This is a genomic window from Janthinobacterium sp. FT14W (assembly GCF_009208755.1).
GTDB classification, from domain to species: domain Bacteria; phylum Pseudomonadota; class Gammaproteobacteria; order Burkholderiales; family Burkholderiaceae_D; genus Janthinobacterium; species Janthinobacterium violaceinigrum.
Genome location: NZ_WFLL01000015.1, coordinates 1 through 56460, shown reverse-complemented (window position 1 = coordinate 56460; position 56460 = coordinate 1). Strand labels below are relative to the sequence as shown.

Annotated in this window: 48 protein-coding genes, 2 tRNA genes, 1 rRNA gene and 1 pseudogene (1 of these 52 only partly in view); 24 read left to right on the top strand and 28 right to left on the bottom strand. The window is 64.4% G+C overall.

Annotation, left to right across the window (positions count from 1 at the left end; genetic code table 11):
• On the top strand, positions 1-2101 hold the 3' portion of the coding sequence (locus GCN74_RS12530) for a TonB-dependent receptor (RefSeq protein WP_226939012.1). It extends 398 nt beyond the left edge of the window; the window shows 2101 of its 2499 coding nt (coding positions 399-2499); the start codon falls outside the window, past its left edge; the stop codon is at positions 2099-2101.
• A gap of 4 nt (positions 2102-2105) precedes the next feature.
• Here GCN74_RS12530 and GCN74_RS12525 read toward each other — a convergent pair whose 3' ends face one another.
• Positions 2106-2774: a response regulator transcription factor gene (locus GCN74_RS12525; RefSeq protein WP_226939011.1), complete on the bottom strand. Its 669-nt coding sequence runs from the start codon at positions 2772-2774 to the stop codon at positions 2106-2108.
• The gene (locus tag GCN74_RS12520; protein WP_152256987.1) at positions 2771-3679 is read right to left on the bottom strand and encodes a histidine kinase; all 909 of its coding nucleotides are present in this window, start codon (positions 3677-3679) and stop codon (positions 2771-2773) included. The genes GCN74_RS12525 and GCN74_RS12520 overlap by 4 nt, the downstream gene beginning before the upstream one ends.
• A 430-nt stretch (positions 3680-4109) precedes the next feature.
• Between GCN74_RS12520 and GCN74_RS12515 the strand changes: the two genes are divergently transcribed.
• From GCN74_RS12515 to GCN74_RS12495, 5 genes are all read left to right on the top strand, one after another.
• Positions 4110-4925: an NF038120 family PEP-CTERM protein gene (locus GCN74_RS12515; protein WP_193317060.1), complete on the top strand. Its 816-nt coding sequence runs from the start codon at positions 4110-4112 to the stop codon at positions 4923-4925.
• Between the two features lies 1 nt (position 4926).
• Entirely contained in the window at positions 4927-8091 is a 3165-nt protein-coding gene (locus GCN74_RS12510; RefSeq protein ID WP_152256986.1) for a S8 family serine peptidase, read from the top strand.
• Between the two features lie 121 nt (positions 8092-8212).
• Complete coding sequence (locus tag GCN74_RS12505) at positions 8213-8866, top strand: AIM24 family protein (RefSeq protein ID WP_152256985.1); 654 nt, start codon at positions 8213-8215, stop codon at positions 8864-8866.
• Between the two features lie 17 nt (positions 8867-8883).
• The gene (locus GCN74_RS12500; protein WP_152256984.1) at positions 8884-9525 is read left to right on the top strand and encodes an AIM24 family protein; all 642 of its coding nucleotides are present in this window, start codon (positions 8884-8886) and stop codon (positions 9523-9525) included.
• Positions 9526-9528: 3 nt separating this feature from the next.
• On the top strand, positions 9529-10266 hold the full coding sequence (locus GCN74_RS12495; protein WP_152256983.1) for an AIM24 family protein: 738 nt from the start codon (positions 9529-9531) through the stop codon (positions 10264-10266).
• Positions 10267-10399: 133 nt separating this feature from the next.
• Here the strand turns inward: GCN74_RS12495 and GCN74_RS12490 are convergent, their stop codons facing one another.
• Together GCN74_RS12490 and GCN74_RS12485 are read right to left on the bottom strand one after the other, a co-directional pair.
• Positions 10400-11197 carry an enoyl-CoA hydratase gene (locus GCN74_RS12490; protein ID WP_152256982.1) on the bottom strand — a complete coding sequence of 266 codons (798 nt, stop codon included), beginning with the start codon at positions 11195-11197 and terminating at the stop codon, positions 10400-10402.
• Positions 11198-11240: 43 nt separating this feature from the next.
• Positions 11241-11870, bottom strand: coding sequence for a GIN domain-containing protein (locus tag GCN74_RS12485; RefSeq protein ID WP_152256981.1), 630 nt, complete (start codon positions 11868-11870; stop codon positions 11241-11243).
• A gap of 178 nt (positions 11871-12048) precedes the next feature.
• Between GCN74_RS12485 and GCN74_RS12480 the strand changes: the two genes are divergently transcribed.
• Positions 12049-12606, top strand: a complete 558-nt coding sequence (locus GCN74_RS12480) for a flavin reductase family protein (protein WP_152256980.1) — start codon at positions 12049-12051, stop codon at positions 12604-12606.
• Between the two features lie 130 nt (positions 12607-12736).
• Here the strand turns inward: GCN74_RS12480 and gdhA are convergent, their stop codons facing one another.
• The 5 genes from gdhA to GCN74_RS12455 form a co-directional block, all read right to left on the bottom strand.
• Positions 12737-14080: an NADP-specific glutamate dehydrogenase gene (gdhA, locus tag GCN74_RS12475; protein WP_152256979.1), complete on the bottom strand. Its 1344-nt coding sequence runs from the start codon at positions 14078-14080 to the stop codon at positions 12737-12739.
• Between the two features lie 387 nt (positions 14081-14467).
• A complete protein-coding gene (locus GCN74_RS12470; RefSeq protein ID WP_152256978.1) occupies positions 14468-15715 on the bottom strand; it encodes a DUF819 domain-containing protein in 1248 nt (415 codons plus the stop codon).
• A 184-nt stretch (positions 15716-15899) separates the two neighbouring features.
• Positions 15900-17261, bottom strand: coding sequence for a tRNA 5-hydroxyuridine modification protein YegQ (yegQ, locus tag GCN74_RS12465; RefSeq protein ID WP_152256977.1), 1362 nt, complete (start codon positions 17259-17261; stop codon positions 15900-15902).
• Positions 17262-17353: 92 nt separating this feature from the next.
• Entirely contained in the window at positions 17354-18742 is a 1389-nt protein-coding gene (locus GCN74_RS12460; RefSeq protein WP_152256976.1) for an FAD-binding oxidoreductase, read from the bottom strand.
• A gap of 221 nt (positions 18743-18963) precedes the next feature.
• A complete protein-coding gene (locus GCN74_RS12455; protein WP_152256975.1) occupies positions 18964-19602 on the bottom strand; it encodes a TetR/AcrR family transcriptional regulator in 639 nt (212 codons plus the stop codon).
• Between the two features lie 105 nt (positions 19603-19707).
• On the opposite strand from GCN74_RS12455, the gene GCN74_RS12450 reads away from it, so the two are divergent.
• Positions 19708-20916, top strand: a complete 1209-nt coding sequence (locus GCN74_RS12450; RefSeq protein WP_226939010.1) for a TCR/Tet family MFS transporter — start codon at positions 19708-19710, stop codon at positions 20914-20916.
• 28 nt (positions 20917-20944) lie between these two features.
• On the opposite strand, the gene GCN74_RS12445 is transcribed toward GCN74_RS12450, so the two are convergent.
• The 4 genes from GCN74_RS12445 to GCN74_RS12430 form a co-directional block, all read right to left on the bottom strand.
• A complete protein-coding gene (locus tag GCN74_RS12445; RefSeq protein WP_152256974.1) occupies positions 20945-21196 on the bottom strand; it encodes a DUF1059 domain-containing protein in 252 nt (83 codons plus the stop codon).
• A gap of 71 nt (positions 21197-21267) precedes the next feature.
• Positions 21268-23649, bottom strand: coding sequence for an acyl-CoA dehydrogenase (locus tag GCN74_RS12440; protein ID WP_152256973.1), 2382 nt, complete (start codon positions 23647-23649; stop codon positions 21268-21270).
• Positions 23650-23873: 224 nt separating this feature from the next.
• Positions 23874-24917 (bottom strand): serine hydrolase domain-containing protein, encoded by a 1044-nt coding sequence (locus GCN74_RS12435; RefSeq protein ID WP_193317059.1) that lies wholly within the window; start codon positions 24915-24917, stop codon positions 23874-23876.
• Positions 24918-25147: 230 nt separating this feature from the next.
• Positions 25148-25223 (bottom strand) — tRNA-Phe (locus tag GCN74_RS12430).
• A gap of 117 nt (positions 25224-25340) precedes the next feature.
• Here GCN74_RS12430 and GCN74_RS12425 point away from each other — a divergent pair.
• Complete coding sequence (locus GCN74_RS12425) at positions 25341-26111, top strand: hypothetical protein (protein ID WP_152256971.1); 771 nt, start codon at positions 25341-25343, stop codon at positions 26109-26111.
• A 45-nt stretch (positions 26112-26156) separates the two neighbouring features.
• Here GCN74_RS12425 and GCN74_RS12420 read toward each other — a convergent pair whose 3' ends face one another.
• Positions 26157-26594 carry a hypothetical protein gene (locus tag GCN74_RS12420; RefSeq protein ID WP_152256970.1) on the bottom strand — a complete coding sequence of 146 codons (438 nt, stop codon included), beginning with the start codon at positions 26592-26594 and terminating at the stop codon, positions 26157-26159.
• A gap of 208 nt (positions 26595-26802) precedes the next feature.
• Between GCN74_RS12420 and GCN74_RS12415 the strand changes: the two genes are divergently transcribed.
• Positions 26803-27798: a cytochrome-c peroxidase gene (locus tag GCN74_RS12415; RefSeq protein ID WP_152256969.1), complete on the top strand. Its 996-nt coding sequence runs from the start codon at positions 26803-26805 to the stop codon at positions 27796-27798.
• A gap of 79 nt (positions 27799-27877) precedes the next feature.
• Here the strand turns inward: GCN74_RS12415 and GCN74_RS12410 are convergent, their stop codons facing one another.
• The 3 genes from GCN74_RS12410 to GCN74_RS12400 form a co-directional block, all read right to left on the bottom strand.
• On the bottom strand, positions 27878-30280 hold the full coding sequence (locus GCN74_RS12410) for a S9 family peptidase (protein ID WP_152256968.1): 2403 nt from the start codon (positions 30278-30280) through the stop codon (positions 27878-27880).
• A gap of 91 nt (positions 30281-30371) precedes the next feature.
• Positions 30372-32666 (bottom strand): putative bifunctional diguanylate cyclase/phosphodiesterase, encoded by a 2295-nt coding sequence (locus tag GCN74_RS12405; protein WP_152256967.1) that lies wholly within the window; start codon positions 32664-32666, stop codon positions 30372-30374.
• 179 nt (positions 32667-32845) lie between these two features.
• Positions 32846-33151, bottom strand: coding sequence for a PsiF family protein (locus tag GCN74_RS12400; RefSeq protein ID WP_152256966.1), 306 nt, complete (start codon positions 33149-33151; stop codon positions 32846-32848).
• A gap of 266 nt (positions 33152-33417) precedes the next feature.
• Between GCN74_RS12400 and GCN74_RS12395 the strand changes: the two genes are divergently transcribed.
• Positions 33418-33957: a DUF2058 domain-containing protein gene (locus tag GCN74_RS12395; protein WP_086140463.1), complete on the top strand. Its 540-nt coding sequence runs from the start codon at positions 33418-33420 to the stop codon at positions 33955-33957.
• Between the two features lie 141 nt (positions 33958-34098).
• Here the strand turns inward: GCN74_RS12395 and GCN74_RS12390 are convergent.
• A tRNA-Phe gene (locus GCN74_RS12390) sits at positions 34099-34174 on the bottom strand.
• Between the two features lie 187 nt (positions 34175-34361).
• On the opposite strand from GCN74_RS12390, the gene dkgB reads away from it, so the two are divergent.
• The 9 genes from dkgB to GCN74_RS12345 all read left to right on the top strand — a co-directional run bounded on the left by dkgB (position 34362) and on the right by GCN74_RS12345 (position 45086).
• A complete protein-coding gene (gene dkgB / locus GCN74_RS12385) occupies positions 34362-35186 on the top strand; it encodes a 2,5-didehydrogluconate reductase DkgB (RefSeq protein WP_152256965.1) in 825 nt (274 codons plus the stop codon).
• Position 35187: 1 nt separating this feature from the next.
• Positions 35188-36117 (top strand): LLM class oxidoreductase, encoded by a 930-nt coding sequence (locus GCN74_RS12380; protein WP_152256964.1) that lies wholly within the window; start codon positions 35188-35190, stop codon positions 36115-36117.
• 66 nt (positions 36118-36183) lie between these two features.
• Complete coding sequence (locus tag GCN74_RS12375; RefSeq protein WP_193317058.1) at positions 36184-37416, top strand: FAD-dependent monooxygenase; 1233 nt, start codon at positions 36184-36186, stop codon at positions 37414-37416.
• A gap of 159 nt (positions 37417-37575) precedes the next feature.
• On the top strand, positions 37576-38292 hold the full coding sequence (locus GCN74_RS12370) for a DsbC family protein (RefSeq protein ID WP_193317057.1): 717 nt from the start codon (positions 37576-37578) through the stop codon (positions 38290-38292).
• Between the two features lie 132 nt (positions 38293-38424).
• Positions 38425-38883 carry a (2Fe-2S)-binding protein gene (locus GCN74_RS12365; RefSeq protein WP_077399302.1) on the top strand — a complete coding sequence of 153 codons (459 nt, stop codon included), beginning with the start codon at positions 38425-38427 and terminating at the stop codon, positions 38881-38883.
• Positions 38884-38893: 10 nt separating this feature from the next.
• Positions 38894-41158 carry a xanthine dehydrogenase family protein molybdopterin-binding subunit gene (locus tag GCN74_RS12360; protein WP_152256962.1) on the top strand — a complete coding sequence of 755 codons (2265 nt, stop codon included), beginning with the start codon at positions 38894-38896 and terminating at the stop codon, positions 41156-41158.
• 13 nt (positions 41159-41171) lie between these two features.
• Positions 41172-41750, top strand: coding sequence for an NTP transferase domain-containing protein (locus tag GCN74_RS12355; RefSeq protein WP_152256961.1), 579 nt, complete (start codon positions 41172-41174; stop codon positions 41748-41750).
• 48 nt (positions 41751-41798) lie between these two features.
• Positions 41799-43685: a M61 family metallopeptidase gene (locus GCN74_RS12350; protein WP_226939009.1), complete on the top strand. Its 1887-nt coding sequence runs from the start codon at positions 41799-41801 to the stop codon at positions 43683-43685.
• Positions 43686-43916: 231 nt separating this feature from the next.
• Positions 43917-45086: a GGDEF domain-containing protein gene (locus tag GCN74_RS12345; RefSeq protein WP_226939008.1), complete on the top strand. Its 1170-nt coding sequence runs from the start codon at positions 43917-43919 to the stop codon at positions 45084-45086.
• On the opposite strand, the gene GCN74_RS12340 is transcribed toward GCN74_RS12345, so the two are convergent.
• The 7 genes and pseudogenes from GCN74_RS12340 to rpe form a co-directional block, all read right to left on the bottom strand.
• Positions 45037-45489 (bottom strand): energy transducer TonB, encoded by a 453-nt coding sequence (locus GCN74_RS12340; protein ID WP_152256959.1) that lies wholly within the window; start codon positions 45487-45489, stop codon positions 45037-45039. The two genes, GCN74_RS12345 and GCN74_RS12340, sit on opposite strands and share 50 nt — an antisense overlap.
• 20 nt (positions 45490-45509) lie before the next feature.
• Positions 45510-46310, bottom strand: a complete 801-nt coding sequence (gene trpC, locus GCN74_RS12335) for an indole-3-glycerol phosphate synthase TrpC (RefSeq protein WP_152256958.1) — start codon at positions 46308-46310, stop codon at positions 45510-45512.
• A gap of 13 nt (positions 46311-46323) precedes the next feature.
• On the bottom strand, positions 46324-47388 hold the full coding sequence (trpD, locus tag GCN74_RS12330; protein WP_152256957.1) for an anthranilate phosphoribosyltransferase: 1065 nt from the start codon (positions 47386-47388) through the stop codon (positions 46324-46326).
• Positions 47389-47453: 65 nt separating this feature from the next.
• Positions 47454-48017, bottom strand: coding sequence for an aminodeoxychorismate/anthranilate synthase component II (locus tag GCN74_RS12325; protein WP_152256956.1), 564 nt, complete (start codon positions 48015-48017; stop codon positions 47454-47456).
• A 97-nt stretch (positions 48018-48114) separates the two neighbouring features.
• Positions 48115-49515: pseudogene (trpE, locus tag GCN74_RS12320) on the bottom strand (anthranilate synthase component I); the annotation flags it as partial.
• Between the two features lie 260 nt (positions 49516-49775).
• Positions 49776-50480 (bottom strand): phosphoglycolate phosphatase, encoded by a 705-nt coding sequence (locus tag GCN74_RS12315; RefSeq protein WP_152256954.1) that lies wholly within the window; start codon positions 50478-50480, stop codon positions 49776-49778.
• Complete coding sequence (rpe, locus tag GCN74_RS12310) at positions 50480-51154, bottom strand: ribulose-phosphate 3-epimerase (protein ID WP_077399332.1); 675 nt, start codon at positions 51152-51154, stop codon at positions 50480-50482. The genes GCN74_RS12315 and rpe overlap by 1 nt, the downstream gene beginning before the upstream one ends.
• 166 nt (positions 51155-51320) lie before the next feature.
• Here rpe and apaG point away from each other — a divergent pair, with 166 nt between their 5' ends.
• Entirely contained in the window at positions 51321-51695 is a 375-nt protein-coding gene (gene apaG / locus GCN74_RS12305) for a Co2+/Mg2+ efflux protein ApaG (protein WP_034753698.1), read from the top strand.
• Between the two features lie 22 nt (positions 51696-51717).
• Here the strand turns inward: apaG and GCN74_RS29540 are convergent, their stop codons facing one another.
• Positions 51718-51852 (bottom strand): hypothetical protein, encoded by a 135-nt coding sequence (locus tag GCN74_RS29540; protein ID WP_264372886.1) that lies wholly within the window; start codon positions 51850-51852, stop codon positions 51718-51720.
• A gap of 22 nt (positions 51853-51874) precedes the next feature.
• Here GCN74_RS29540 and GCN74_RS12300 point away from each other — a divergent pair, with 22 nt between their 5' ends.
• Positions 51875-53152 carry a murein transglycosylase A gene (locus GCN74_RS12300; RefSeq protein ID WP_413541539.1) on the top strand — a complete coding sequence of 426 codons (1278 nt, stop codon included), beginning with the start codon at positions 51875-51877 and terminating at the stop codon, positions 53150-53152.
• A gap of 107 nt (positions 53153-53259) precedes the next feature.
• On the opposite strand, the gene GCN74_RS12295 is transcribed toward GCN74_RS12300, so the two are convergent.
• Complete coding sequence (locus GCN74_RS12295; RefSeq protein ID WP_152256953.1) at positions 53260-53697, bottom strand: universal stress protein; 438 nt, start codon at positions 53695-53697, stop codon at positions 53260-53262.
• Between the two features lie 137 nt (positions 53698-53834).
• Positions 53835-55154 carry an MFS transporter gene (locus GCN74_RS12290; protein ID WP_226939006.1) on the bottom strand — a complete coding sequence of 440 codons (1320 nt, stop codon included), beginning with the start codon at positions 55152-55154 and terminating at the stop codon, positions 53835-53837.
• A 63-nt stretch (positions 55155-55217) separates the two neighbouring features.
• Here GCN74_RS12290 and GCN74_RS12285 point away from each other — a divergent pair, with 63 nt between their 5' ends.
• Together GCN74_RS12285 and GCN74_RS12280 are read left to right on the top strand one after the other, a co-directional pair.
• The gene (locus GCN74_RS12285; protein ID WP_152256952.1) at positions 55218-55994 is read left to right on the top strand and encodes an enoyl-CoA hydratase; all 777 of its coding nucleotides are present in this window, start codon (positions 55218-55220) and stop codon (positions 55992-55994) included.
• Positions 55995-56389: 395 nt separating this feature from the next.
• Positions 56390-56460: ribosomal RNA gene (locus GCN74_RS12280) — 16S ribosomal RNA — on the top strand; the annotation flags it as partial.

Here is a 56460-nt window from a genome sequence, read left to right as displayed (position 1 = left end):
CGACGTCGTCAGCTGGGACCTGATCCCGCGCATGGCCATTGAGTCGCTGACCCTGATGCCGGGCTCGAACCCCCTGTTCGGCCTGAACACCCTGGGCGGCGCCCTGGCTCTGCAGACCAAGGATGGCCGCAGCAGTCCCGGCACGGCCATCGAGGCGCGCCTGGGCTCGCATCAGCGGCGCGCCTTGGAAGTCGAGCATGGCGGCAGCAATGCGCAGGGCTGGCACTGGTACGTGACGGGCAACCGTTTCAAGGAAGAGGGCTGGCGCGACGATTCGCCGTCCGACATGCGCCAGGTGTTTGGCAAGCTGGGCTGGAGCGATGCGCGCACGGACGTTGCCGCCACCGTGGCCCACGCGGACAACGCGCTGACGGGCAACGGCTTGCAGGAACAGCGCATGCTGGCGCGCGATTACCGCAGCGTCTACACCAAGCCGGACTTGACGGAAAACAGGTCGACCCTGCTGAACGTGACGGGCAAGCACCAGGCCGGCGGGGCCTTGCTATTGTCCGGCAATGTGTACTACCGCAAGATCGACACGCACACGTTTAACGGCGACCTGAACGACGAGTCGCTCGACCAGTCCGTCTACCAGCCCGGCGCGGCCGAGCGGGCGGCGCTGGCGGCGGCCGGCTACACGGGCGTTCCCGCCAGCGGCGCGAATGCGGCCAACACACCCTTCCCCAAATGGCGCTGCATCGCCAACGTGCTGCTGAACGATGAACCGGCTGAAAAATGCAACGGCATGCTCAACCGCAGTCATACTGAGCAGGAAAACTATGGGTTTTCGGGCCAGTTCACCGCGCTGGCCGACGTGGCGGGCGCGCGCCATACGCTCACGGCCGGTGCCGCCTACGACGTGAGCCACGCCACGTTCCGCCAGACCAGCCAGTTCGGCTATCTGAACCCGGACCGCAGCATCACGCCCGTGAACTTCTTTGCCGACGGCACGGAAATCGACGACGACGGCACGCCCGTGGACAACCGGGTCGACTTGAGCGGGCGCATGCGCACGTGGAGCGTGTATGCGAGCGACAGCATGGCGTTCACTCAAGATCTGACCTTGACCGTCGCGGGCCGCTACAACCGCAGCACCGTGCGCAACCGCGACGCCATCACGCCCGGCGGCGGCAGCGGTTCGCTCGATGGCGACCACCGTTTCAGCCGCTTCAATCCCGCCATCGGCCTGGCCTATGCGCCGGCCGCAGGCGTGAGCGCCTACCTCGGCTACAACGAAGGCAGCCGCACGCCGACGGCCATCGAACTCGGCTGCGCCGACCCGGAAAACCCGTGCCGCCTGCCCAACGCCATGGCGGGCGACCCGCCCCTGAAGCAGGTGGTGACGAAGACGTGGGAAGCGGGCGTGCGCGGCACGTTCGCCGGCTTGGCCCGCTGGAGCGCGGGCGTGTTCCGCGCGGAAAACCACGACGACATCCTGTTCGTGGCCGACAAGCAGGCGGGCTTCGGCTACTTCAAAAATTTCGGCAAGACGCGCCACCAGGGCGTGGAGCTGGCGCTTGATGGCAAGGCGGGCGCGCTGGACTTCGGCGTCAACTACACGTGGCTGCAGGCCACGTATCAAAGCCGCGAAGTGGTCAACGGCAGCGCCAACAGCAGCAGCGATGCGGCGGCGCCCGGCCTGGAAGGCAATATCGTCATCACGCCCGGCAACAGGATTCCCCTGACACCCAGCCGTATCCTGAAGGCGCACGTGGATTACGAGGGCGGACGCGACTGGACGGTGGGCCTGGCCATGACGGCCGTCTCCAGCGCCTATGCGCGCGGCAATGAAAACAACGGGCACCAGGCGGGCGGTCCGTCCTACCTGGGGCCGGGCAAGAGCGGCGGCTATGCCGTGGTCGAACTGAACGGCAAATACCAGCTGACGCCACGGCTCAGCGTGTTCGGCCAGGTGAATAACTTGTTCGACCGCAAGTACGCGACGGCGGCCCAGCTGGGCGCGACGGGTTTCGATGCCAACGGCAATTTCGCCGCCCGCCCGCTGCCCGCCGTGAATGGCGGCTATCCGATGGTCAACGCGACGTTCTATGCGGCCGGCGCGCCGCGCAGCGTGAACGTGGGCGTGCGCTACGCGTTTTAACGGGTCACAGCTGGCGCTGCTCGATGATGCCGTTGCGCAGCGCCAAGTGGACGAGGGCGGCGGGGCCGGGCACGTCGAGCTTTTCCTTGATGCAAGTCTGGTGGTTGGCCACCGTCTTGCTGCTCACGTGCAGCAGGCGGGCGCAGTCGGCGGCGCTGCGGCCTTCGGCCAGCAGGCGGAAGATTTCGAATTCTCGCTGACTCAGGCTGCTCAAGCGCTGCGCTTCCGCGCTGGCCGCGCCCTGCAGCACGCCGGGCGCGCTGTGCGGGTCCAGGTAGCGCCGGCCCGCGTGGGCGGCGCGCACGGCGTCGACCAGGTGTTCCGGGTCGGCTTGCTTGCTGACGAAGCCGCAGGCACCGCCATCGAGCGCGCGCGCGATCAGCTGCGGCGTGTCGTGCATGCTGAACACCAGCACGCGGGCAGCCGCATCGCGCGCAAGCAGCTTGCGCAGCAATTCCAGGCCGCCGATGCCGGGCATGGACAGGTCCGTCACGCAGACGTCGGGCGCCTGCTCCAGGTACAAGCCATACGCCGTTTCGCCATTGCCCGCCTCGGCCACGACGGCGATGTCGCCGCCCTGTTCCAGCAGGCGCCGGTAGCCCGTGCGCACCACGGGATGGTCGTCCACCAGCATCACGCGGATCGGCCGCATGCCGCTGTGCATGGCGCTCATGCCGCGCACCGGGCGGCCAGGGCCACTTCGATGCGCAAGCCGTTGCCCAGCGCGCTGATCCAGCGGATATGGCCGCGCAGGCCCGCCACGCGCTCGCGCATGCCCAGCATGCCGAAACCGGATTCCTGCTGCGCATCCTGGCGCAAACCCTGGCCGTTGTCTTCGATGGCCAGGTGCAGCAAGCCGTGCGCATCGGCGCGCAATTCCACCGTGGCACGATCGGCCCCCGCGTGGCGCGCCACGTTCGTCAAGCCTTCCTGCACTAGGCGGTAGATGGCGGTGGCGGTACTGTCGTCGAGGCCGGCGGGGATGGCGTGCGGCGCGAAATGGCAGGCGATGCCGTGCTGCTGCGCCCAGCTGTCGCACAGCGCCTGCAGGGCCGCTTCCAGGCCCAGGCTGTCGAGCACGGGCGGGCGCAGCCGGCGCAGCATGGTGCGCACCATCGCATGCAGCGCTTCCGAGGAGCGGGCGATGCTGGCGGCGCACGCCTGCACGTTTGCCAGGTCGTTTGCGCCGGCGCGCAGGATGTAGCTGGCGGCTGCGCGGATGGCCGTGCAGTCCTGTCCCACTTCATCGTGCAGTTCGCGCGCCAGCGCGCAGCGTTCCTCTTCCTGCGCGCGCAGCAGGCGCTGCGTGAGGGCGCGGTTCTGCGCCAGCAGCAGCGCCACCTGGCGTTCCCGCCGCACGGCAAGACCGGCCAGCGCCAGTACCAGCACCAGCAGGCTCAGCGCCAGTTCATCGAGCTGCCAGTGTTCCTGCCGGGCGAATGCCTGCGTCAGCCGTTCGGCCAGGTCCAGCCTGGCGGCCAGCAGGAAAAAAGCCAGCGCCAGGGCGCAGCACATGATGCTGCGCCGGGCCGGGCGCATGCCTGTGCGGCCGCTGGCGGCCAGTTGGTCGTGTTGCATGATGCTGCTCCCTGAGCACGGTCGATCTTCTTGTTGTGCAAGCTTCATGCCATCGGCGCAGGGGGGCGGAGGGGCACGTCATGCGTTGCGCGGGGGGACAGGCAAGTGTTCCAGGATGGAACAGGTGTACCGCGAAGTGACGGTCGCGCCAGGCGCGGTTTTCGAGCTTATCCGAAGTTGCGCCCACCCGCTGGCGCGCACGCCAGGATTGCCATGAATTGTTGTTCAAATGTAACGTTGAGATTGCTCAAGCTTTCATAGATAAAACAAAACAAAGTTTCGTGGAGTTAGATAAAAAATAAATAAATGATATTAAAAATATGCTATTTGTTTTATGCGATTTGCTATATTTGTTGACACTTTTGTGAAAAAGCTGAAAGCGGGCATCAGACCTGCCGACCTATCTATCCACAACAATCAAGGGAATAGAATGAATCGTTTATCACCTGCGCGGGTATCGCCCGCCACCGTCAATCCGCCCGCTATCCGCGGTCGCGCCACCGTCCTTGCCGCGCTGGCCGGCTTGTCCGTGCTGGCCTCGGCGCCGGCCATGGCCGATGTCCTGAGCTTCGACTCGCTGCGTCCCGATGTCTATGAAAGCGGCCAGACGCTCAATACGTCGAGCTACAACCTGCTGTTCCTGGCCGATCCGACCACGGCGGCCGGCGGCGGCGTCAGCGGCGTGGGCGCCATCCTCGATGGCCGCGTGGGCTCGTCGTGCGATATCGCCGCCTGCCCGCAGGGCGCCACCGGCAATTACCTGGCCATTCTCAACGATGGCGGCGTGAGTTTCTCGCGCGCCGACCGCCAGGCATTCACCCTGGCCGGTTTCGATTATTCCTTCATCGCCCCCGTGTCCGGCTTGCCCAACCAGAATTGGGGCCAGCTGCAGCTGAACGGCATCTTGAGCGACGGCCAGGTGATTAGCACCTCGCTGGCGTTTCCCGGCCAGGGCAGCGACGGCAATTACCATTTCCAGAGCGCTTCGCTGCTGGCGGGCTTCAGCAACTATGCGTTTACGGGCCTGACCTTCAATGCGTGCATCTTCAACGATACGGGCGCGTGCAGCAATTCCCTCGATTTCCCCGCCTTCAACCAGGGTCAGTTCGCGCTCGACAATATCAACATCAGCGCCGTGCCGGAACCGTCGACCTACATGCTGATGCTGGCCGGCCTGGGCGCCATCGGCATGCTGTCGCGCCGCCGCACCGGCAAGTTCGCCGTCTCCACCGTGCAAGGAGCGTAAGATGAAATTACGTCCCGTTTCGCTCGGTATTCTCCTGCTGGCCGCCAGCCTGGCGCAAGCAGCCCAGGCGCAGGAGCGTCGTTCCTACATCGTGCAGCTGGTCGACAAGCCGGCCGCCACCTATACGGGCCAGGTCGACGGCCTGGCCGCCACCAAGCCCGCCCCGGGCGCGCGCATCAATGTGGGCGCCGCCGACGTGCAGGCTTACCTGAACTACCTCGACACCAAACAGGCCGCCGTGGCCGGCACCGTCAGCGCGGCCGAAATCACGCACCAGTACAGCGTCGTCTTCAACGGCTTTTCCGCCTTGCTGACGGACGATGAAGTGCGGGCCCTGAAGAAAAACAGCGGCGTGGCCAGCATCAGCGCCGACTCCATCCTGCAGCTCGACACCAGCTACACGCCCAGCTTCCTGGGCCTGGACAAGCCGGGCGGCATCTGGGAGCAGCTGGGCGGCAAGGCGCACGCGGGCGAAGACATCATCATCGGCATCGTCGACAGCGGCATCTGGCCAGAGAACACGGCCTTTGCCGACCGCCTCGACGAGAACGGCGTGCCCAGCCACAGCGGCAACAACGTCGTGTACGGCGCGCCGCCGGCCAGCTGGCAGGGCACTTGCCAGACGGGCGAAGGCTTTTCCGCCGAGAATTGCAACAACAAGCTGATCGGCGCGCGCTACTACCGCGCCGCCACGTCCGCGCTGCACTGGACGGAATTCCTGTCGCCGCGCGATTCCGTCGCCGGCCTGACGGGACACGGCGGCCATGGCACGCACACGGCGTCCACGGCGGGCGGCAACAACGGCGCCCTGGCCACCTCGAACGGCGTATCGCTGGGCAAGGCTTCGGGCATGGCGCCGCGCGCCCGCATCGCCGCCTATAAGGTGTGCTGGACGGCCGCCTCGACGGGCCGCAACGGCTGCGCCACGGCCGACAGCGTGGCCGCCATCGACCAGGCGGTCAAGGATGGCGTCAACGTCATCAACTTTTCCATCGGCCCGAACGCGGGCGGCGGCGCCTTCGACGAACCGACGGAAGTGGCCTTCCTCGGCGCGGCGGCCGCCGGCGTGTTTGTCGCCACTTCCGGCGGCAATTCCGGTCCGGCCACGCCCGCACCGGACGTGCCGGCGCCCGTGTCGCACATCAGCCCCTGGCTGGCGACGGTGGCCAACTCCACCCACAACCGCCTGTACGCGGCCAACGTGATCCTCAGCAGCGGCACGAAACTGGAAGGCGCATCGAGCAATGCGAAGACGCCCGCGCTGCCGTTGATCCAGGCGCGCGACGCGGGCCTGGCCGGCGTGTCGCCGACGGATGTCAACCTGCTGCGCTGCTTCGGCGTGGCCGATGCCACGTCGGCTTACCTGGACCCGGCGAAAGTGGCGGGCAAGGTGCTGGTGTGCGACCGGGGCGGCAACGTGCTGGTCAACAAGAGCGCGAATGCCAAAACGGCGGGTGCGGCGGGCGTGATCATCGCCAACGTGGCCGGTGGCGCCAACACCATCATCAACCAGGCGCATGCGCTGTCGACCGTGCACCTGGCGCAGGCGCAGGGCGACGCGCTGAAGGCCTTCATGGCGGCGACGCCCGATGGCACGGCCGCGCTGGGCGAGGTGCATACGATACCGGACACCACGGTGCTGGCGCCGATCGTCAGCGACCGCTCTTCGCGCGGCCCGAACGTGGCCAACGCGAACATCCTGAAACCGGACCTGTCGGCGCCCGGCACCAACGTGCTGGCCGGCGTGACGGCCGACCTGACGCAGGCGCAGCGCGATGCCGTGGCGGCGGGCGGCGTGGCGCCGGCGGCCGAATGGGATTTCTATTCCGGCACTTCGATGGCCAGCCCGCACGTGGCGGGCGTGGCGGCACTGCTCAAGCAGCAGCATCCTGACTGGTCGCCTGCTGCCATCAAGTCGGCGCTGATGACGACGGCCTTCAGCACCTATTCGGACGGCTTGAACGGTTCCGTGTCGTGGGATGCCACGGCGAAGAACTCGGGCCAGCTGCCGTGGGGCCAGGGCGCCGGCCACATCGCGCCGAATGGCGCGGCCGACCCGGGCCTCGTGTACGACATGTCGGAAATCGACTATGCGCGCTTCCTGTGCGGCCTGAACCTGAAGGTCTACAGCGCCGCCACCTGCCAGGCCATCGGCAGCATCGCTGCCTACAACCTGAACCTGGCGTCGCTGACGGCGGCCAATGTGCTGGGCACGCAAACCCTGACGCGCACGGTGACGAACGTGGGCGCCGGCAGCGCCGTCTACACCGTCTCGGCCAGCCTGCCCGGCTACACGGTGGCGGTGACGCCTACCAGCCTGAACCTGGCACCGGGCGCCAAGGGCCAGTACCAGGTCAAGCTGACGCGCACCACGGCGCCGGCCAATACCTGGACGTACGGCGCCCTGAGCTGGACGGACGGCACGCACACGGTGCGCAGCCCGCTGACGGCGCGCGGCACCTCGCTGGCCGCCATTCCGCTGGTCAGCAGCGAAGCGGCCACGGGCAGCAAGGTGCTGACCCTGGGCACGGGCTTCTCGGGTGCGCTGGCCAGCGTCAAGTCGGGTCTCGTCGAAGCCGTGCGTGAAACGCGCACGATCGGCCAGGCAACGACGGGCGCCGCCGCATCGGCCGCCTGCAAGGCCGGTGGCGCCACGGGCGTGAACGTGCACAATGTGGTGATACCGGCCGGCACCCTGGCGGCGCGTTTCGCCACCTACGACGCGGAAACGACGGGCGGCGCGCATACCGACATGGACATGGAGGTCTACAACGCCGCCAATGTGCTGGTCGGCAGCAGCGGCAACGAAAGTTCCAACGAGCAAGTGGAACTGCGCCTGCCCGCCGCCGGCACCTACAAGGTGTGCGTGATCGGATTTGCGCCGCAAAACGGCCAGGCCGACTACACCTTGTCGTCGTGGGTACTGGCGCCGGGCTTGTCCAACGGCAGCTTCAAGGCGCTGATGCCTGGCACGGCCTTCACGGGCGGTACGGCGACTGTCTCGCTGAGCTGGTCCAACCTGGCCGAAGGCAAGCGCCACCTGGGCGCCGTCGGCTACCAGGTGGCCGGCGTGGTGCAGGGCGTCACGGTGGTGGAAGTCAATACCAATGATCCCGTGCCGCTGTTCCAGAACGCGCGCGGCGCCAGGCCGGTGCTGGCCGAGTAATCGGCTGCTGGTGTGAACGCAAGGCGTGCCTTTGGGCACGCCTTTTTTTATTGTCCTCCCCCCGTTCGGGAGGAATAGCGCTTGCATGGCGGTAACGCCACCGGTATCTTGTCGGACAGCCATGGCTTTGTGCCCTGGCATTCTTGGGGAGTCGCGCGTGACCAGTTTCCGCACCAATACCGACCGCCTGCTGGAAGTGCGCCTGCAGGAGGAAAAAGTGCTGGCCATTGCCGGCGCCATGGTCGCCTATACGGGCAGCATCAAATTTGAAAAATCCCTGCTCGGTGGCGAGGGTATCTTTGGCGCGCTCAAGCGCAAGGTGACGAACGAAGGCATGCAGGTGATGCAGGCCAGCGGCACGGGCACCGTGTTTTTCGCGCAGAATGCGGCCGAGATCACCGTTATCCCGTTGACGGGCGAAAAGCTGACCATCGAAAGCAGCAGCCTGCTGGCCTACGACACCAGCCTGAAGACGGGCACGAGCTTTGCCGGCTTGCGCGGCGCCAGTTCGGGCCAGGGCCTGTTTTCCACCACCGTCGAAGGCCACGGCAACCTGGCCGTCATTTCGCGCGGCAACCTGATCATGCTGGAAGTGACGCCGGCGCACCCGCTGCGCGTGGACCCGGACGCCTTCGTCGGCTTCAAGGGCGACATCCGCCAGGAATTCGTCTTCGACGTCAACTGGCGCACCATGATCGGCCAGAGCTCGGGCGAATCGTACCAGCATAAATTCACAGGCCAGGGCGTGGTGTTCATCCAGCCCGCCGAACGTTAAGTCAGCGAGGACCCGCGATGCCTGTCTATCAGCAGATCAATGAAAAGATGCTCGAGGTTAAACTCGGCAATGAAGAAGTCTTCGCGCGCAAGGGCGCCATGGTGTCCTACCAGGGCGACGTGGCGTTCAGCCGCTCCTTCCTGGCCGGCCAGGGCGTGCAAAGCCTGGCCATGCGCGCCGTCACGCACGAGGGCTATGCCCTGATGTCGGCGCGCGGCACGGGCAGCGTGTTTTACGCGCAGGGCGGCCTGTTCGTCACCATCGTCCCCGTGCGCGGCGAAACCTTCTATGTGGAAAGCGACTCCCTGCTGGCCTTCGATGCGCGCCTGACGGCCGGCACCATGTTTCTCGGTAATCAGGGCGGCGTGCAGGGCGTGGTGCGCGGCATGGCCTCGGGCCAGGGCTTGTTTACCACCACCTTGCAAGGCACGGGCGAAGTGGCGATCCTGTCCGACGGCAACGCCATCGGCTTGCTCGTCACGCCGGACGTGCCCGTGTTCGTGGACCCGCAAGCGTATATCGGCCACACGGGGCAGTTGAGCTCGACCATCGTCACGGACCTGAACTGGAAAACCTTCGTCGGCCAGGCATCGGGTGAGTCCTACCAGGTGAAGTTTGCGGGCCAGGGCACGGTCTACATCCAAGCGAGCGAAAGGTAAGCCATGACGATTTACAATCCCGATACCTTGCCGAAGAACGATAACCTGAACCGTTTTTCGTATGTCATCGACGTCAAGGAACAGATCTTCATTCGCAAGGGCAAGATGATCGCCTTCTATGGCGAGCTGCGCTTCGAATCCATGGGCAGCAGCGTGCTCGACCTGATCGTGCGCAATGCCTTCAATGCCCCCAAGTATGTGCACCACTTTGTCGTGGCGCAAGGGCAGGGCCAATTGATCCTGGGCGACAATGGCAACGACCTGGCGTGCTACGACCTGGACAACGCCAACATGACCATCCGCGCGAAAAACCTGCTGGGTTTTACCAAGGACGTGATTTGCCAGGAATCGACCCTGCCCGGCTATCTGACCATGATAGGCACGGGCAAAGTGATCGCCTCGTCGAACGGCCCCGTGCATTTCCTGGAGTTGCCGTGCCGCGTGGACGAGCAGGCCGTGCTGGGCTGGGCCGACTGCCCCAGCCCGTCCTACCACTACGACTACGCCCACGTACAGGGCTGGGCCTCGGCCGCCGGCGCGCTCACGGGTTTCAGTTTGTCGGGCGAGGAAAAGCAGATCGACTTCACGGGCGCCGGCACGGTGCTGGTGCAGTCGTCCGAACTGGACGTGACGGGCAGTTCCGCCCTGGCCCAGCTGCTGGCGCAATTACCGCTGCTGGGCAAGGAAGACCTGGGTACCTTGAGTCTTTCTGTCCAGCAGCAGATGAAGGATGCTCGTTAGCTTACTCATTCAAGAGTACCTGACAGAACCGTAGCGAGCGGAAGGGAGAGGTGGCCGGGAAGCGCAACTGTACTGAAGTACAGTGAGCATCGCAGGCCGCCTATACCGACGCGCAGTAGGTTCGGTCAGGCGCTCAAGGCCGCGCCCAGCTGGGCGGCCGCTTCTCTAAAAAGGCAGTGACGCCTTCGTCCGCATCCTCTTCCATCATGTTGCGCGCCATCACGTCGCCCGCATACGCATATGCCTCGTCCAGCGGCAGCTGGCGCTGCCGGTAGAACATGGCCTTGCCGTAGCGGATGGCCGTGGGGCTTTTCGCCATGATCTGCTGCGCCAGGCGCGCCACGGCGTCGTCGAGCGCCGCGTCGGCCACCGTTTCATTGACCAGGCCCCAGTCGGCGGCCGTGTCGGCGTCGATGAAGCGGCCCGTCACCAGCATGTCGAAGGCCCGCTTGGGCGACACATTGCGCGACAGGGCCACGGACGGCGTGGCGCAGAACAGGCCCACGTTGATGCCGGACACGGCAAAGCGGGCGGACGCGGACGCCACGGCCAGGTCGCAGCTGGCCACCAGCTGGCAGCCGGCCGCCGTGGCGATGCCGTGTACGCGGGCAATCACGGGCACGGGCAGGGTTTGAATGGCTTGCATCACGCGCGAACATTGCGCGAACAGGGTTTGATAATACGCAAGCTGGCGCGTGGCCTGCATCTGGCGCAAATCGTGGCCCGCGCAAAAAGCCTTGCCTTCGGCGGCCAGCACCACGCAGCGCACGTGCGGCTGCCCGGCGATAAGGTTGAGTTCAGCCTGCAGCGCGGCCAGCATGGCTTCCGACAGGGCATTGAATTGCAGGGGACGGTTCAAGCGCAGGGTGGCCAGGCCACCCTCATCCTCGCGCAGCACCAGCGGCGCTGCGGTGTCATGTGTTGCGGTCATGCGGTCTCCAGCGGCCTGATGGCCTTGTTTTTGTCAGCAATGCTTATTTGGCGGCGTTGACGCTGCCGATGCCGGCGATCGACTTGTGCACGATCTTCGGCTTGCCGTAATAGGTCAGTTCGCCCATGCCGCGCACCACGGCGTTCAGCTCGCCCGAGGAATACACCTTGACGGAGCCGATGCCGTCGAAATTGACGTCGACGTTTTTCGCCAGCAAGGCTTTCGTATCGACTTCGCCCACGCCTTGCGCTTTCAGGCGCAGCCAGTCGACCTGGCCATCGGCGGCCAGGCGTCCCGCGCCCTTGTAGCTGATGTCGACCCGCGGGCCATTGAGCTTGGTCAGGATCTTTTCGCCCGCGCCTTCCGCGATCAGCTTGCGCAAGGTGGGCATGGTGATGATGATACGCGGATCGCCATCCGTTTTCTTGATATCCTTGTCCTTCATGGAGATTTTCAGCTCGCCGTCGACCACTTCCGTGATCACGCCGCTGAGGAATTTCTGGTCGCCGCGCAGCAGCAGGGTCTGCTCTTTGCCCGATTCGATTTCGATGCTGATGGGGCCGCGGATGTCGATGGCGTTGAAGGCGCCCACCGTGCGCGCCTGTTCGTCGGCATGCGCGACGCTCGCGAGGCAGGCAAGGGACAGGACGGACAACTGGAGCAGATGGCGCATGGCGGTTTCCTTGAGTAGTTGATCAGTGTATTCTAGGGCGCAAGTTCTCCGAGAGGGAGAAATTTGCGACGAACTGCACAAATCGCGGCATGGATGAGACAGCGCCGCTGCCGGCCAGGCGCGCGCCCGGCAAGGTGCCGTTCGGCTATGCTATGGCGTACCGCGTCCTGGAGACTGCATGAAAAATTACCACAAAGAAGACTATCCCGTCGCCGATATCCGCCGCTTCCTCGAACCGGGGCCGGTGGTGCTGGTCAGTTCCACCTGGAAGGGCGAGAGCGACGTCATGACCATGGCCTGGCACATGCTGATGGAATTTACGCCATCGTTGCTGGGCTGCTTCATTTCCGACGCGAACCACAGCCATGAAATGATCAAGCGCAGCATGGAGTGCGTGATCAACCTGCCCACGGCCGACATGGTCGACCAGGTGGTCGCCATCGGCAACTGCAGCGGCGAAGACACGGACAAGTTCGCCGCCTTCGGCCTGACGGCGCAGCCGGCCGAGCAGGTGGGCGCCCCCCTGATTGCCGAGTGCTACGCCAACTTCGAATGCAAGCTGGCCCAGGTGGCGGGCAATCCGAAAGGGGGCTTTTTCATTTTCGAGTGCGTGAAAGCCCACGTGGCCACGTCGCCCAAGCTGCCCGAAACCCTGCACTACCGGGGCAACGGCGAGTTCATGGTATCGGGCCGCACCATCAGCCGCAAGAGCCTGATGAAGCCCGAAATGTCGTAGGACACCTGACCAAACCTACTGCGCGTCGATATAGGCGGCCTGCGATGCTCACCGTACTTGAGTACGGTTGCGCTTCTCGGTCACCTCTCTCTTCCGCTCGCTACGGTTTTGTCAGGTGTCATTAGGCCGCCTAAATTACTCCCTGCGCCAGCATTGCATCGGCCACTTTCACGAAGCCGGCGATATTGGCGCCATCCACATAGCTGACGGAACCATCGGCGCGCGTGCCGTATTGTTTGCATGCCGCGTGGATGCCTTGCATGATCTGCAGCAAACGCGCATCGACTTCTTCACGGGGCCACGACATGCGGGCCGCGTTCTGGCTCATTTCCAGGCCGGATGTCGCCACGCCGCCCGCATTGCTGGCCTTGCCCGGCGCATACAGCACGCCGGCTGCCTCGAACGCTTTTGCCGCTTCGATGGTGGTGGGCATGTTGGCGCCTTCGGCCACGCACTGCACGCCATTGGCAATCAGGGTGCGCGCATCGTCGATGTTCAGTTCGTTTTGCGTGGCGCAGGGCAGGGCGATATCGACCGGCACATGCCATGGCGAGGCGCCCGCCGCGAAGCGCACGCCCGTGCGCTCCGCGTAGTCGCTGACCCTGCCATACAGATGGTTCTTGATCTCCATCAGGATGGCCAGCTTGTCCGGCGTAAAGCCTTCTTCGTCGATGATGGTGCCGCTGGAATCGGAGACGGTGACGACTTTGGCGCCCATGGCCATGGCTTTTTCCACCGCGTACTGCGCCACGTTGCCCGAACCGGAAACGGAGACGCGCATGCCTTCGAACGAACGGCCCCGTGTTTTCAGCATTTCCTCGGCGAAATACACGGTGCCGTAGCCCGTCGCTTCCGGACGCATCAGCGAGCCGCCGAAGCTGGCGCCCTTGCCCGTGAAGACGCAATCGGCACGGTTGCTGAGTTTTTTCATCATGCCGGCCATGTAGCCCACTTCGCGCCCGCCCACGCCGATGTCGCCGGCCGGCACGTCCGTGTCCGCACCCACATGACGGAACAGTTCGCTCACGAAGGCCTGGCAGAAGCGCATCACTTCGCCCGGGCTCTTGCCCTTCGGATCGAAATCGGCGCCGCCCTTGCCGCCGCCCATGGGCAAGGTCGTCAGCGCATTCTTGAATGTCTGCTCGAAGGCAAGGAATTTCAGCACGGACAAGGTCACGGACGGGTGGAAACGGATGCCGCCCTTGTACGGCCCGATGGCCATGCTGTGCTGGATGCGGTAGCCGCGGTTCACTTGCACTTGCCCATGGTCATCGACCCACGAGACGCGGAACATCACCACGCGCTCCGGCTCGATCAAGCGTTCCAGCAAGCCTTGTTCCGCGTATTTCGGGTGCTGTTCCAGGAACGGCCACAAGCTCTCCATGACTTCGGTGACGGCTTGCAGAAACTCGGGTTGACCCGGATTGCGTGCGGCGACATGCTGGACATACTCGTGAGCAGATGCGTATTTCATCAGAATTCCATGGAGGTAATCGGTTGTTTTGGCAACTATCATCGCAGATTTTGCACGAAAATAGTGCAGAAATTTGGTTTTGAGGGGTTTCTGCTACATTTTGGGGATTTTCTGGCGAAGCTTTGCCGTCGCTGGAAAGGCAACTGGTCTGCCAGGAAAAACAACCAAGTGACACTGCCGTTGCCGCGCCAGGGCAAGGCTGGTCCACGCCGTGGCGCGCTGGCATCGCCATGGTGCGATACCGCTGGTCACCAGCTTTTCCCGGCGCGCTGCGCGCGCTGGCACGCAGCGGTCGCCGCCATGTCCCGCGCAGAAACGACAACGCCAGCCCGAAGGCTGGCGTTGTCGTGTGTCATGCCGCTTGCCTGGCGCACGCCAGTACCCTGATCACCCTGCCATGCTGCGCAATATCAATCCCGTGATGTAGGCGCCATAGGTGCCCAGCGCATAGCCGAGCACGGCCAGCAGCACTCCCACGGGCGCCAGGGCCGGGTGGAAGGCGCTGGCGATGACGGGGGCGGAGGCGGCGCCGCCGATGTTGGCTTGCGATCCCACGGCCATGAAGAACAGGGGCGCGCGGATCAGCTTGGCGACGAGCAGCATCAGGCCGCCGTGCACGGCGATCCAGATCAGGCCCAGCAGGAACAAAAAGGGCTTGTCGAGCAGGGCTTTCAAGTCCATGTGCATGCCGATGGTGGCCACCAGCACGTACAGCATGGCCGAACCGATGGTCGAGGCGCCCGCGCCTTCGAGGCTGCGCGCCCGGGTAAAACTGAGCAGCAGGCCGAACGTGGTGGCGAGCACGACTATCCAGAAGAAGGCCGACGTCAGGCTGTAATCCTGCAAGCGCCAGGCGGCCGGCAAGGTGGTGATCCAGCTGATGATGGGGCCGGCCAGGAAATGCGACAGGCCCGTCGCGCCAAGGCCTACGCCGAGGATGATCATGATGTCTGTCAGGCCGGCAACCCGCGCGTGCTGGGCGCGGTAGCTTTCGATGCTGTCCTTGAGCGCATTGATGGCGGACAAGTCCGCGCCCGTCCAGCGGTCGAACGCGCCTGCGCGGCCGGCCAGGAACAGCAGCACGGCCGTCCAGATGTTGGCCACCAGCACATCGACGGCGACGAACTGGCCAAACAGGGTGGCGTCCACGTCAAACACTTCCTTCATGGCCGCCTGGTTGGCGCCGCCGCCTATCCACGAGCCGGCGACAGTCGTCATGCCGCGCCACGTGTCGCCCGCCACCGTTTCCGGGTGGATCAAACGCAAGGCTTCGAACGAGACGAGGGCGCCCAGCATCACGCCCAGCGTCCCGGTGAGAAACATGATGATGGCCTTGGGGCCGAGGCGGACGATGCCGCCGAAATCGATGGCCACGCACAGCAGGACCAGTGCGCTGGGCAGCAGATAGTCGCGCGCCACGGCGTACAGGACCGAGGTGTTGCCGTCGATGATGCCGAAGGTGTTGAGCAGCGCCGGGATCAGATAGCACATCAGCAAGGAGGGGATGTACGTATAGAACTTTTTCCAGAAGCCGTCCGGGCGGGAGGCGGTCCAGAAAACGGCCCCCAGGGTCATGGCGAGCAGGCCGAGGACGACGGCGTCATTGGTGATCAGGGCAGGAGTGGCAGGTGGCATCGGGGGTTCCGGTGAACGTGTCAGGAACGCACGGGATGCCGATAAGGCCCCCGGGCGCAGGGTGGCCGTATCGTATAGCAATGTTGAGGCTTAAACAAATTGTTTAAGCGCTGAGGCGCGCATTTTTACTTGTCAAATCAAACACTTACATACTGGTTTGCCACTGTGCGCCCCAGACTGGCGGTTACAGATAGCGGGCCAGCAAGGCCTTGTCCAGCGCCCCGTCGAGTTCGATGCGCACGAAGTGGCCGCTGCCCGGCGCCACCTGGATCTCGCTGCCGTCGTCGGCCAGCATGCGCGCGATGGTGATGTCGCGGTTGCCGCCCGGATGCACGGCTTCGAGGCGGTCGCCCACGGCGAAGCGGTTTTTCACTTCCACCCTGGCCCAGCCGTCCGCCACGCCCAGCACGTCGCCCACGTACTGGCTGCGGTCCGCCTCGGAGGCGCCGCGCATGTAGTTCTGGTGCGCCTGCGTGTGGTGGCGCTGGTAGAAACCGTCCGTGTAGCCGCGGTTGGCCAGGCCCTGCAGCTGGCCCAGCAGGCTGATATCGAAGGGCCGGCCCGCCACGGCGTCGTCGATGGCCTGGCGGTAGACTTGCGCCGTGCGCGCCGCGTAGTACAGCGACTTGGTGCGGCCCTCGACCTTCAGCGAGTCGACGCCGATCTTGACCAGGCGCTCGATGTGCTCGACGGCGCGCAAGTCCTTCGAATTCATGATGTAGGTGCCGTGCTCGTCTTCGAGTATCGGCATCAGCTGGCCCGGGCGCTGGGCTTCTTCAATCAGATACGGCTGGTCGGCCAGCGGGTGGCGCGGCTGCTGATGCAGGGCGGAAAACGCGTTGTTGTCGGCCTCGGCCAGCGCCCGGTGGAATTCCAGAGGCACCACCTGCATGCCGCCCAGGTCGCCGCTGGCGTCTTCCGCCGCGTTTTTCACCTTGTAATCCCAGCGGCAGGAGTTCGTGCACGTGCCCTGGTTCGGGTCGCGGTGGTTGAAATAGCCGGACAGCAGGCAGCGGCCCGAATAGGCGATGCACAGGGCGCCGTGGACGAATACTTCCAGTTCCATTTCCGGGCAGCGCTGGCGGATTTCCTCGATCTCGTCGAGCGACAGCTCGCGCGACAAAATCACGCGCGTCAAGCCCATGCGGTGCCAGAACTTCACGTCGGCCCAGTTGACGGCATTCGCCTGCACGGACAGGTGTACGGGAATCTCCGGCCACTTGTCGCGCACCATCATGATCAGGCCCGGGTCGGCCATGATCAGGGCGTCCGGGCGCATGGCGATCACCGGTTCCATGTCGCGCAAATACGTCTTCAGCTTGGCGTTGTGGGCGAAGATGTTGCTGGCAACAAAAAACTGCTTGCCGCGCGCATGCGCGCCGTCTATGCCCTCCTGCAAGGCTTGCAAGGTCGAAAAATCGTTATTGCGCACGCGCAAACTGTAGCGGGGCTGGCCCGCGTAGACGGCGTCGGCGCCATAATCGAAGGCGGCATGCATCTTGGCCAGCGAGCCGGCAGGCAGGAGGAGTTCGGGAGCGTGGCGCATGGGGGATGGGCAAAGCCGCCGATTGTAGGCGGGCGGCGAGCGCATTGCATTGCCCTGGATCAAGGGATTGCAAGGCGCTGCGCCGTGGCAGCCTAGGCGGCCGGACAGATGTTCTGGTTGGCGCGGAACAGGTTGCCGGGATCGTATTGCTGCTTGATGTGCGCCAGGCGCGGATAGTTCACGCCATACGCGTCGGCCGTGCGGCCGCTTTCATCCTCGGTCAGGAAATTGACGTACACGCTGCCCGTCGCATATGGCGCGGCGTCGTTGAAGAAGTCGCGTGCCCAGGCGATGCAGCGCGCGTCATCGGCCGGCTCGTCCCAGCGCGTGTGCACGTTCATCACGTACAGGGCATCGCGGTGCGGATAAGCCGTATCCTGGGGCGCCGGCCGGCTCGCCTGCGCGCCCAGCAAGCCGAGGAAGATTTCGCACTGCGGCGTCGGCAGCCGGCCCGCATGGCGGAGGACGGTATCGATGGCCGCGTCGCTGAGTTGCGTGAAGTTATGCGATTTCCAGTAGTTGCGCGCGCCCGGCGTGAGCAGGGCATCGAATGCCTGCTGCCAGGCCGCGTAGGGCATGGCGCCCACGTGCATGCCCAGCGGCTGGCCGAAGCTGCCGATGCGCTCGATCGCCTCCTGCATGGCGGCAGATTGCACGGGCGAAAAGACGGGCAGGACCAGCACATCCTGGCCGTGCATTTCCGGCGGCAGGAAGGGCAGCGGCGGCGCCTTGCGCAGGACGGCCCAGACGGTCAATTCATCGGGCATGCCGTCGACGAAATCGCGGTATTTCGTCAGCACCGCCTTGGCTTGCGCGTAAGGGAACACGATGAGGCCGGCGGTGATTTGCGGCCCCACCGGATGCAGCTGGAATTCGAAGCGCGTGACCACGCCGAAGTTGCCGCCGCCGCCGCGCAAGGCCCAGAACAGGTCGGGATGCTCCGTCGCGCTCGCATGCAGGAATTGTCCGTCGGCCGTGACGACATCGGCCGCCAGCAGGTTGTCGGCTGCCAGGCCCAGCGTGCGGCTGAGCCAGCCAAAGCCGCCGCCCAGTGCCAGTCCTGCCACGCCCGTGGTGGAATTGATGCCCAGCGGCGTGGCCAGGCCGAACGCCTGGGCCTCGTGGTCGAAGTCGTGCAAGGTGGCCCCGCCTTCGACGTGGGCGCGGCGCTGTTGCGGATCGATATGCACCGAGCGCATGCCCGACAGGTCGATCACCAGGCCATCGTTGCACAGGGCGCTGCCGGCGATATTGTGGCCGCCGCCCCGCACGGCCAGGGGCAGGCCGTGGTCGCGCGCATACGCCAGCGCCGCGCGCACGTCGGCCGTGCCCGCGCAGCGCGCGATGAGGGCCGGATGCCGGTCGATCATCGCATTCCAGACGGCGCGCGCGCTGTCATAGCCGGCGTCGTTCGTTTGTAACAGTTGCCCTCTCAATGAGGCTTGCAACTCATTGAGCTGGCCGTTCGTCAAGGTATTCATCGTGTACCTCCCAGCGGCTGCATGCGGTTATGGGTATGGTGACGGAAAGCAGGAGGACTGTCCCCGCGTGCCGGCCTGCATGCATCGTTTGCCAGCGCGTGGATTCATGATAGGAAGGCACCAGACGGTACGCAAGCCCAGGTGCTGGCAAATGGAACAAGGAAGTGCGAAGGACTGCGCTGCGACAGACGATGGGCCGCCTGAACGACGGGGCTGCCGCTTCAGGCGTAGGGCGTGTCCGCCATGGCGGCGTTCAAGCCCGCGTGCCCGCGGTCTACCAGGGACAGGAAGCCGGCCTTGGCCAGTTGCGCATCGCCATGTTGCGCGAAGGCACGGTGCGCCTCGACGAGGGCGGTGCTCCAGGTGGCCAGCAGCAGGCTGGCCGCCAGGTGGGCGAGGGGATCGTTCGCATCGCGCCCCGTGGCGTCGGTCAGCGCTTGCGCCACCACGTGCGCCAGCTCGTCGCGGATCGCCCGCGCCCGCGCTTTCAAGGTAGCGCTGGCCTCGACGGTGGCAATGAAGCCCTGGCCGGCGGCGGAAAACGTGACGTAGGGGCTGTCCTCGGTCACCAGCCGGTGCGCCAGCAGGCGCAGGGTTTCGATGGGCGCGATGGCGGGATCGCGCTGGCGCAGCGCCGCGCGCAGCAGTTCGCGCCCCTCTTCCTCGCGGTCGAAGAACATGTCTTCCTTGCGGGGGAAGTGGTTGAACACCGTCATGCGTCCCACGCTGGCGGCCGCCGCGATCTCGTCCACCGTCACCTGCTCGAAGCCGCGCACGAAGAACAAGCGCGTGGCGGCATTCGAGATGGCTTGCCGGGTAGCAAGGCGTTTGCGGGAGCGGAGGTCGGCAGGAATCGTCATGTTGCCACGATCATACACCAAGTGTACTGAGTACAGATAACGCTTGGCGGCGCAGCCAGGCTGGGCATACTATTTATGTACTGAGTACATATTTGGATCAAGTATATGAAAAAACCTGTTCCGATGGCGGCGCTGCCGGTCATCTTTGCCACGGTCGTGCTCGATGCCGTCGGCATCGGCCTGGTCTTCCCCATCCTGCCGGCGCTGCTGCGGGACGTCACGCATGCCGATAATGTGGCGCCGTATATCGGTGTCATGACGGCCCTGTATGCGCTGATGCAGTTCATCTTCGCGCCCGTGCTGGGCGCGCTGAGCGACCGCCTGGGCCGGCGCCCCGTGCTGCTGGTCTCGCTGGCGGGCGCCGCCGTCAATTACCTGTTCCTGGCCTTTGCGCCCAGCCTGTGGATGCTGCTGCTGGGACGCGCCATCGCGGGGGGGACGAGCGCCAACGTCTCCGTGGCCACGGCCTGCATCACCGATATTTCTCCCGGGGCGACGCGGGCGCGCCGCTTCGGCTTGCTCAATGCCATGTTCGGCGCAGGCTTCATCATCGGTCCCGTGCTGGGCGGCGCGCTGGGCGACTACGGGCTGCGCCTGCCGTTCATGGCGGCGGCAGTCTTGAATGCCGGCAACCTGCTGCTGGCGTTGCTGATGCTGCCCGAGTCCCGCCCGCCCACACAGGGGAACATCGACCTGGCGGCATTGAATCCCGTGCGCCCGCTGCGCTGGGTCTGGTCGCAAAAGCGCTTGCTGCCCATTGCCTTCATCTTCTTTACCTTCAGCGCGGCAGGCGAAGTGTATGGCGTGTGCTGGGCGCTGTGGGGGCACGACGCGTTCGGGTGGAATGGCTTGTGGATCGGCCTGTCGCTGGGTGCCTTTGGCGTATGCCAGGCACTGGCGCAGGCCTTCTTGCCCGGCCCGGCCGTCAAACTGCTGGGCGAGCGCGCCACCATCCTGGCCGGTGTCGTGTGCGCCTGCGTGGCGCTGCTCGTCATGGCCTTTGCCACGCGCAGCTGGATGATCTTCGCCATCATGCCCGTGTTTGCCTTGGGCGGCATCGGCGCGCCGGCCCTGCAGTCGCTGGCCACGCGCCAGGTTGCGGACGACCGGCAAGGCCAGTTCCAGGGCGTGCTGGCCTCGTCCGTGAGCCTCGCATCCGTGCTGTGCCCGCTGATGTTTTCCAGCATTTATTTTGGCGTGCGGGCGCACTGGCCCGGCGCGGTCTGGCTGTCGGTGCTCGTCGTCTACGCCGCCCTGGTGCCGCTCGTGCTGGGCCTGGACATCAGGGCGCCTGCCCGCAAGCTGGCGTCCTGAACGGGCCATTGCGCGCGCTCGGCACGCACTAATGCGTGTGCACGGCGCCGCTGGCGCTGCTGCCGGCCTGCCCCGTCATGGGCAAGTGTTCGGGTGGCATGCCGTCCTTGAACAAGTGGCGCAGTTGCTGGCGCAGTTCCGGCGTGTCGTGGTGATGGTGTACCGAGACGGCGTGTTCCACGGCGATGCCCAGCAGCTCTTCCTCGCTGTCGGCCGAGATGGCCACCGAGCAATGCGTGTCGCTTGGAAACTCCCGGCAATCGATGAATTTGCGCGTCATGATCGACTCCTTTCTGAACGGTGCGGGCACCGCGCCCGCTCCATCCAGTATAGGTCGCAAAGCCGCCAGGCCTAGGCCGCGCGGCTCTCGCCAGCCGGTTTCCCATCCAGGCGCTGCACGGCGCTGCCGCCCTGTGCCTGAGGCGCCGCAGCAGGCGGAAAATCATCGACCTGGATCAGGCCATCGACCAGGCGGGCAAATTCCAGCAAGGTGTTGTGTTCCTGGCAGCTGACGGAGCTTGCCGCCTTGGCCGAAGCCAGCCACTGCTGCATGGCGGACAGGCTTTGCGGCAGGTGCCTGAGGGCCGTGCCTTCGGGCGTGTCTTTCAGGCGTTTTTCGATGTGCAGCACGTCCGGCAGCAAGGCCAGCGCCCGCTCGGCGCAGGCCAGCGGATCGCCGCCGTGGCTGCCCTCGCTGGCGACATGGCCGTCGGCCAGCAGGCGCTCGCGGTCGGCGCCCGGCGTTTGCAGGGCCAGCGCCACCTCGCTGCCCAGTTCGTCCGAGGGCGGACGATGGGGCAGGCCGAAGGGGAACAGCAGCGTGCGCAGCAGCACCGCCAGCACGCGCGCGGGGAAATTGTCCAGCACGCCCGTCAAGCCTTGCTGCGCCTTGAGCAGCGCATCCTGCAGCGACCAGTGCACATAGGGCAGGTCGGCTGGCGGACGCCCATCGTCCTCGTAGCGCTTCAGCACGGACGAGGCCAGGTACAGTTGCGCCAGCACATCGCCCAGCCGGGCGGACAGCCGTTCGCGTCGCTTGAGTTCGCCACCGAGCACGAACATCGACATATCCGTCATGACGGCAAAGGCCGTCGACAGCCGCGTCAGGGCGCGGTAGTAGGGGGCCAGCGCGGGCGCGCCGGCGGCGGGCACGGCCGCCAGGCGCGCGCCGCCCAGTCCGTACCGCAGCCCTCTGGCCAGGTTGCCCAGCACGAAGCCCACGTGGCCAAAGAAAGCCGCATCGAAATCGCGCACGGCCTTGCGGCCGTCGCTTTCCTGCACTGCGGCCATTTCCTTGAGCACGTACGGATGCGCGCGGATGGCGCCCTGGCCGAAGATGATCAGGCTGCGCGTGAGGATGTTGGCCCCTTCCACCGTGATGGCGATGGGAATCTGCTGGTAGGCGCTGGCCAGGAAATTGCCGGGGCCGATGCAGATGCCCTTGCCGCCCAGGATATCCATGCCGTCATTGACGAGCGCGCGTCCCCGTTCCGTGACGTGGTATTTGACGATGGCGGAAATGACGGCCGGTTTTTCGCCCAGGTCGACGGCGTGCGCGGCCAGGGTACGCGCCGCATCCATCAGGTACAGGTTGGCGCCCATGCGGGCCAGCGCTTCCTGCACCCCTTCGAACTTGCCGATTGGCATGTTGAACTGGCGCCGCACGGCCGCATACGCGCCTGTGCCGCGCACGGCCATCTTGCCCATGCCCACGCTGGAGGAGGGCAGCGAAATGGCGCGCCCGGCCGCCAGGCATTCCATCAGCATGCGCCAACCTTTCCCCACTTGCGCCTGGCCGCCGATGACCCAGTCGATGGGAATGAAGACGTCGTGGCCCGACGTGGGCCCGTTCTGGAAGGCGGCGTTGAGCGGATGGTGGCGCCGGCCGATCACCACGCCGTCGTGGCTGGCGGGAATCAGCGCGCAGGTGATGCCCGGTGCATCGTTGTCGGACAGCAAATGGTCGGGATCGCTGGTCTGGAATGCCAGGCCCAGCAAGGTGGCCACGGGCGCCAGGGTGATGTAGCGCTTGTTCCAGGTGAGGCGGAAACCCAGGGTCGGTCTCCCTTCATGCATGCCCATGCACGCCACGCCCAGGTCGGGAATGGCGGCCGCGTCGGAACCCGCATACGGGCTGGTCAGCGCAAAGCAGGGGATCTCCGTGCCGGCGGCCAGGCGCGGCAGGTAGTAATCCTTCTGTTCTTCGGTGCCGTAGTGCAGCAGCAGTTCGGCCGGCCCCAGCGAATTGGGCACCATCACGGTCACCGCCAGCGCCGAGCAGCGGCTCGACAGCTTCATCACCACTTGCGAATGCATGTAGGCGGAGAATTGCTTGCCGCCGTATTGTTTCGGGATGATCATGCCGAGGAAGCCTTGCGCCTTCAGGTAGTCCCAGGCTTGGGGCGGCAGGTCGAGTGTCTGCTGGGTTTCCCAGTCGTCGACCAGTTCGCACAGCCGCTCGACGTCGTGCTCGAGAAAGTGGCGCTCCCCGGCGCTGAGCGCGGCCGGTCCATAGGCCAGCAGCCTGGGCCAGTCGGGCCGGCCGGAAAACAGCTGGGCATCCCACCACGTGGTGCCCGCCTCGAGGGCGTCGCGCTCCGTGTCGGACATGGTGGGCAGGATGCGCTTGAACAGCGCGAGCAGGTGCGGCGTAATCAGGGCGCGGCGCAGGGGGGCGACGGCGAACAGTAAAGCCAGGCCCGGCAGGACCACCAGCAGAGCAATCTTGAGCATGCGATATCTCCCTGTGTAATAGCTACAGGATAGGCCGATCTGGCGAACGTTACTGTGCGGTACTGCGCATAGGGGTGACGCCCGGCAGCGTGACAGTGCCGATGAAAAAAACCAGGCTGAAGGTTGCCCTTTTTGCTATGGCTTGCTGAATGTGCTGTTGAATTCCCGGTGGCCGGGGACGGAATCGGCGCACCGGCACAAGGATTTTCCAAACAAGGTCCGGCCTACTGCGCGCTTTCCATGGACGCCACGGTGTCGAAAATATGCGCGAGCGCGCTTTCCATGGCGCCGGCGGTAGCATCGCCGCTCTGGTTGGTGATGATGTAGACCCCGAGCTGATATCGGGGAACGAGGTAGGCGTAGCCTTGCGCACGCGGCACGCCGCCATGGTGTACATAATGCGTGCCCAGCTGGCCGTTCGTGCCGATGTTCCAGAAGTAACCTATGCTGAAGTCGTCCTGAAAGCGCACCAGCGGCTTGTGCGATTCGACCACCGCGGGATGGGTGCTCAATTGCAGGCGCAGGTATTTCGCCATGTCCGGCATGGTCGACTTCAGGTTGCCGGCCGCTCCCCATGGGAGTTGCGGCATCGGTGTCGTGATGACGGGATTGTCGCTGTGGTAGCCGGGCGCCAGCCGGCCGCTATCGCTGGCTGCGAGGCTCAGCCGGGTATCGTGCATGCCGGCTTCGCGCGCGAGCAATTGCGTGAGCAGGACTTCATAGGGCATGCCGTAGATGGTTTCGAGAGCGTGCGCAACGAGTTCGGTACCGGCGCTTGAATATGCGTAGTCCTTGCCCAACGGGCCGTTGAGGCTGACTGTGTGCAAGTCCTGCCAGAATTGCCGTTGTCCGTAGCCGGCGTAGGCTGCATTGAGCTTTGCCGGCGTGGCATGTGCCGTGAAATCCTTCAAGACGGTGTTCACCTGCAATGGCAGCATGCCCGGCATATTGCTGGTGTGCGTGATCAAATGGCGCAAGCGCACGGGCTGGCCCTGCGACTGCAGGTTCGGGTAGGCGGCCGGCAAATACTTTTGTATGGGATCGTCGAGCGACGCCTTCCCATCGAGCACGGCGTTCGCCAGCAGCAGGCCCGCAAAAGTCTTGCTGACTGAGCCAATTTCATACAGCGTCGTGTCGTTCGGCGGATTGGCCTTGCCGGTCTCCAGCTCGCCTTGATGCAGAATGAATTCCTGGCCCCGATAAACGACGGCAATCGAGGTCGCGTGCAGCAGTTTCGACTGCAGCAAGGTGGTCGCGGTCTCGCTCATTGCCGCAGGAATATCATGCGCAGGTGCCGTGGCTGCGGGCTTGCAAGCGGCCAGCAGCAGTGTCATTCCAGTTATGATTGCGGCGAGTTTTGTCATCATGCGCACCATCCAGGGGGAGGGGCATTTTCGCACAAGGGATTCAGCGGCGACAGAAAAAAGTCGCGCGTATGGTGTTGCGGCGGTGCCGGACAAAAGAAAACGCCACCCGAAGGTGGCGTTTTTTCTATTCTTGGTGGCCCGGGGCGGAATCGAACCACCGACACAAGGATTTTCAATCCTCTGCTCTACCGACTGAGCTACCAGGCCAAGGCGGCGAATTATAGCAGAAAGAGATTCCACCTGACCAGAGGAAGCTGTGTTCAAATGCAACAGATGGCCAAAACATGGTGTTTTGGCATTCATATGCGACATGGGGATACGGCGATGCAAGGACGTGATGGCGTGCAGTGGCTGGCGGTGGCCGGCTTGTTCAGTATGGTGTGCGGAACGGCGCGGGCCGATGGTCTGGCCGATTTGAATGCGGCGCTGGCGCGCTTGCAGGGGCTTTCGCCCGTCAAGGCCCAGGTGGAATCGAAAAGCTGGCGCAAGGAGGGTGAGGGCAAGGAGGCGGAAGAGGATAGCGGCCAGGCCACGGTGGCTGTCGAGAGCGGGCCGGCGGGCTTGCAAGTTCTCTACGGCAAGGATTTGCTGGCAAAAGTGGACGCCGAGCAGCGTGCCAAGGTAAAAGACCCGAAGGTCAAGACGCCGATCGGCTTTGCGCTGGGGGAAATGAAGGCGACGGAATTGCGGGCCATGGTGTCGGCGGCAGGCGCCCTGTCGCGCGAAATCGATGAAGCCGTGTTCAGCAGCGAGAAGGCCGACAGCTACAAGGGCAAGCCGGCGCGCCTGCTCAGTTTTACCTTGTCGCTCGACAAGGTGCCGGAAAAGGACCGCAAATATGTGAAGAAGTTCGACGGCGGCATCGAGGTGTGGATCGCGGCCGACGGCACGCCGCTGGCCAGCCAGTTCCACATCGACGTCAGCGGGCGCGCCTTTGTCGTCGTCAGCTTTACGCAAAAGACGGACGAGACGCGCCAGTATGGCGTGCAAGGCGACCGTTTATTGTTGTTGCGCAAGGAGAGCCGGAACACCACCTCGGGCGCGGGCGAGAAAGTGGAAAGCAAGATCGTGAAGACCTTGCAATTGCAGCTTTGACTGAACCGTTGCAGCACCTCACAAGCCGCTGGAGCAGCGGCTTTTTTACATGGCCGAGCTGCCGCCCAGGCCGCTCTTTTGCAGCACGCAGCGTCCCGCCTGGCACGTGGCGCCCGGGTCCGTGACGATGGAGCAGGTGGACATCATGCCGTCCGCCTGCTGCTGCTTGCGGCTCGCCTCGGCGTGCGCCTGGACCAAGGCCTTGAGTTTCCTGCCGTCATTTTCCTTGCTGGACCAGGCCAGGTAGCGCTCGGGCCCGCCACAGGCCTTGGCGCCGATGGCGATGGTCTGGCATTGCTGGGTGGAATCGCAGGCAGCATTGCCCGCTTCCGCCTGGATTTGCGCCAGCAAGCCGGCATTGCCGGGGGCGGGCGGCGCATCTTGTGCGGGAGGGCTGCCGCAGGCACTGGCGGCCAGCAGCACGATGGCGGCGCAGGCGGCGCGCAGCAGCGGTAACAGGGTGGGGGAGGTTGGCGTGTGCATGCCCTCATCATGTGCCAAGCTTGCCCAAATGGCAAGCACGATTCGTAGGTTGGCCTATCCTTGATCCCGGTCATTTTCATTATCAACTCGTCAAAGTTAATATAAATCAACATCCAATCAGCGATGTACGGGTGGCAACCGGGCCGGCGTGCTGCATTCCCCCGCCGGCGCCTGCCGCCGATTCGGGAATGTTTCCAGGAGTTAGACCATGCGCCGCATCTTATCCCCCTTCCTCTTCCTCGCCAGCCTGACTTTCGGCAACGTGCTGCACGCCGCCGAAAGGGAGCCGATCCAGCCGATCACGGCCGCCAAGGTGGCCAATCCGGCGATGGTCGAGCTGGGCAAAAAACTGTTTTTCGACCCGCGCCTGTCGCGTTCCGGCTTTATTTCCTGCAATAGCTGCCATAACCTGAGCATGGGCGGCACCGATAACATCAAGACCTCGATCGGCCACAACTGGCAGCGCGGTCCCATCAACTCGCCCACGGTGCTCAACTCCAGCATGAACGTGGCGCAATTCTGGGATGGCCGCGCCAAGGACTTGCAGGAGCAGGCGGGAGGTCCCATCGCCAATCCCGGCGAGATGGCGTTCACGCATGAACTGGCCATCGACGTGCTGGCCTCGATTCCCGCCTACCGCGCGGAATTCAGGCAGGTGTTTGGCCAGGACAAGCTGAGCATCGAGCAAGTCACGCGCGCCATCGCCGCCTTCGAGGAAGTGCTGGTGACGCCCGGTTCCCGCTTCGACCAATGGCTGTCGGGCAAGAAAAGCGCGCTGACGAAAGACGAGCTGGCCGGTTACCAGCTGTTCAAGTCCAGCGGCTGCATCGCCTGTCATAACGGCCCCGCCGTGGGCGGCAACACCTTCCAGAAGATGGGCGTCGTCGAGCCGTACCAGACGGCGATGACGGCGGAGGGGCGTTCGGCCGTGACGGGCAAGGATGCGGACCGTTTCAGCTTCAAGGTGCCCACCCTGCGCAACGTGGAACTGACGTATCCCTACTTTCACGATGGCGAGGCGGCCACCCTGACGCAAGCCGTCGACGTGATGGGCCGGCTGCAGCTGGGCCGCACCTTTACGCCGGACGAGAACGCCAAGCTGGTGGCCTTCCTGAAGACCCTGACGGGCAAGCAGCCGCACATCGTGCTGCCGGTCCTGCCGCCATCGTCGGACACGACGCCGCGGCCCCTGCCGTTTGACTGAGCGGTTGTTTGGGGGCAGACCCCCAACACAGTTAACGCAAAGCTTGACGCTAGCGCAGGCGGGGGTCTGACCCCAGTTTTTACTTCAGCGTGCGCTGGAACAATTGATAAATGCGGCGGTACTCGTCATACCACGCTTCCGGCTGCACGAAGCCGTGGCGCTCCATCGGATAGCTGGCCATTTCCCAGTTATCCTTTTTCAGCTCGATCAGGCGCTGCGACAGGCGCACGGAATCCTGGTAAAACACGTTGTCGTCGATCATGCCGTGGGCGATCAGCAGGTTGCCCGTCAGCTTGTCCGCGTATTCGATCGGCGACGAGACTCGATACGCTTGCGGATCGACGTCCGGCGTGTTCAGGATGTTGGCCGTGTACTCGTGGTTATACGTCGTCCAGTCCGTCACGGGACGCAGCGCGGCGCCCGACTTGAAGACGTCCGGCGCGCGCATCAGGGCCATCAGGCTCATGAAGCCGCCGTAGCTGCCGCCGTAGATGCCCACGTTCCGGATGTCGCCCTGGTGCTGCTGTGCCAGCCAATTGGCGCCGTCGATGAAATCTTCCAGTTCCGGGTGGCCCATCTGGCGGTAGATGGCCGTGCGCCAGGCGCTGCCGTAACCGAGCGAGGCGCGGTAGTCGACGTCGAGCACGATGTAGCCTTGCTCCACCAGCAGGTTGTGGAACATCTGCTCGCGGAAATACACGGGGTAGCGTTCGGTCACGTTCTGCAGGTAGCCGGCGCCGTGGGCGAACATGACGATGGGATATTTCTTGCCCGCTTGCAGCTGGGCTGGACGGTACAGCTTGGCCCAGACGGGCGCCGCGCCATGCGTGGACGGCACTTGCACCAGTTGCGGCATGACCCAGTTGCGTGCCTTGAAGGCTTCGCTGCGCGTATCGGTCAGGAGATTGGCCTTGCCGCCCGAGACGGCAACCGTGGCCAGCTGGGCTGGCATATAGCTGGTCGAATAGCGCAGCAGCAGCTTGCCGCCATCGGGCGACAGGCCGAAGTTTTCCACGCCTTTCAGCTGCGTGATTTCGCGCGCGCCGCCGTCCTTGGCCGTGCTGGCGCACACTTCATACGTGCCCGGCGCCTGCGGATTGCACATGAAATACGCATGCTTGCCGTCGGGGCTCCATTCCACATTGCTCACTTCCCACTTGCCGCTGGTCAACGCGCGCGCGGGGGCCGCGCCCGTCTTCGCGTACAGGTGGGCGTAGCCGCTTTCCTCGGACAGATACCACAGGGTGGCGTTGTCGGGCAGCCAGCCGAATTCGTCGGCGCGGCGGTTGACCCAGGCCGCGTCGCTGACGCGGTGCACGGGCACGAGGGTGCCATTGGCCAGGTCGACATTGGCGATCCAGCGGTCCTTGTTGTCGATGGCGCGGATGCGCACGGCCACCTTGGAACCGTCGTCGGTCCAGGCGATGCCGTCGCGCTGGGCGTCGACGCGCACGGGACGGTTGCCTTTCAGCGGCGGCAGCTTCTGTTCGGCGCGCAGCGAGGCCAGCGGGTCGGCGGCGATGCCGGGCAGATTGTCGACAGCGATCTCGCGCACCTGGCCCGTGCGCAGGTCGGCCAGTTTCAGGCTTTGCGCGACGGGCATGTTGCGGCCCACGCGCGTGCGCTCGTCGTCCGCTTCCGGGTAGCCCGTTTCCGTGATGTAGCGGGCCAGCTTGCCCAGCTTGCCCTTCTCGGCGGCCTTGTCTTGCGTGACGAACAGCAGCCAGCGGCCGTCCGGCGACAGGGCGCTGCCCGAGATCGTGACTTTCTCGCCCAGGTAGATCGGCTCCGGCGCGCGCGTGCTGTCCAGGCGGCGCTCTTCGTGGCGGCGCTCGCGGCTCGTGTCGCGGTCTTCCTTCTGGCGCGCCAGGTTGACGATCAGGCGCAGCTGCAGTTCGCGCAGGGCGTCCGCTTCCGGCTTGGCGTCCGGGTCCTTGGCCGCGCGCAGCAGGGCGACGGGGGCGCTCAGGCGGTCAAGCCGGTTCCAGCTGAACCAGTCGGTGCCGCTGCGGTATTGCACGGCGCCGCCGTCGCTCGAGTATTGCGGGTCGCTGATGGCGGAGACGCCGCGCGTGATCTGCGTCAGGGCGCCGCTTTTCATGTCGCGCTCGAACAGGTCGCCGTTGCGCAGCAGGATGGCGCGCGTGCCGGCCCGGTTGACGACCATCTGCTGGCCATCGAGGTTGGCCAGTTGCGCGTCGTCGATTTTCTTGCCGCTATTGAGCCTGGCGTTCGCGCCGGCGACCTGGAACGTGTCGCGCAGGGGCGAGCCGAGGCGCTTCTGCTTGTAATACAGCTGGCCATTCCAGCCCCACCATGCCGCTTCGACTGGCGTGCCGATCCAGTCGGGATCGGCCATGGCCTGCTCCAGGGTGATGGGCGTGGGGGCGGTGGTGGAAGGGGCCGCATGGGTGGCGGGCAGGGCGGCGGCCAACAGGGTGAGCAGAAGGGGACGGGCCAACAGGGGAAGAACCAGACGCATCGGAGATCACTTTACAGGAAAGGCGGTGAAGGTGCAGGGCGACAAGGCCGGTATTCTAGCGGAGGAGTTTCGTGGGGGAAATGCCGTAAAGCTAATGCCGGCCGGCCAGCCAGGCCATGAAGTCGGGCAGGGGCATGGGCCGCGCATACAGATAGCCCTGCAAGCCGTCGCAATCGTGGGCGATCAGGAAGTCGGCCTGCTCCTGCGTTTCCACGCCTTCGGCCACCACGCGCAAGCCCAGGTGGCGCGCCATGGCCAGTATCGCTTGCACGATGGCCGTGTCGCGCGGCGTGTCGTCGATGAAGCGCTTGTCGATCTTCAGTTCGTACAGCGGCATCGAGGTCAGGTAGGCGAGGCTGGAATAGCCGGTGCCGAAATCGTCGATGGAAAAGCGGATGCCCAGGGCCGCCAGGTCGCGCATGCGCGCCAGCGAGGCGTCGCGCTGGTCGATCAGCAGGCCTTCCGTCAGTTCCAGGATCAGGGCGCCGGCCGGCGTGCCGTGTTCGGCCAGGGCCGCCTGCACGCGGGCGGCGAAGTCGGGCTGGCGGAACTGGGCCGGGCTGACGTTGGCCGAGACGGCGACGGGCGAGCCCGCCTGCGCCAGCAGGCTGGCGGCGCGGCACGCTTCGCGCAGGGCCCAGTGGCCCAGTCTGACGATCAGCCCCGATTCCTCGGCGATGGGAATGAACACGCCCGGCGCGATGTGCGTGCCGTCCGCCTGCGGCCAGCGCATCAGCATTTCGGCGCCCGACACCCGGCCGTTGCGGTCGACCTGGGGCTGCACGTGCATGCGCAGTTCGCCCGTGTCGAGGGCGCGCGCCAGCGCCCGTTCCAGGGTCAGGCGGCGTTCCACGCCCGCCTGCATGGCCGCTTCAAAGAAGGCGATGCCGTTGCGTCCCTCCGCCTTGGCGCGGTACATGGCGATGTCCGCCTCGCGCAGCAGGTCGTGCGCCTGCTGGCCTTCTTTCGGCAGCAGGGTCACGCCGATGCTGGCGCTGCAATGATACGACTGCGCGCCGATCTCGAAGTCGCGCGCGATGGCGGCGCGGATCTTTTCGGCCACCAGGGCCGCCGCATGGGCGGCGCCGTGCAGGTCCTCGGCCAGGTGGGCCAGCAGCACGACGAATTCGTCGCCGCCCAGGCGCGCCACCGTGTCGGCCTTGCGCATCAGCAGTGCCAGCCGTTCGCCGGCCAGGCGCAGCAGCGCGTCGCCGGTGGCGTGGCCGCGCGCGTCGTTGATGTGCTTGAAGTGGTCGAGGTCGATGAACATCAGCGCGCTGATCTGCTGGTTGCGCGGGGCGGCGGCCAGCAGGTGGGCGATGCGGTCCATCAGCAGGCGCCGGTTGGGCAAGCCCGTCAGCACGTCATAGAAGGCCAGGCGGTGGATGGCCGCCTCCGATTTCTTGCGCTCGTCGATTTCGCGCTCGACGGCCACCCAGTGCGTCTGCCTGCCGTCCGCATCCGTAAACGGCACCAGTTCCGCTTCCACCCAGTAGGCCTTGCCGGCCTTGTTGTAGTTCAGCAGTTCCGCCCGGGCCGGCTGGGCGCTGGCCAGGGCGGCGGCGATGCGCGCCAGTTCGCCCGCATCGGTGGCGGGGCCCTGCTGGAACAGCAGGCTGCGGCCCAGCACCTCGGCGCGCGCATAGCCGCTGCTGCGCTCGAAGGCGTCGTTGACGAAGATGATGCGCGTGGCCGGCACCGCACCGGGACTGGGCGGTGCGGCGGCCACTTCGGCGATCATCACCATGTCGTTCAGGCGGGCGACGGCCGTGGCCGTCAAGCGCAGCTCCGCATTGAGCGCCGACAGGACGACGCTGCTGTGTTCCAGCGACAGCGCGCTGGCCTGCAGACGGTCCAGCGCGTGCTCCAGGTGGCGCAGCAGGAAGGCGCAGGACAGGGTCAGGACGGCGGCGATGAACAGGTAGTTCAAGGCGATGATCAGCGCGCGCAGCACGGGCGAGTCGGGCACGCCGTGCATGTGCAGGGCCACGTCGGGATGCAGGCCCAGCACGAACAGGGTCAGCGAGGTCAGTGCCAGGCCCCACAGGGCTGGTTGCATGCCCAGCAGCAATGCGGCCAGCACGGGGATGGCCATCATGTAGATCTGGCTGATGGGGCCGATTTTCAGCAGCAGGCCGACGCCGACGATGAAGGCGATCAACAGGAATTGCGCCACCCGCCAGCGGTAGGGCGTTGTCCGCCAGTGCCAGATGGCGGCGATCCAGGCGATGGCCAGCACGTCGAGGATGACTATGGACCAGATAGCTTCGCGCGCGGCCAGCAGGGCGCTGGGAATGGCCGTGACGATGCCCAGCACCAGCACCGCCTGGAGCAGGCGCGCAAAAATCTGGCCGCGCCAGTGCGCGAGATCGTTCGACGCCGCCACGCTGCCGTCCTTTCACCAGGGAACTGTGTTGCCGAGCTGAACAGTAAGGAAAAATATTACGCGTTATCGTTCAACGTGTCATCTTGATCATTCGGCATGATTGCCCGGCCTGGCTTCCTGCCATGGGCGAAAAAAAACGCCAGCTCCAGGGCTGGCGTTGCAGGCGGTGCGTGCGGCGCTTATTTTTTCGGTGCGCTCAGGCATTCCTTCATGAAGGCCTTGCGGGCATCGCCCTTCATGTCCTTGGCATCGGCATTGCAGGTTTTCATCTTGTTTTGCTGCGTCATGGCCGGTGCCGGCTTGGCGCTCAGGCATTCCTTCATGAAGGCCTTGCGCTCATCGCCTTTCTTGCCGGCGGCATCGGCATTGCAGGTGGTCATTTTCGACTGTTGCGCCGTCTTGGCGGCAGGGGCCGCTTCCGGTGCGGCGGCAAAGGCGGTGCTGGCAAACGCGGCAGCGATGCAGAGGGCGATTAATTGTTTCATGGCAAATCCTTGTAGACGCAGGCGATGGAAGGGACATGCAATCGGCAACGCATTGCCGATATGCAGAACGTAACTAACTATATGACATTTATCAACAAGATTTCCAATCGAGTGTGTCTTTTTGTTACTGCCACGCGTACAGCGGCCAGCGGCGGGCCCGGGCAGGCATGCAGCCGGCGGCAGCGGCCCTGTTTTTTGCTATGCTAGCGTCTTTCCACCGGCCGATGCCGCTGCCTTGGCCGGCGCACCCTCAATACGGAGTAGTTATGGTCTCGTTGCAAGAGCAGTTTTTAAAGGCCGGCCTGGTCGACAAGAAAAAGGTCAAACTGGCCAACCAGGACAAGAGCAAGCAAAAGAAGGACGAGCGCAAGAGCGGCACGCAGAGTGTCGACGAGGTGCGCCTGGCCGCGCTCGAGACCCAGCGCAAGAACGCCGAGCGCGCGCGTGAACTGAACGCCCAGCGCGACGCGGCCGCAAACCAGAAGGCCATCGTGGCGCAGATCGCGCAAATGGTGCAAAAGAACCGCCAGAGCAAGGGCAACAACGGCGACGTGCCGTACAACTTCACGTTCAACAACAAGATCGAGCGCATCTACGTGACGTCCGCCGTGCAGGCCCACCTGGTGGCGGGCCGCCTGGTGATCGTCTGCCTGGGCGGCGCCGTGGAACTGGTGCCGCGCATCATCGCCGACAAGATCGCCGAACGCGACCCCGCCATCGTCGTGCGCGTCAAGCAGGCCAGCACCGAAGTGGACGAGGACGATCCATACGCGGCGTTCCAGATTCCCGATGATTTGATGTGGTAAGAGGGGGATTGCCCGGCGCCAGGTGCGCCGGATGATGGTAGCGAGCGGGCCGGAAACGGCCCGTTTTTGTGTGCTGCACAAACGGCGCCACAAACAAAAACGCCACCCGAAGGTGGCGTTTTTGAACGTAAAACATATTCTTGGTGGCCCGGGGCGGAATCGAACCACCGACACAAGGATTTTCAATCCTCTGCTCTACCGACTGAGCTACCAGGCCAAGGTGGCGAATTATAGCAGACCAAAACGGGAATGCAAGAGTCTGCCGCGAATTTTCCCCGATTTCCTGCCGGCTCATTACATTACTTGCTTGTGGATCAAATATGATTTGATGTAAACGGTATTTTTCTCAACAAAAGATGGGCGCATAGTGTGGCCATCGTTACTGACTTGAGAGGACTCACCGCATGAATACCACTACCCAACATACCGCCATCCCTGAAATCGGCCTGGGCACCTTCCGCCTGCAGGGTCAGGTCGTCATCGACTCCGTCACCACGGGCCTGGACGTGGGCTACCGCCATATCGACACGGCGCAAATCTACGGCAATGAAGCCGAGGTGGGCCAGGCGATCGCCGCCAGCCCCGTCCCGCGCGATGCACTGTTCGTCACCACCAAGATCTGGATCGAGAGCCTGCAGCGCGACAAACTGATTCCCAGCCTGAAAGACAGCCTGCACAAGCTGCAGCTGGAACAACTGGACCTGACCCTGATTCACTGGCCGTCGCCGCAGGACGCCATTCCCGTCGCCGAATACATGGCGGCGCTGGCGGAGGCCAAGGCGCAGGGGCTGACCAGGGCCATCGGCGTGTCGAATTTCACCAACGCGCAGCTGCAGCAAGCGATCGATACGGTGGGGGCGTCTGAAATCGCCACGCAGCAGGTCGAGATCCACCCCTTCCTGCAGAACCGCAAGGTGATCGATTTCGCACGCAGCCAGGGCATCCACATCACGGCCTACATGCCGCTCGCGTATGGCAAGGTGGTTGCCAATCCTGTCATCGCGGCCATCGCCGCCAGGCACGGCGTGACGCCCGCGCAAGTGGCGCTCAGCTGGTCGCTGCAGCAGGGCTTTGCCGTGATTCCCTCGTCGACCAAACGCGCCAACCTGGAAGCGAACCTGCATTTCCAGCGCATCATCCTGTCGCCGGACGAGATGGCGCAGATGGCCACGCTGGAGCGGGGCGAGCGCCTGGCCAACCCGGACGGCCTGGCGCCGCAGTGGGACTGATATGGGCGCCATGACCAAGCTTGGACAGGGCGGTTTCAGCATCGGCCTGGAGCTGCCGCTCGATAATGACTGGACGTCCACGGGGCGCCAGGCGAATGCGGCATCGGTCCGCGTGCCGGGCGAACCGGATCTGCGTCAGCATGCGGAACTGGCAAAACTGGCCGACCGCCTGGGCTTTCGGGCGCTGTGGCTGCGCGACGTGCCTTTGTATGATCCGTCGTTCGGCGACGCGGCCCAGGTCTTCGAGGTATTTACCTATCTCGGTTACCTGGCCGGCATCACGGAGAACATCTTGCTGGGCACGGCCGCCGTGGTGCTGCCCCTGCGCGAGCCCGTCTTGACCCTGAAGGCGGCAGCCAGCGTCGACCAGCTGAGCGGCGGGCGTCTGCTGCTGGGCGTGGCCAGCGGCGACCGGCCCGTCGAGTATCCCGTGTTCGGCCGCGATTTCGACCAGCGCGGCGCCGCCTTCCGCGAGCAGGTGGCCATGCTGCGCGACTGGGGCGAGACGCGCCTGCCGTCCGGCGTCCGCCTGCTGCCCAAGCCGGCCGCGCCCTTGCCCTTGCTGGTGGCGGGGCTGGCGCAGCAGTCGCCCGCGTGGATCGCCGCGCAGATGGATGGCTGGCTCGCCTATCCGGGCACGCCGGACGACCATGCGCGGCGTGCGGCGCAATGGCGCGCCGTCGCCGGGGAAGACAAACCCTACGTCAGCTTCATCCACCTGGACCTGGACGATGACCCGAGTCTGCCGCTGCAGCGCTTCCGCTTTGGCGCACGCACGGGGCGCGACGGCCTGATCGCCGAGCTGACGGCCATGCGCGACGCCGGCGTGCAGCACATCGGCCTGCAGCTGCGGCAGAACCGCCGCCCGCTGGCCGAGACGATGCAGGAGATCGCGGACCACGTGCTGCCCGTATTTCATGGCGCCGCTTGATCTGGGGCATGCGTCCTGTACTTCCGGACTATCTGAAACAGGTGGGGCAAACGCTATAATGGCCCCATGAACAGTCCCTCTTCCCCCACCATGCGGCGCTTCATGCATAGCCACAGCGACGTTTGCATCGTCGGCAATGGCGCCATCGCGAAAACCACGGCGCTGGCGTTTGCCCAGGCAGGACAAAGCGTCACCCTGTTATCCCCGGTGAGTCCGCCCGCATCCGCCAGCAAGCCGGTCGAGCCCAGCTGGGATGTGCGCGTGTACGCGCTCAATCACACGGCGCACCAGCTGCTGTCGTCGCTGAAGGTATGGGGCGCCCTGGAAGCCGACAGGGTGGCGCCCGTCGACGCCATGCTGGTCAACGGCGACGGCGCGCAGGCGGGCGGGCTTGGTTTCGACGCCTATGGCGCCCATGTGGGCACCCTGGCGTGGATCGTCGAAGACCGCAACCTGGGCCAGGCGCTGGACGCCGCCCTGAAATTTGCGCCGAACGTCAACGTGGTGCAGGGCCGCGCCAGCCGCCTCGAATGGACGAACGACTCGGCCATCGTGCATCTCGATGGCGGCGACACCATCACTTGCGCATTGGTAGTGGGCGCGGACGGCGCCCAGTCGTGGGTGCGGGGCCAGTGCGACATCGGCCTCGATTACCGCTCCTACGGCCAGCGCGGCGTGGTCAGCAACTTCGCCTGCGAAAGGCCGCACCATGGCGCGGCCCACCAGTGGTTCACGGGCAGCGAAGGCATCGTCGCGCTGCTGCCGCTGCCGGGCGAGCGCGTTTCGCTGGTCTGGTCGGCGCCCGATGCGCTGGCCGACACCTTGATGGCCGAACCGGCCGACGCCCTGGCCGCGCGCCTGGCCGCCTACTGCCACGACAAGCTGGGCAAGCTGACGCCATTGCAGCCGGAACTGGTGCGCGCGTTTCCGCTGACCTTGATGCGCCCGCACGCCATGGTGGCGCCGCGCGTGGCCCTGGTGGGCGACGCCGCCCACGTGGTGCACCCGATGGCGGGACACGGCATGAACCTGGGTTTTGCCGACGTGGCGCAGCTGGTCAAGACCATCGCCGGGCGCGAGGCGCACCGCGGCATCGGCGACGAGCGCGTGCTGGCCCGCTATGCGCGCGCGCGCAAGGAAGACGTGCTGCTGATGCAGCTGGCCACCGATGGCCTGGCGCGTTTGTTCGGCGCCGATCTGGAGCCGTTGCGCGTGGTTCGCAATTTGGGATTAAACTTGCTGGATAAATTACCGGCCCTGAAGCGGAAAATGATTTCGCACGCACTGGGAAATCAGTAGATATCAGTGAATCTTAAGATATCGCCGGATAATGGCAGCAGTGAAAATTCAAGGTCGCCGCAGCTGGTCTGCGGCGATCGTTTTGTCAAATAGGTAACGGCGCCGGGTCAGATGCCAGTTCCGCCAGGCGTTTCAAGTGGAGAAGTGATAGTGATAAAAATGAGCAGAGTCGCATTGGTACTGGCCTCGGGCCTGATGATGTCGTGCGCCGGCGCAGAAACGCCGACGGAAGCGGGCATCAAGAAGCTGATCGAGCCGCGCCTGGGCGAAGGCGCCAAGGTCGATTCGGTCAAGGAAACCCCGTACGGCGGCCTGTACGAAGTGCGCACGGGTGGCGACATCCTGTACACGGACAAAACCGCGCAATACCTGTTCGTCGGCCACGTCTTCGACGCCAAGACGTCGCAGGACCTGACCAAGGTGCGCCTGGACGAAGTCAATCGCATCAAGTTCTCCGACCTGCCGCTCGATTCGGCCATGAAATCCGTCAAGGGCAATGGCAAGCGCGTGATCGCCGTGTTCGAAGATCCGAACTGCGGCTACTGCAAGCGTTTCCGCCAGAATGCGCTGAAGGAAATCGACAACGTCACCGTCTACACCTTCATGTACAACATCCTGTCGCCGGACTCCATCGTCAAGTCGCGCAATGTGTGGTGCGCGCCGGACCGCAACAAGGCCTGGGACGACTGGATGTTGAACGGCAAGGCGCCGGCGACGGTGGCCGCCAATTGCGCCAACCCGCATGAAAAAATCCTGGCCCTGGGCCAGCAGCTGCGCGTGTCGGGCACGCCAGCCATCTTCTTTGCCGACGGCAGCCGCATTCCGGGCGCAGTCGATGCGAAAACGCTGGAACAGAAATTCTCGACCATTAAGTAATCCGGGCAGTCGCCAGGAAGGCTGGACGGCGCGCCCTCGCAAGGCGCGCTTTTTTTTGCACTTTTTTCCGCTGTCGTATCATCAAGTGTTGTTTGTAGACGCCATAACAATTCCAAAAAGGAGAAGCAGCAGATGATTACCCTGAATATCAACGGACGCGACACGCAGGTCGATGCCGATCCTTCCACGCCCATCCTGTGGGCGCTGCGCGATAACCTGAACATGACGGGCACCAAATTCGGCTGCGGCATGGCCCTGTGCGGCGCCTGCACGGTGCACCTCGACGGCCAGGCCATCCGCTCGTGCATCACGCCGATTTCCTCCGTCGGCGCGCAAAAGATCACCACCATCGAAGCGATGGAAAACGACCAGGTGGGCAAGGCCGTGCAGGCGGCGTGGGTGCAGCACGACGTGCCGCAATGCGGCTACTGTCAAAGCGGCCAGGTGATGAGCGCCACGGCGCTGCTGCGCACCAACAAGGCGCCCAGCGATGCCGACATCGACGGCGCCATGAGCGGCAATATCTGCCGCTGCGGCACCTATCAACGGATCCGCGCCGCCATCAAGGACGCGGCCAAGACCCTGGCCTGAGGAGAGCGACATGCGTATCGAATGGTTGAATCAGGAAGCATTGCAGCATGGCGGGGTGACCCTGGGCGCGGCGCTGGCATCGGCTTCGCCGGGCGTGGCCGACGGCGTCTCGCGGCGCGGTTTCATGAAGGCGGGCGCGGTGGCCGGCGGCGGCCTGATGCTGGGCTTTTTCCTGCCGGGCGCCGGCAAGCTGGCCATGGCAGCCGATAGCGCCCCCGCCAAGCCCGTGTATGCGCCAAACGCCTTCTTGCACATCGCCCCCGATAACACGGTGACGGTGCAGGTGAACCGGCTGGAATTCGGCCAGGGCGTGCAAACGAGCCTGCCCATGCTGATCGCCGAGGAGCTCGACGCCGACTGGAGCATGGTGCACGGCGCGCTGGCGCCGGCCGGCGAACAGTACAAGGATGCTGCCTACGGCATGCAGATGACGGGCGGTTCGGGCAGCATCGCCCATTCGTTTGCGCAGTACCGCGAAATCGGCGCCAAGGCGCGCGCCATGCTGGTGGGCGCCGCCGCCGCGCAGTGGAAAGTCAGTCCCGAACAGGTGCGCGCCGCCAAGGGCGTGCTGTATGGCCCCGGCGGACAGAAGGCGACGTATGGCGAATTTGCCGATGCGGCCATGCGCCAGCCGGTCCCCGCCACCGTCAAGCTGAAGGACCCGCGCGACTTTGCCCTCATCGGCAAGCCCGTGAAACGCCTGGACGCGGCAGCCAAGTCCACCGGCAAGCAGCAGTTCGGCATCGACTTCAAGCCGCCTGGCGCGAAAGTGGCCATGGTGGCGCGCCCGCCCGTGTTTGGCGCGAAGGTGGCGAAGTTCGACGCCAGCAAGGCGAAAGCCGTCAAGGGCGTACTCGAGGTGCTGGAAGTGAAGACCGACCGTGGCGGCAGCGGCGTGGCCGTCATCGCCGACGGCTACTGGCCCGCGAAGCAGGGACGCGACGCGCTGGTGATCGAGTGGGACAGCAGCGCCGTGGAAAAGGTCAGCAGCGACAAGCAGCTGGCCGCCTTCAAGGCGCTGGCCAAAACGCCGGGCACGGTGGCGCGCGCATTCGATGTCTCGGGATTGTCCCGGGCGCCGAAGAAAATCGAAGCCGTCTACGAATTTCCTTACCTGGCGCATGCGCCGATGGAGCCGCTCAATTGCGTGGTCGACCTGCAGGCCGACAAATGCACGATGTGGGTCGGTTCGCAATTCCAGACGGGCGACCAGGCGGCCATCGCTGCCACGTCCGGCCTGAAACCCGAGCAGGTGACCCTGCACACGATGATGGCGGGCGGCGGCTTCGGCCGGCGCGCCGTGCCCTCGTCCGACTACGTGGTCGAAGCCGTCAACGTCGCCAAGGCCTGGCGGGCGGCGGGCAAGAGCGGCCCATTAAAGCTGATGTGGAGCCGCGAGGACGACATCAAGGGCGGCTACTACCGGCCGTCGCATGTGCACCTTGCGCAGATCGGCCTGGACGCCAAAGGGAAGATCCTCGCCTGGGACCATACCATCGTGGGCCAGTCCATCATGGCCGGCACGCCGTTCGAAGCCTTCATGGTGAAAAATGGCGTCGACGGCACCATGGTCGAAGGCATGGGCGAACCGTACACCTTGCCGATGAAGCTGTCCGTGCACACGGCCAAGGCGAACGTGCCGGTGCTGTGGTGGCGTTCCGTCGGCTCGACGCATACGGCCTTTGTCATGGAAACCCTGATCGACGAAGCGGCGCACGTGGCGAAGATGGACCCCGTCGCCTACCGCAAGCAGCTGATCGACGCCAAGCACACGCGCCACATCGCCGCGCTGGACCTGGCCGTGGCCAAGTCCGGCTATGGCAGGAAGAAGCTGCCGAAAGGGCAGGCCTGGGGCGTGGCCATGCATGAATCGTTCAATTCCGTGGTCGCCTACGTGGTGACGGCTTCGGTGGTGCAAGGCGCGCCCAAGCTGCACCAGGTGTGGGCGGGCGTGCATTGCAACCTGGCCGTCAACCCGCTGACGATCGAGGCGCAAGTGCAGGGCGCCGCGCTGATGGCGCTGGGCATGACGATTCCCGGCGCCGCCATCACGCTCAAGGATGGCGTGGTGGAGCAGCAGAACTTCGGCGACTATCCCGTGCCGCGCATGCCCGACATGCCGGTGATCGAGGTGCACCTGGTGCCCTCGGGCGATGCGCCGACGGGCATGGGCGAGCCGGGCGTGCCGCCATTGGCGCCCGCGTTTGCCAACGCGCTGTTCGCGCTGACGGGCAAGCGCCTGCGCAAGCTGCCGTTCGACCTGGCGGCTGCATGACGGCAGCGGTCTTTTGAGCACGGTCGGCATCTTGCTGGCAGCCGGAAGGGGACGCAGGTTCGACCCTTCCGGCGTGCAGAACAAATTATTGCAGCCGTTGACGGAAGGCCCGCACGCGGGCTTGCCGGTGGCGGCGGCGGCCGCCACGCACATGCTGGCCGCCTTGCCGCGCGTGCTGGCCGTGGTGCGCGCCGACGACACGCAGGTGGCGCGCGTGCTCGGCGCGCTGGGCTGCGAAGTACGCGTCTGCCATGATGCCGACACGGGCATGGCTGCCTCGCTCACCTGCGCCATCGATTACGTGCGCGGCGCGCCGGGCTGGCTGATCGCGCTGGGCGACATGCCTTGGGTGGAAGCGGCTACAATCGCCGCCTTGTCGCAAGCCATCGGCGATGGCGCGCGCATCGCCGTGCCCGTGTTCCAGGGCCGGCGCGGCAATCCGGTCGCGTTCAGCTCCTTTCACTTGCCGCTGCTGCTGGCGCTCGATGGCGACCAGGGCGCGCGCAGCATCGTCAACAGCCATGCCGTATGCGACGTGACAGTGGACGACAGCGGCATCTTGCGCGATATTGATACACCTGACGATTTGTAAGGCGGGGCAGTGGCGCTCCCGGGAAGACAGGCCAGACACGAGGAAAACATGAAGAAAGCACCGACTAAAAAAATCATCGCCAAGGCGAGCGGCAAAGCCACGAGCAAAGCCGCGGCGAAAACCGCAGTGAAAACCGCACCGGCCGCCGGCATCATCTACAGCATCGCCGCCGCGGACCTGGCGGGCCACATGTTCAAGGTCACCCTGACGGTCAAGGCGCCGGCCGCCATCGGCCAGGTCTTGTCCTTGCCGGCCTGGATCCCGGGCAGTTACATGATCCGCGAATTCTCGCGCAACATCGTCAGCATCCGCGCCGAATCCGAAGGCAAGGCCGTGGCGCTGACCAAGCTGGACAAGCATTCGTGGCAAGCCACCCCGTGCACCGGCGCCTTGACGGTCGAATACGACGTCTACGCCTGGGATTTGTCCGTGCGCGCCGCGCACCTGGACCAGAATCACGGCTTCTTCAACGGCACCAGCGTGTTCCTGCGCGTGCTGGGCCAGGAATCCGATGCGCACGAAGTGCACATCGTGCAGCCGAAGGATGCGGCCTGCAAGACCTGGAGAGTCGCCACCACCTTGCCGGAACTGAAAGCGAAGCGCTACGGCTTCGGCAGCTACCAGGCGGCCAACTACGATGAGCTGATCGACCACCCGGTGGAAATGGGCGACTTCGCGCTGGCCACTTTCACTGCGCATGGCGTGCCGCACGATATCGTCGTCACGGGCAAGGTGCCGAACCTGGACCTGGACCGCTTGTGCCGCGACCTGAAAGCTATCTGCGAAACGCAGATCGCCTTCTTCGAGCCGAAGACAAAAAAAGCGCCGATGGACCGCTATGTGTTCATGACCATGGCCGTCGGCGACGGCTACGGCGGCCTGGAACACCGCGCCTCGACGGCTCTGATCTGCGCGCGCGCCGACCTGCCGACGACGGCGTCGACCAGCACGGAAATCGGCGACGGCTACCTGAAATTCCTGGGCCTGTGCAGCCACGAGTACTTCCATACCTGGAACGTCAAGCGCATCAAGCCGGCCGCATTCGCGCCGTACAACCTGCAGGCGGAAAGCTACTCGCCGCTGCTGTGGCTGTTCGAGGGCTTCACCAGCTACTACGACGACCTGATGCTGGTGCGCGCGGGCCTGATCGACGAGGACGCCTACTTCAAGCTGCTGGGCAAGACCGTCAACAGCGTCTTGCGCGGCAGCGGCCGCACCAAGCAGAGCGTGGCCGATTCCAGCTTCGACGCCTGGGGCAAGTACTACCGCCAGGATGAAAACGCGCCGAACGCCATCGTCAGCTACTACACCAAGGGTTCGCTGATCGCGCTGGCCTTCGACTTGACGATCCGCATGAAGACGAATGGCGAGAAATCGCTGGACGATGTGATGCAGGCGCTGTGGCAGCGCTATGGCCGCGATTTCTACAAGGGCAAAGCGCGCGGCGTGACGCCGGCCGAAGTCGAAGCCCTGTTCGATGAGATTTCCGGCACGCGCATGAAGCCTTTCTTCGAGCGCTACATCCGCGGCACGGACGACGTGCCGCTGGCACGCCTGCTGGCGCCGTTCGGCGTGAAATACAGCGATGCCCGCAAGGGACAAAAAACCAGCCTGGACGTCAACCTGGGCCGCGACGGCAACGATGCCAAGCTGGCGCAGGTGCACCAGGGCGGCGCGGCGCACCTGGCCGGCCTGTCGGCGGGCGACGTGCTGGTGGCCATCGATGGCTTGCGCGTGACGGGCAACCCGGCCAACCTGGACACCTTGCTGGGCCGCTATGCGGTGGGCGCCAAGGTGGCGGTGCACGCGTTCCGCCGCGATGAGCTGTTGACGTTTGCGGCCGTATTGCAGGGCGACCGCGTGCCCGGCGTCAGCTTGAGCCTGCTGCCGGCGCCAAGGAAAGCCACGGGGCCGAAGCGTCCGAGCGCCGCATGATGCTGCTGCTCATGCGTTAAGAGCAAGAACCGGCCGTCACTGGCCGGTTTTTTATTGTACGGTGCAATTTCTCAGATGCAACTAAGCGGCTGGTGCCGGCGCGGCGCCATCATATTTACCGCAAATGAACTAATTTTTCTTTAACTAAACTAAAATTGCCGAATTGCTTTTTTTTGCTTCTTTTAGATAGCGTCCGACGTGCAAACCCTCGATCCTCGAACGATTATGCTGATGACGACCCTGATGTGCGGGGCGATGAGCATCGTCATGTTCTCGGTCTATCGCAGTTTCCGGCGCGAGGTGCATGGCCTGGGACATTGGGCGGCCGGTTTGCTGTTGCTGGTGTGCGCGTCGCTGCTGTTCGGTACCCGCGAGGTGCTGCCACCGGCATTGTCCATGCTGGCGGCCAATGCGGCGCTGGTGGCCGGCATCGGCCTGTCGATGCTGGGCACGGAGAAATTCTATGGCCTGGCGCCCAGCCACCGCGCCTATCTGTTGATACTTGCCCTGGCCATTGCCGGCAGCGGCTGGTGGCTGCTGGTGCATCCCGATTTCTCGGTGCGCGTGGCGGTCTTTTCGCTGCTGGTCTTCCTGTTTTATGCGCGCCAGGTACAGCTGGTGTGGCGCTACGGCGAGCGCCACTTTTCCAGCTTGTTCTTTGGCGCGCTGATGCTGCTGCAAGCTGTCGTGGTGCTGGCGCGTGGCGTGTCTGCCTTGCTGCATGGCGGCGCCAGCGTGGACCTGACGGTGGCCGGCACGCCGGCCGGCATCTACCTGGCTGTCGCCAATTTCATGGCGCTGCTGTTGACGGTGGGCTTCATGACGGTGGCGACGCGGCGCCTGCAGCAGATACTGGAGCGCCGCTCGACCCACGATCCCTTGACGCAGGTGCTGAACCGGCGCGGCTTCGGCGACGCGTATGCGCGCGAGATAGACAATCTGCGCCGCCATCGCTTGCCGCTGACACTGCTCAGCATCGACCTCGATTACTTCAAATTGATCAATGACCGCCACGGTCACGCGGTGGGCGACCAGGTGCTGGCGCATGTGGCCACCGTCATTGGCGGCGCCCTGCGCGAATCGGACTGCGTGGCGCGTTTCGGCGGCGAGGAGTTCGTCGTGCTGATGCCGGACATGCCGGCGCAGAATGCGCTGGGCGTGGCCGAACGCATCCGCGCCCTGCTGCACGAACCCAATCATGCGGGCCTGCCAGCGTGTACGGTCAGCATAGGCGTGGCTTGCCAGGCATCGGTGATGGAGGGATTGGAAGAATTGCTGTCGCGCGCCGATGCGGCCCTGTACCTGGCCAAGGAGCGGGGCCGCGACCGCATCGAATTCGATGCCGCCGCGTTTACTGTGGACCGGACAAGGTCCGCAGCTGGAACCGATACTGTTCGTTGAACAGGAAGGTTTCGGAAAAATCGAAAGTCCGGGCGCGGCTATGCATCAGGTGTGCGGCCGGCGGGAAGCGGGTGGGCACGCGCCGCACGGCGGCCAGCGCCGCGGCCGATGCTTCGCTGTCGCGTGAGCGGTGCACATGCACGCTTTTCAGCTCGCCGTCGGGGCCTACGCTCAGATCGAGCACGACGATGGCCGGCAGCATGGGCGGCAGGCTCCCGCTGAACGTGTAGGCGCCGTTGGCCGCCATGATCTGCTGCGCCACCAGCGACTTGTAGGCGTCGATGCTGGCGGCCAGCTGTATCGCCGCCGGCGTGCGCGGGGGCGCCGGCGCCGCGGGCGGAGGCGCGTGCTGGCAAGCCGACAGCAGGACGGTGGCAGCAAGGACGGTGATCGCGTATCTCATGGCTGCCAGCCTACCACGGTTTAGCTGAACAGGCGTTCCAGTTCCACGCCGGGGTCCGGCGCGCGCATGAACGCTTCGCCCACCAGGAAGCTGTGGATGTGCGCGTCGCGCATGCGTTGCACGTCGGCCGTGCTGTGGATGCCCGATTCCGTGATGATCAATTTGTCTTGCGGGATGCGCGGCAGGAGATTGATGGTGGTGTCGAGCGAGGTCTCGAAGGTGCGCAGGTTGCGGTTGTTGATGCCGATCAGCGCACTCTTGAGCTGGAGTGCCGCCGTCAGCTCTTCGCCATCGTGGCTTTCGATCAGCACGCCCATGCCCAGTTCGTGGGCGCACGCTTCCATCTCCGCCATCAGGCCATGGTCGAGCGCCGCGACGATCAGCAGGATGCAGTCGGCGCCCATGGCCCGCGCTTCATAGATCTGGTACATGTCGACCATGAAGTCCTTGCGCAGCACGGGAATGGCGCAGGCGGCGCGCGCCTGCTGCAAATATGCCACGGAGCCCTGGAAGAACTGCTCGTCCGTCAGCACGGACAGGCAGGCCGCGCCATGTGCGGCATAGCTGGCGGCGATGTCGGCAGGGCGGAAGTCGGCGCGGATCACGCCTTTCGACGGCGACGCCTTTTTTACTTCGGCGATGATGCCGGGCTTGCCGGCGGCGATGTGCTGGCGCAGGCTCGCTTCGAAACCGCGCAGGCCGGCGCGCAGGGCGCCGTCGCTTTCCACGTCGCCGCGCAGGCTGGCCAGGCTGCGGCGGGCCTTGGCCTTGGCCACTTCATCGGCCTTCACGGCCAGGATTTTATCGAGTATGTCGGACATGATGGTCGCTATTCTATAAAGGAGGGCGGGGAGCTTGCGCTTGCGCCGGGGTGCCCAGCTGTTGCGTCACCTGCACGAACTGTTCGAGTTTCGCCAGCGCGGCGCCCGAGCTGACGGCCGCGCGCGCGCGCGCCAGGCCGTCTTCGATCGAGTTGGCCACGCCGGCCGCATACAGCGCCGTGCCCGCGTTCAGGGCAACGATGTCGCTGGCCGCACCGGGTTCGCCGCGCAGCGCTTCCATCATCTTGGCTTTCGATTCCACGGAATCGGCCACTTTCAGGTTACGGCTGGCGATCATCTGCAAGCCGAAATCTTCCGGATGGATTTCATACTCGCGGATCTCGCCGTTGACCAGTTCACCGACCATGGTGGCCGCGCCCAGCGACACTTCATCCATATTGTCGCGGCCATACACGACGATCGCATGCTGCGCGCCCAGGCGCTGCAGCACGCGCACCTGGATGCCGACCAGGTCGGCGTGGAATACGCCCATCAGAATGTTCGGCGCGCCGGCCGGATTCGTCAGCGGGCCCAGGATATTGAAAATCGTGCGCACGCCCAGTTCGCGGCGCACGGGCGCCGCATGCTTCATGGCCGCGTGGTGGTTGGGCGCGTACATGAAGCCGATGCCCGTCTGCGCGATCGACTGGGCGATCTGCTCGGGCTGCAGGTTGATGTTGACGCCCAGGGAGTCGAGCACGTCGGCGCTGCCGGACGAGGACGACACGCTGCGCCCGCCATGCTTGGCCACGCGCGCGCCGGCTGCCGCCGCCACGAACATGGAGGCGGTGGAAATATTGAACGTGTGCGCGCCGTCGCCGCCCGTGCCGACGATGTCGAGCAGGTTGGTGGTGTCGGCCATGGGCACCTTGGTGGAAAACTCGCGCATCACTTGCGCGGCGGCGGCGATTTCGCCGATGGTTTCCTTTTTCACGCGCAAGCCCATGGTGAGGGCGGCGATCATGGTGGGCGACATTTCGCCGGACATGATCTGGCGGAACAGGTACAGCATTTCGTCGTGAAAGATTTCGCGGTGTTCGATACAGCGCAGCAGGGCTTCTTGTGGGGTGATCGGCATGATGCTTCCTTCTTCAATGATGGCGCAGGAGGATACTGACGGCACGCCGTGGCGTGCGCATGGAATCAGCGCTCGAGAAAGTTCTTCAGCAGGGCGTGGCCGTGCTCCGAGAGGATCGATTCGGGGTGGAACTGCACGCCCTCGATATCGTATTCCCGGTGGCGCACGCCCATGATTTCGCCGTCGTCCGTCCACGCTGTCACTTCCAGGCAGGAAGGCAGCGAGGCGCGTTCGATCGCCAAAGAGTGGTAGCGGATCACTGTGAAGGGGCTGCTCAAGCCTTTGAACACGCCCACGCCCGTATGCGCGATGAGGGAAGTCTTGCCATGCATGACTTGCTTGGCGCGGATGACGTTGCCGCCAAACGCTTCGCCGATGGCCTGGTGGCCCAGGCACACGCCCAATATCGGCTTCTTGCCGGCGAAGTGCCTGAGCACTTCCACGGAAATGCCCGCCTGCGCCGGCGCTTTCGGGCCGGGCGAGATGCAGATGCGGTCCGGGTTCAGGGCCTCGATCTGCGCGATCGTGATTTCATCGTTGCGGTAGACCCGCACGTCTTCGCCCAGTTCACCGAAATACTGCACGATGTTGTAGGTGAAGGAGTCGTAGTTGTCGATCATCAGCAGCATCTTAGAATCCTCCATCCAGGCCATCTTGCACTTGTTCGGCGGCGCGCAGCACGGCGCGCGCCTTGTTTTCGGTTTCCTGCCATTCCATTTCGGGGATCGAGTCGGCGACGATGCCGGCCGCGGCCTGCACGTACAGCATGCCGTCCTTGACCACGCCCGTGCGGATGGCGATCGCCACATCCATTTCGCCGCCAAACGACAGGTAGCCGCAGGCGCCGCCGTAGATGCCGCGCTTGGTGATTTCCAGTTCGTCGATCACTTCCATGGCCCGCACTTTCGGCGCGCCCGTCAGGGTGCCGGCAGGAAAGGTCGCGCGCAGCACGTCCAGGTTCGACAAGCCTTCCTTCAGGCTGCCTTCCACGTTCGAGACGATGTGCTGCACGTGCGAGTATTTCTCGATGACCATGCGGTCGGTGACCTGCACGCTGCCCGTTTCGGCGATGCGGCCGATGTCGTTGCGCGCCAGGTCGATCAGCATCACGTGTTCGGCGATCTCTTTCGGATCGGCCAGCAGCTCGGCCGACAGCTCCGCGTCGCGCTCTGGCGTGGCGCCGCGCGGACGGGTGCCGGCAATCGGACGCAAGGTGACTTTCTTGCCGCCGCCTGCCGTCGTTTCGTTGCGCACCAAAATCTCGGGGGAAGCGCCGATGATCTGCATGTCGCCGAAATTATAGAAGTACATATACGGCGACGGGTTGAGCGAGCGCAAAGCACGGTACAGTGTCAGCGGCGAATCGACGTAAGGTTTGCGGATGCGCTGGCCGATCTGTACCTGCATCAGGTCGCCGGCCATCACGTATTCATGCGCCTTGGCAACCGCCTTCAGGTAGTCTTCCTTGGAAAAATCGCGGATGGTTTCCGTGCGCACGGAAGCGCTGGTGACGGGCGCATCGACGCCGCGGCGCAGCATCATGCGCAAGTCCTTCAGGCGCTGCTGCGATTTCGAAAACGACTCGGGCTGCGTGGTGTCGGCGTAGACGATCAGGTACAGCTTGCCGGACAGGTTGTCGATGACGGCCAGTTCTTCCGTCACCATCAGCTGGATGTCGGGCAGGTTCAGATCATCCTTCGGCGCGCCGCCGGCGAGTTTTTTCTCGATGTGGCGCACGGTGTCGTAGCCGAAGTAGCCGGCCAGGCCGCCGCAGAAACGGGGCATGCCGGGGCGCAGGGCTACTTTGAAGCGCGACTGGTACTGCTCGATGAAGTCGAGCGGATTGCCTTCGTGTTCTTCGATCACGGCGCCGTTCTTGACGATTTCCGTGCGTTTGCCATAGCTGCGCAGCACGGTCTTGGCGGGCAAGCCGATGAAGGAATAGCGGCCGAAACGCTCGCCGCCGACGACGGATTCGAGCAGGAAGGTGTTCTTGCCGCCTTGCTGGGACTGCGCCAGTTTCAGGTACAGCGTGAGCGGGGTTTCCAGGTCGGCGAATGCTTCGGCGATCAGGGGGATGCGGTTGTAGCCTTGCTGGGCCAGCGATTTGAATTCGAGTTCGGTCATGTTTCTCTCCATGCCGTCAGGGTGCGTGTGCGCATAGTGCACAAACCCTGCGGTGGGTTATCAAAAAACTTGCCGGGGCACGCAACATGCGCAAACTACGCGTGTGCAACCGGCAGCAATCGTAACGGCTCGGCCCTTAAGCCTGCCAGGATTGCCAGCGTCGCCAAAGCCAGGCCTCAATCGAGCCGGTTTGGGTGACATTGTGTTTTTTGATGAGAAACGTGTTCACGATATGGTGGTGGGTTTGGTCAGTATGCCGGTTAGTTTTGCATGCTAATAAATTGGGCCGCTTCGAGCAGCGTATTTACTATACCATCGGAATCGGTATCGTGTATACAGTGTCCGTGATTGTAGCCATACGGTACCGTCAATACGGGGCAAGCCGCAGCCCGGGCCGCTTGCGCGTCATTCGAGGAGTCGCCGATGGCCACCACTTTGGCAGGCGCCAGGTCGAAGTCCGCACACACTTGCAGCAGCGGCATGGGGTGCGGTTTTTTCTGCGGCAGCGAATCGCCGCCGTAGACGATCTCGAAATAGCCGTCCAGTTTTTTCTGTTTCAGCAGGGGCAGGGCGAAGGCGATCGGCTTGTTGGTGACGCAGGCCAGGCGCAGGCCCGCCGCCTGCATTGCCGCCAGCCCCGCTTCCACGTCCGGGTACAGGGTGCTGAACTGGCCGTTGATGGCCAGGTAGTGGCGCTGGTAGGCGTCCATCGCCTGCTCGAAGCACTGTTCCACGCCGGCCGCGTCGAAGTCGAGGGCCAGCACGGTGCGGATCAGGTTTTCCGAACCCTTGCCCACCATCAGCTTGATGGCCTCGGCGCTGATGGGCGCCAGGCCGAACTCGGCGCGCATGCCGTTGATGGCGACGTGGAAATCGGGCACGGTGTCGAGCATCGTGCCATCGAGGTCGATGATGGCGGCGCGCACGCCGGCCAGCACGTGTTGCTTTACCGTGCCCGCCTGCATCAGTTGCCCACCGTTTTGGCCAATTCGGCGCGCATGGCGTCGATGACGGCCTTGTAGTCCGGCTTGCCGAAGATGGCCGAGCCGGCGACAAAGGTGTCGGCGCCGGCAGCGGCGGCGGCGGCGATGTTGTCGATCTTGATGCCGCCATCGACTTCCAGCATGATGTCACGGCCCGACTCGTCGATCATGCGGCGCGCTTCGGCGATTTTCTTCAGCGCTTGCGGAATGAAGGACTGGCCGCCGAAGCCCGGGTTGACCGACATGATCAGGATGATGTCGATCTTGTCCATCACGTGTTCCAGGTAGTGCAGCGGCGTGCCCGGGTTGAAAACCAGGCCCGATTTGCAGCCATTGTCGCGGATCAGCTGCAGCGAACGGTCGACGTGATCCGACGCTTCCGGGTGGAAGGTGATGATGTTCGCGCCAGCCTTGGCGAAATCCGGGATAATGCGATCGACAGGCTTGACCATCAGATGCACGTCGATGGGCACTTGCACGTGCGGACGGATCGCTTCGCACACCAGCGGGCCGATGGTCAGGTTCGGCACATAATGGTTATCCATCACGTCGAAGTGGATGATGTCGGCGCCGGCAGTGACGACGTTGCGCACTTCCTCGCCCAGGCGGGCAAAGTCGGCGGACAGGATGCTGGGAGCGATACGGAATGTTGTCATGGTGGCTAAAGGCTCAGAGTAGAAAATGCGAAGATGCGCTATTTTACGCTTGACGCCGTTACCATGCCTTATTGAAGCATAGTGAAACACCGAATACGCGGCGCGCGATGGCCCATGCGGCGCGCGCGACACACACACGACTGGCAATGTCTGAATAGGAATGACGATGGCGACTTATGAATTTACGGTAACGGTCAAGACGCAATATCTGCCCGAGCAATCGGCACCGGACCAGGGACGGCACGTGTTCAGCTACACGATCCGCGTCGTCAACACGGGCACGGCTGGCGCGCAGCTCATTTCGCGCCACTGGGTCATCACGGATGCGAACAACAAGGTGGAAGAGGTGCGCGGCCTGGGCGCCGTCGGCCACCAGCCGCTGCTGCAGCCGGGCGAACAGTTCGAATACACGAGCGGCACCATGCTGGGCACGCCGCAAGGTTCGATGCACGGCGAATACTTTTGCGTGGCCGAAGATGGCCATCAGTTCGAAGCGCCGATTCCCGAGTTCGTGCTGTCGGTGCCGCGCACCCTGCATTGAGGAAGCGGGGGCCTTGCGCCCCTTATTTCAGTTTTTCGGCGCTGTCCTGTTCTTCGCTGAGCTGTTTGCGCGCCGGTGGCGCGGGCTTCTTGCCCGAATACATGGTCCACCAGACTATAAATGCCAGCAAGAAGAACGCCACCAGCGCTTCTATCATCAAGATCCACATACGCACCCCTATGTTATTTACCCGCAGCCTATTATTGAACCGTCGTTTATTGACACGCGGTAGTCTACTCGTTTCAGCCAGTGCCGTCGCGCTTGCTCTTTCTGCCTGTACCACGCCACCGGCAGCGCCCGGCGCTGCCGGCGACAAGGCGCCCCCGATTGCCCCGACCGTCGTCAAGCCCGTGCCAGCCAAGCCGGCCGATGCCAAGGAGGCCAAGGACGCCACGGATGCGGCCGCCCCCACCTTCGTGCCCGCCAAGTTTGCCGCCTTGCCTGGCTGGGCCCGCGATGACATGCGCGCTGCCTGGCCCGCCTTCATGGCCTCGTGCGGCGTGCTGGTCAAGCGTCCTGACTGGAAGGAATCGTGCACCATCGCGCGCCAGGTGAATGCCGACAGCGACAAGGCCATCCGCCTGTTTTTCGAGACCTTCTTTGTGCCAAATCAAGTGGTGGCTGCCGATGGCGCCAATACTGGGTTGGTGACCGGTTATTACGAGCCATTGCTGCACGGCGCGCGCAAGCGCGGCGGGCCATACCAGACGCCACTGTACAAGGTGCCCGATGATCTCGTTTCCATCGACCTGGCCGGCGTGTATCCGGAACTCAAGAACATGCGCTTGCGGGGCAAGCTGGTGGGTAAGAAGGTGGTGCCGTATGCCACGCGCGCCGATATCGAGCGCGCCACGTCCGTGACGGGCAAGGAATTGCTGTGGGTGGATGACGAAGTGGAGGCGTTCTTCCTGCAGGTGCAGGGTTCCGGGCGCGTGCAACTGACCGATACGCAGGAAACCGTGCGCGTGGCGTACGCGGACCAGAATGGCCACCCGTACAAGTCGATCGGCCGCTACCTGGTCGACAAGGGCGAGCTGACCCTGAGCCAGGCGTCTGCGCAGGGGATCAAGGCGTGGATCGCCGGCCATCCCACGCGCAAGGATGAGTTGTTCAACGCCAATCCCAGCTATGTGTTCTTCAAGGAAGAGCGCTTGCCCGATCCCAAGGTGGGGCCGAAGGGGGCGCTGGGCGTGCCGTTGACGCCGCAGCGTTCGGTAGCCATCGATTCGCGCTTCGTGCCGCTGGGCGCGCCCGTGTTCCTGGCCACCACGCAAGCCAACAGCGATATCCCCATGCAGCGCCTGGTGATGGCGCAGGATACAGGCGGCGCCATTCGCGGGCCCATCCGGGTCGATTACTTCTTTGGTTTCGGTGCGGAAGCGGCGGAGAATGCGGGCCGCATGAAGCAGAGCGGCGCCGTGTGGGTGTTGTTGCCGAAGCAGGCGCCGGCGCGCTAGACGCCGCCGCCGGGGGGCAGGGTCGGCCCTTGCTGAATCACGCCTGGCAAGACCGCAGCGCGCGGCGTGGGGTGCGTCCTGCGACGCGCAGCAGCTTGGCTCAGGTGCTAGCGCAGGACCATCACTGGCAGATGGGTATGCGCCAGCACTTTTTGCGTTTCGCTGCCCACGAACAGCTTGTTCAAGCCCTTGCGGCCATGCGAGGCCATCAGGATGATGTCGCAATGGTAGGTTTGCGCCGCATTGACGATTTCCTCGTGCGGGCTGGGCGAGACGGCCACCACGCCTTCGAAGGGGACGCCGACGGCACGCGCCGCTTCGCCGATCTTGTCGATGGCGCGCTGCGAGGCTTCCTGCATCTGTTGTTCGTACAAGCCGGCGTCGAGCACGATGCCGCCATCGGCCATCGGCGAGAACGGGAATGGTTGCACCACGCTGATGGCGACCAGCTTGGCCTTGTTTAATTGGGCGAAGGCGAGGGCGGTCTCGGCCGCTTTGTCGGACAGCGGCGAACCGTCGGTGGGAAATAGGATGGTGTTAAACATAGCGTGCTCCTCAAGTGATGTAAGACAGCTTATGGATTTACATCAATTAAAACCTTGATGTAAATCAAACCTCGCAAGCTTTGGCATGAATAGTGTCGCCAAGGCAATCTTTCAGCAGTGTATGCCCGTTCATTGCTTCAGGTGCGCACGCTACGCAGCGGCGTGCCCCACACCATGGCCACCGTCAACAGGATGCTGCCGGCCGCGATACAGGCCAGGCCGTTGCGCACGCCAAAGTGCTCCGCGATCCAGCCGGCCGCCAGCGCGCCCAGCGGTGCTGTCGCCACCGTCAGGAAGCGCATGGTCGAGGTCATGCGGCCCAGCATGGGGTCGGGCGTGACTTTCTGGCGCAAGCCCAAGTAGGGAATAAAGAACAGCATCACGCCGCAATCGAAAAAGAACATCAGCACGGCATAGGCCACGGCGCTGGCGGCTGCGCTGCCGAACAGGGCGGCGGGGATGGTGGGCGTCAGGGCAAAGCACACGGAAGTCGACGCCAGCCCTATCAGGATGGTGCGGCCAGCGCCATAGCGGTGCGTCAGCGGCTTGACGATGAAGGCGCTGAGCAAGACGCCGGCGCCACCGAGCATCTGCGTCATGCCCAGTACGCCGGGGCTCATGCCCAGGTCGCGCGTGGCAAACAGCACCGTCAAGGCCATGCTGGCGTAAAACAGGAAATGCCAGATACCGGCGCCCCACGCCAGCGCGCGCAGCAGCGGTTCACGCCAGACAAACAGCAAGCCATCGGCGATGTCGCGCAGGGCGTGTTTGTCGGACGGCGCGGGGCGCGGGTCGCGCACGCTCATGGCGCGCAAATTGGAGACGGAAATCAGGTAGCCGCAGGCCGTGCACAGGATGGCGACCGGTGCCGACAATACTTGTACCAGCACGCCAGCCAGGCCGGGGCCGATCAGGCGCGAGGCCGATTCGGTGGCCGCAAATTTCGATTGCGCATCGATCAAGCCATCTCGTCCCACCAGGAAGGTCAGAAAAACCTGTTCGGCGCCGCCGCCGACGACGAAGCCCGTGCCGATAATGAATCCCACTATATATAACCAGGGCATGGACAGCACGCCGCACCAATAGGCCACGGCCACGCTGGCCAGGGCCAGGCCCGACATGCTTTCGCTGAACAGCATGATCGGGTGTTTGCTGCGCCGGTCCAGCAGCACGCCGACGGGCAAGCCGAACAGGGCGAACGGCAGCGCCTGCAGGGCGACCAGGACGCCCATCTGTTCCGGCGTCGCATGCAGCAGCAGCACGGCGCACAGGGGCAGGGCCAGCGCGGTGATCTGGGCGCCGAAGCAATTGAGGCCGTTGCTGAACCACAAGCGGCGAAAATTGGCGCTGGCGGCGCTGCCGTCACCGCGCAGGTAGCGGGCGCAATGCTGGAAGAATGAAGAGAAAATAGCTTGCTCGATATGAAAATGATCAGGCTCACAATAATAGCAGTGCACCTGTCGCGCCGCTGCCGTTAGCCGCTACAATCGTCGCTACCGTGTTCATCCAGAGGAGACTATATGCAATACGAAGACCTGATCATCGAAATCCAGGACAAAGTGGCGGTCATCCGCCTGAACCGCCCGAAGGCGCTCAACGCCTTGAATGACAACATGATGAATGAGCTGGGCGACGCCTTGCTGAAGTTCGACGCCGACGACAATATCGGCTGCATCGTGCTCACGGGCAGCGAAAAAGCGTTTGCCGCCGGCGCCGACATCGCCGCCATGGCCGACTACACCTACCCGGACACATTTACCCAGGGCTACATCAGCCGTAATTGGGAGCATATCTTGCACGTGCGCAAACCCGTGGTGGGCGCCATAGCTGGCTACGCACTGGGCGGCGGCTGCGAATTGGCCATGATGTGCGATTTCCTGATCGCTGCCGACAGCGCCAAATTCGGCCAGCCGGAAATCAAGGTCGGCGTTACGCCGGGTGCGGGCGGTACGCAGCGCTTGCCGCGCGCCATCGGCAAGGCCAAGGCCATGGACCTGCTGCTGACGGCGCGCACCATCGACGCAGCGGAAGCGGAACGCATCGGTCTGGTGTCGCGCGTGGTGCCGGCTGATAAGCTGCTGGAAGAAACCCTGGCTGCTGCCAGGACCATCGCCGCCATGCCGACCTCGGTGGCCATGATGATCAAGGATTGCGTCAACCGCGCGTTTGAAACGACTTTGACCGATGGCGTTGCCTACGAGCGCCGTTTGTTCCAGGCGGCCTTCGGTACGCCTGCACAAAAAGAGGGTATGCACGCTTTCCTGGAAAAGCGCTTGCCAAACTTCGACGGTCTTTGATATGATTCGCCTCCCCGATGAGGCGCACCAGTTTGCGGCACAAAAGGGACAGTCTTCCGGGACTGGGTAATAAAAAAGAAGGTTGACGAAATGGCCGAAACGCTTCATACTCTTCCTTCTTCGCAGCTGACAAACACAACGCTTTGTCGATAGCGCGAAAGCAGTAAATAAGCAGTACCGAATACAGTTCTTTAACAATTAACAGTCGATAAGTGTGGGCATTTGATGTCAGTGCAGCAGCGATCTTCGGATTGCTGTCAAACTTAAAATATCAAATGTTCACGAAGAAATAAATGAAATAGGACGCTTCGCAAGAAGTGGCCTGTCAGTTGTTTTTGAAGTGAGCGACCCGTCAGCAATGACGGTGCCGGTAAAACGGCAAAGTAACAGAGATTAAACTGAAGAGTTTGATCCTGGCTCAGATTGAACGCTGGCGGCATGCCTTACACATGCAAGTCGAACGGCA

What these genes read in the sequence shown, in the direction of transcription:
- GCN74_RS12440 (WP_152256973.1), bottom strand. Translation starts at nt 23,649, where the DNA reads ATGCTCAAGATTGCTCTGCTGGTGGTCCTGCCGGGCCTGGCTTTACTG.
- GCN74_RS12485 (WP_152256981.1), bottom strand. Translation starts at nt 11,870, where the DNA reads ATGCGCCATCTGCTCCAGTTGTCCGTCCTGTCCCTTGCCTGCCTCGCG.
- GCN74_RS12420 (WP_152256970.1), bottom strand. Translation starts at nt 26,594, where the DNA reads ATGCACACGCCAACCTCCCCCACCCTGTTACCGCTGCTGCGCGCCGCC.
- rpe (WP_077399332.1), bottom strand. Translation starts at nt 51,154, where the DNA reads ATGACAACATTCCGTATCGCTCCCAGCATCCTGTCCGCCGACTTTGCC.
- GCN74_RS12325 (WP_152256956.1), bottom strand. Translation starts at nt 48,017, where the DNA reads ATGCTGCTGATGATCGACAACTACGACTCCTTCACCTACAACATCGTG.
- GCN74_RS12470 (WP_152256978.1), bottom strand. Translation starts at nt 15,715, where the DNA reads ATGCCACCTGCCACTCCTGCCCTGATCACCAATGACGCCGTCGTCCTC.
- GCN74_RS12380 (WP_152256964.1), top strand. Translation starts at nt 35,188, where the DNA reads ATGGGCGCCATGACCAAGCTTGGACAGGGCGGTTTCAGCATCGGCCTG.
- GCN74_RS12345 (WP_226939008.1), top strand. Translation starts at nt 43,917, where the DNA reads ATGACGACCCTGATGTGCGGGGCGATGAGCATCGTCATGTTCTCGGTC.
- GCN74_RS12285 (WP_152256952.1), top strand. Translation starts at nt 55,218, where the DNA reads ATGCAATACGAAGACCTGATCATCGAAATCCAGGACAAAGTGGCGGTC.
- GCN74_RS12370 (WP_193317057.1), top strand. Translation starts at nt 37,576, where the DNA reads ATGAGCAGAGTCGCATTGGTACTGGCCTCGGGCCTGATGATGTCGTGC.
- GCN74_RS12360 (WP_152256962.1), top strand. Translation starts at nt 38,894, where the DNA reads ATGCGTATCGAATGGTTGAATCAGGAAGCATTGCAGCATGGCGGGGTG.
- GCN74_RS12500 (WP_152256984.1), top strand. Translation starts at nt 8,884, where the DNA reads ATGCCTGTCTATCAGCAGATCAATGAAAAGATGCTCGAGGTTAAACTC.
- GCN74_RS12455 (WP_152256975.1), bottom strand. Translation starts at nt 19,602, where the DNA reads ATGACGATTCCTGCCGACCTCCGCTCCCGCAAACGCCTTGCTACCCGG.
- GCN74_RS12520 (WP_152256987.1), bottom strand. Translation starts at nt 3,679, where the DNA reads ATGCAACACGACCAACTGGCCGCCAGCGGCCGCACAGGCATGCGCCCG.
- GCN74_RS12295 (WP_152256953.1), bottom strand. Translation starts at nt 53,697, where the DNA reads ATGTTTAACACCATCCTATTTCCCACCGACGGTTCGCCGCTGTCCGAC.
- GCN74_RS12365 (WP_077399302.1), top strand. Translation starts at nt 38,425, where the DNA reads ATGATTACCCTGAATATCAACGGACGCGACACGCAGGTCGATGCCGAT.
- GCN74_RS12375 (WP_193317058.1), top strand. Translation starts at nt 36,184, where the DNA reads ATGAACAGTCCCTCTTCCCCCACCATGCGGCGCTTCATGCATAGCCAC.
- GCN74_RS12515 (WP_193317060.1), top strand. Translation starts at nt 4,110, where the DNA reads ATGAATCGTTTATCACCTGCGCGGGTATCGCCCGCCACCGTCAATCCG.
- GCN74_RS12480 (WP_152256980.1), top strand. Translation starts at nt 12,049, where the DNA reads ATGAAAAATTACCACAAAGAAGACTATCCCGTCGCCGATATCCGCCGC.
- GCN74_RS12300 (WP_413541539.1), top strand. Translation starts at nt 51,875, where the DNA reads ATGTTATTTACCCGCAGCCTATTATTGAACCGTCGTTTATTGACACGC.
- trpC (WP_152256958.1), bottom strand. Translation starts at nt 46,310, where the DNA reads ATGTCCGACATACTCGATAAAATCCTGGCCGTGAAGGCCGATGAAGTG.
- yegQ (WP_152256977.1), bottom strand. Translation starts at nt 17,261, where the DNA reads ATGCGCCACGCTCCCGAACTCCTCCTGCCTGCCGGCTCGCTGGCCAAG.
- trpD (WP_152256957.1), bottom strand. Translation starts at nt 47,388, where the DNA reads ATGCCGATCACCCCACAAGAAGCCCTGCTGCGCTGTATCGAACACCGC.
- GCN74_RS12340 (WP_152256959.1), bottom strand. Translation starts at nt 45,489, where the DNA reads ATGAGATACGCGATCACCGTCCTTGCTGCCACCGTCCTGCTGTCGGCT.
- GCN74_RS12510 (WP_152256986.1), top strand. Translation starts at nt 4,927, where the DNA reads ATGAAATTACGTCCCGTTTCGCTCGGTATTCTCCTGCTGGCCGCCAGC.
- GCN74_RS12350 (WP_226939009.1), top strand. Translation starts at nt 41,799, where the DNA reads ATGAAGAAAGCACCGACTAAAAAAATCATCGCCAAGGCGAGCGGCAAA.
- apaG (WP_034753698.1), top strand. Translation starts at nt 51,321, where the DNA reads ATGGCGACTTATGAATTTACGGTAACGGTCAAGACGCAATATCTGCCC.
- GCN74_RS12425 (WP_152256971.1), top strand. Translation starts at nt 25,341, where the DNA reads ATGCAAGGACGTGATGGCGTGCAGTGGCTGGCGGTGGCCGGCTTGTTC.
- GCN74_RS12450 (WP_226939010.1), top strand. Translation starts at nt 19,708, where the DNA reads ATGAAAAAACCTGTTCCGATGGCGGCGCTGCCGGTCATCTTTGCCACG.
- gdhA (WP_152256979.1), bottom strand. Translation starts at nt 14,080, where the DNA reads ATGAAATACGCATCTGCTCACGAGTATGTCCAGCATGTCGCCGCACGC.
- GCN74_RS12445 (WP_152256974.1), bottom strand. Translation starts at nt 21,196, where the DNA reads ATGACGCGCAAATTCATCGATTGCCGGGAGTTTCCAAGCGACACGCAT.
- GCN74_RS12415 (WP_152256969.1), top strand. Translation starts at nt 26,803, where the DNA reads ATGCGCCGCATCTTATCCCCCTTCCTCTTCCTCGCCAGCCTGACTTTC.
- GCN74_RS12495 (WP_152256983.1), top strand. Translation starts at nt 9,529, where the DNA reads ATGACGATTTACAATCCCGATACCTTGCCGAAGAACGATAACCTGAAC.
- GCN74_RS12525 (WP_226939011.1), bottom strand. Translation starts at nt 2,774, where the DNA reads ATGAGCGCCATGCACAGCGGCATGCGGCCGATCCGCGTGATGCTGGTG.
- GCN74_RS12435 (WP_193317059.1), bottom strand. Translation starts at nt 24,917, where the DNA reads ATGAGCGAGACCGCGACCACCTTGCTGCAGTCGAAACTGCTGCACGCG.
- GCN74_RS12505 (WP_152256985.1), top strand. Translation starts at nt 8,213, where the DNA reads ATGGCTTTGTGCCCTGGCATTCTTGGGGAGTCGCGCGTGACCAGTTTC.
- GCN74_RS12400 (WP_152256966.1), bottom strand. Translation starts at nt 33,151, where the DNA reads ATGAAACAATTAATCGCCCTCTGCATCGCTGCCGCGTTTGCCAGCACC.
- GCN74_RS12490 (WP_152256982.1), bottom strand. Translation starts at nt 11,197, where the DNA reads ATGACCGCAACACATGACACCGCAGCGCCGCTGGTGCTGCGCGAGGAT.
- dkgB (WP_152256965.1), top strand. Translation starts at nt 34,362, where the DNA reads ATGAATACCACTACCCAACATACCGCCATCCCTGAAATCGGCCTGGGC.
- GCN74_RS12410 (WP_152256968.1), bottom strand. Translation starts at nt 30,280, where the DNA reads ATGCGTCTGGTTCTTCCCCTGTTGGCCCGTCCCCTTCTGCTCACCCTG.
- GCN74_RS12460 (WP_152256976.1), bottom strand. Translation starts at nt 18,742, where the DNA reads ATGAATACCTTGACGAACGGCCAGCTCAATGAGTTGCAAGCCTCATTG.
- GCN74_RS29540 (WP_264372886.1), bottom strand. Translation starts at nt 51,852, where the DNA reads ATGATAGAAGCGCTGGTGGCGTTCTTCTTGCTGGCATTTATAGTCTGG.
- GCN74_RS12315 (WP_152256954.1), bottom strand. Translation starts at nt 50,480, where the DNA reads ATGCAGGCGGGCACGGTAAAGCAACACGTGCTGGCCGGCGTGCGCGCC.
- GCN74_RS12395 (WP_086140463.1), top strand. Translation starts at nt 33,418, where the DNA reads ATGGTCTCGTTGCAAGAGCAGTTTTTAAAGGCCGGCCTGGTCGACAAG.